The sequence below is a fragment of the Streptomyces sp. NPDC096311 genome (assembly GCF_044763085.1).
Lineage (GTDB): Bacteria > Actinomycetota > Actinomycetes > Streptomycetales > Streptomycetaceae > Streptomyces.
The window spans coordinates 600,982-658,652 of record NZ_JBIWFN010000002.1; the positions used below are offsets into that span (position 1 = coordinate 600,982).

Annotated in this window: 44 protein-coding genes and 2 tRNA genes (1 of these 46 running past the window's edge); 9 read left to right on the forward strand and 37 right to left on the reverse strand. The window is 70.1% G+C overall.

Features of this window, described 5'->3' with window-relative positions; genetic code table 11:
• Together ACIRA5_RS07345 and ACIRA5_RS07350 are read left to right on the forward strand one after the other, a co-directional pair.
• Positions 1 to 2,819 (forward strand): ATP-binding protein (locus ACIRA5_RS07345; RefSeq protein ID WP_403688248.1); only part of this gene is annotated, 2,819 nt, incomplete at its 5' end.
• 11 nt (positions 2,820 to 2,830) lie between these two features.
• Positions 2,831 to 3,415 carry a response regulator gene (locus tag ACIRA5_RS07350; protein WP_352046181.1) on the forward strand — a complete coding sequence of 195 codons (585 nt, stop codon included), beginning with the start codon at positions 2,831 to 2,833 and terminating at the stop codon, positions 3,413 to 3,415.
• A gap of 79 nt (positions 3,416 to 3,494) precedes the next feature.
• Here ACIRA5_RS07350 and ACIRA5_RS07355 read toward each other — a convergent pair whose 3' ends face one another.
• Together ACIRA5_RS07355 and lepA are read right to left on the reverse strand one after the other, a co-directional pair.
• The gene (locus ACIRA5_RS07355; RefSeq protein WP_403688251.1) at positions 3,495 to 5,369 is read right to left on the reverse strand and encodes an AMP-dependent synthetase/ligase; all 1,875 of its coding nucleotides are present in this window, start codon (positions 5,367 to 5,369) and stop codon (positions 3,495 to 3,497) included.
• Positions 5,370 to 5,630: 261 nt separating this feature from the next.
• Positions 5,631 to 7,499, reverse strand: coding sequence for a translation elongation factor 4 (gene lepA / locus ACIRA5_RS07360; RefSeq protein WP_352046183.1), 1,869 nt, complete (start codon positions 7,497 to 7,499; stop codon positions 5,631 to 5,633).
• Between the two features lie 224 nt (positions 7,500 to 7,723).
• Here lepA and rpsT point away from each other — a divergent pair, with 224 nt between their 5' ends.
• Entirely contained in the window at positions 7,724 to 7,990 is a 267-nt protein-coding gene (rpsT, locus tag ACIRA5_RS07365; protein WP_054231951.1) for a 30S ribosomal protein S20, read from the forward strand.
• Between the two features lie 453 nt (positions 7,991 to 8,443).
• Here the strand turns inward: rpsT and holA are convergent, their stop codons facing one another.
• The 8 genes from holA to leuS all read right to left on the reverse strand — a co-directional run bounded on the left by holA (position 8,444) and on the right by leuS (position 19,592).
• Positions 8,444 to 9,430 (reverse strand): DNA polymerase III subunit delta, encoded by a 987-nt coding sequence (holA, locus tag ACIRA5_RS07370; RefSeq protein ID WP_403688254.1) that lies wholly within the window; start codon positions 9,428 to 9,430, stop codon positions 8,444 to 8,446.
• Between the two features lie 73 nt (positions 9,431 to 9,503).
• Complete coding sequence (locus ACIRA5_RS07375; RefSeq protein ID WP_060901959.1) at positions 9,504 to 9,749, reverse strand: hypothetical protein; 246 nt, start codon at positions 9,747 to 9,749, stop codon at positions 9,504 to 9,506.
• A gap of 241 nt (positions 9,750 to 9,990) precedes the next feature.
• Positions 9,991 to 10,818, reverse strand: a complete 828-nt coding sequence (locus tag ACIRA5_RS07380) for an arylamine N-acetyltransferase (protein WP_403688256.1) — start codon at positions 10,816 to 10,818, stop codon at positions 9,991 to 9,993.
• Positions 10,819 to 10,822: 4 nt separating this feature from the next.
• On the reverse strand, positions 10,823 to 13,336 hold the full coding sequence (locus tag ACIRA5_RS07385; RefSeq protein WP_403688258.1) for a ComEC/Rec2 family competence protein: 2,514 nt from the start codon (positions 13,334 to 13,336) through the stop codon (positions 10,823 to 10,825).
• 161 nt (positions 13,337 to 13,497) lie between these two features.
• On the reverse strand, positions 13,498 to 14,712 hold the full coding sequence (locus ACIRA5_RS07390) for a helix-hairpin-helix domain-containing protein (RefSeq protein WP_403688261.1): 1,215 nt from the start codon (positions 14,710 to 14,712) through the stop codon (positions 13,498 to 13,500).
• Positions 14,713 to 14,903: 191 nt separating this feature from the next.
• Positions 14,904 to 15,749: a DegV family protein gene (locus tag ACIRA5_RS07395; protein ID WP_352046187.1), complete on the reverse strand. Its 846-nt coding sequence runs from the start codon at positions 15,747 to 15,749 to the stop codon at positions 14,904 to 14,906.
• A gap of 69 nt (positions 15,750 to 15,818) precedes the next feature.
• On the reverse strand, positions 15,819 to 16,541 hold the full coding sequence (locus tag ACIRA5_RS07400) for a hypothetical protein (RefSeq protein ID WP_403688264.1): 723 nt from the start codon (positions 16,539 to 16,541) through the stop codon (positions 15,819 to 15,821).
• Between the two features lie 162 nt (positions 16,542 to 16,703).
• A complete protein-coding gene (gene leuS, locus ACIRA5_RS07405; RefSeq protein WP_403688266.1) occupies positions 16,704 to 19,592 on the reverse strand; it encodes a leucine--tRNA ligase in 2,889 nt (962 codons plus the stop codon).
• A gap of 417 nt (positions 19,593 to 20,009) precedes the next feature.
• Between leuS and ACIRA5_RS07410 the strand changes: the two genes are divergently transcribed.
• The gene (locus ACIRA5_RS07410) at positions 20,010 to 21,329 is read left to right on the forward strand and encodes a cytochrome b/b6 domain-containing protein (protein WP_403688267.1); all 1,320 of its coding nucleotides are present in this window, start codon (positions 20,010 to 20,012) and stop codon (positions 21,327 to 21,329) included.
• Positions 21,326 to 22,945, forward strand: a complete 1,620-nt coding sequence (locus ACIRA5_RS07415) for an NADH-quinone oxidoreductase subunit NuoF family protein (protein ID WP_067370006.1) — start codon at positions 21,326 to 21,328, stop codon at positions 22,943 to 22,945. The genes ACIRA5_RS07410 and ACIRA5_RS07415 overlap by 4 nt, the downstream gene beginning before the upstream one ends.
• A 50-nt stretch (positions 22,946 to 22,995) precedes the next feature.
• On the opposite strand, the gene ACIRA5_RS07420 is transcribed toward ACIRA5_RS07415, so the two are convergent.
• A tRNA-Ala gene (locus ACIRA5_RS07420) sits at positions 22,996 to 23,068 on the reverse strand.
• 147 nt (positions 23,069 to 23,215) lie between these two features.
• On the opposite strand from ACIRA5_RS07420, the gene ACIRA5_RS07425 reads away from it, so the two are divergent.
• Positions 23,216 to 24,448 (forward strand): glycosyltransferase 87 family protein, encoded by a 1,233-nt coding sequence (locus ACIRA5_RS07425; RefSeq protein ID WP_403688270.1) that lies wholly within the window; start codon positions 23,216 to 23,218, stop codon positions 24,446 to 24,448.
• On the opposite strand, the gene ACIRA5_RS07430 is transcribed toward ACIRA5_RS07425, so the two are convergent.
• The 3 genes from ACIRA5_RS07430 to ACIRA5_RS07440 form a co-directional block, all read right to left on the reverse strand.
• Positions 24,417 to 24,650, reverse strand: a complete 234-nt coding sequence (locus tag ACIRA5_RS07430; protein ID WP_010986886.1) for a hypothetical protein — start codon at positions 24,648 to 24,650, stop codon at positions 24,417 to 24,419. The two genes, ACIRA5_RS07425 and ACIRA5_RS07430, sit on opposite strands and share 32 nt — an antisense overlap.
• 3 nt (positions 24,651 to 24,653) lie before the next feature.
• Positions 24,654 to 24,827, reverse strand: a complete 174-nt coding sequence (locus ACIRA5_RS07435; protein WP_101405208.1) for a hypothetical protein — start codon at positions 24,825 to 24,827, stop codon at positions 24,654 to 24,656.
• A gap of 69 nt (positions 24,828 to 24,896) precedes the next feature.
• A complete protein-coding gene (locus ACIRA5_RS07440; protein ID WP_403688273.1) occupies positions 24,897 to 26,366 on the reverse strand; it encodes an MFS transporter in 1,470 nt (489 codons plus the stop codon).
• A gap of 119 nt (positions 26,367 to 26,485) precedes the next feature.
• Here ACIRA5_RS07440 and ACIRA5_RS07445 point away from each other — a divergent pair, with 119 nt between their 5' ends.
• On the forward strand, positions 26,486 to 27,403 hold the full coding sequence (locus ACIRA5_RS07445; RefSeq protein ID WP_403688276.1) for a helix-turn-helix transcriptional regulator: 918 nt from the start codon (positions 26,486 to 26,488) through the stop codon (positions 27,401 to 27,403).
• Between the two features lie 80 nt (positions 27,404 to 27,483).
• On the opposite strand, the gene ACIRA5_RS07450 is transcribed toward ACIRA5_RS07445, so the two are convergent.
• From ACIRA5_RS07450 to ACIRA5_RS07480, 7 genes are all read right to left on the reverse strand, one after another.
• Positions 27,484 to 27,556 (reverse strand) — tRNA-Ala (locus tag ACIRA5_RS07450).
• A gap of 107 nt (positions 27,557 to 27,663) precedes the next feature.
• The gene (locus ACIRA5_RS07455) at positions 27,664 to 28,362 is read right to left on the reverse strand and encodes a histidine phosphatase family protein (protein WP_403688637.1); all 699 of its coding nucleotides are present in this window, start codon (positions 28,360 to 28,362) and stop codon (positions 27,664 to 27,666) included.
• 35 nt (positions 28,363 to 28,397) lie between these two features.
• A complete protein-coding gene (gene rsfS / locus ACIRA5_RS07460; RefSeq protein WP_075032719.1) occupies positions 28,398 to 28,841 on the reverse strand; it encodes a ribosome silencing factor in 444 nt (147 codons plus the stop codon).
• 172 nt (positions 28,842 to 29,013) lie between these two features.
• Complete coding sequence (locus tag ACIRA5_RS07465) at positions 29,014 to 30,813, reverse strand: LytR C-terminal domain-containing protein (RefSeq protein WP_403688279.1); 1,800 nt, start codon at positions 30,811 to 30,813, stop codon at positions 29,014 to 29,016.
• A gap of 25 nt (positions 30,814 to 30,838) precedes the next feature.
• Entirely contained in the window at positions 30,839 to 31,405 is a 567-nt protein-coding gene (nadD, locus tag ACIRA5_RS07470) for a nicotinate-nucleotide adenylyltransferase (protein ID WP_248297702.1), read from the reverse strand.
• A gap of 247 nt (positions 31,406 to 31,652) precedes the next feature.
• The gene (locus ACIRA5_RS07475) at positions 31,653 to 31,814 is read right to left on the reverse strand and encodes a hypothetical protein (RefSeq protein ID WP_403688282.1); all 162 of its coding nucleotides are present in this window, start codon (positions 31,812 to 31,814) and stop codon (positions 31,653 to 31,655) included.
• Between the two features lie 192 nt (positions 31,815 to 32,006).
• The gene (locus ACIRA5_RS07480; RefSeq protein ID WP_403688283.1) at positions 32,007 to 32,165 is read right to left on the reverse strand and encodes a hypothetical protein; all 159 of its coding nucleotides are present in this window, start codon (positions 32,163 to 32,165) and stop codon (positions 32,007 to 32,009) included.
• A gap of 103 nt (positions 32,166 to 32,268) precedes the next feature.
• Here ACIRA5_RS07480 and ACIRA5_RS07485 point away from each other — a divergent pair, with 103 nt between their 5' ends.
• The gene (locus ACIRA5_RS07485; protein WP_403688285.1) at positions 32,269 to 33,447 is read left to right on the forward strand and encodes a M48 family metallopeptidase; all 1,179 of its coding nucleotides are present in this window, start codon (positions 32,269 to 32,271) and stop codon (positions 33,445 to 33,447) included.
• A gap of 112 nt (positions 33,448 to 33,559) precedes the next feature.
• Here the strand turns inward: ACIRA5_RS07485 and ACIRA5_RS07490 are convergent, their stop codons facing one another.
• The 5 genes from ACIRA5_RS07490 to proB all read right to left on the reverse strand — a co-directional run bounded on the left by ACIRA5_RS07490 (position 33,560) and on the right by proB (position 38,623).
• Positions 33,560 to 34,627 (reverse strand): hypothetical protein, encoded by a 1,068-nt coding sequence (locus tag ACIRA5_RS07490; protein ID WP_403688287.1) that lies wholly within the window; start codon positions 34,625 to 34,627, stop codon positions 33,560 to 33,562.
• Between the two features lie 144 nt (positions 34,628 to 34,771).
• Positions 34,772 to 35,422, reverse strand: a complete 651-nt coding sequence (locus tag ACIRA5_RS07495; protein WP_352046199.1) for a hypothetical protein — start codon at positions 35,420 to 35,422, stop codon at positions 34,772 to 34,774.
• Between the two features lie 62 nt (positions 35,423 to 35,484).
• A complete protein-coding gene (locus tag ACIRA5_RS07500) occupies positions 35,485 to 36,771 on the reverse strand; it encodes a glutamate-5-semialdehyde dehydrogenase (RefSeq protein ID WP_403688289.1) in 1,287 nt (428 codons plus the stop codon).
• Positions 36,772 to 36,832: 61 nt separating this feature from the next.
• Entirely contained in the window at positions 36,833 to 37,321 is a 489-nt protein-coding gene (locus ACIRA5_RS07505; RefSeq protein WP_403688291.1) for a hypothetical protein, read from the reverse strand.
• A 195-nt stretch (positions 37,322 to 37,516) separates the two neighbouring features.
• Positions 37,517 to 38,623 (reverse strand): glutamate 5-kinase, encoded by a 1,107-nt coding sequence (gene proB, locus ACIRA5_RS07510; RefSeq protein WP_403688639.1) that lies wholly within the window; start codon positions 38,621 to 38,623, stop codon positions 37,517 to 37,519.
• Between the two features lie 281 nt (positions 38,624 to 38,904).
• On the opposite strand from proB, the gene ACIRA5_RS07515 reads away from it, so the two are divergent.
• Complete coding sequence (locus tag ACIRA5_RS07515; protein ID WP_403688294.1) at positions 38,905 to 40,302, forward strand: polysaccharide pyruvyl transferase family protein; 1,398 nt, start codon at positions 38,905 to 38,907, stop codon at positions 40,300 to 40,302.
• A gap of 123 nt (positions 40,303 to 40,425) precedes the next feature.
• On the opposite strand, the gene ACIRA5_RS07520 is transcribed toward ACIRA5_RS07515, so the two are convergent.
• The 11 genes from ACIRA5_RS07520 to ACIRA5_RS07570 all read right to left on the reverse strand — a co-directional run.
• Positions 40,426 to 41,631 (reverse strand): glycosyltransferase family 2 protein, encoded by a 1,206-nt coding sequence (locus ACIRA5_RS07520; protein ID WP_403688297.1) that lies wholly within the window; start codon positions 41,629 to 41,631, stop codon positions 40,426 to 40,428.
• A 231-nt stretch (positions 41,632 to 41,862) separates the two neighbouring features.
• Positions 41,863 to 43,965, reverse strand: a complete 2,103-nt coding sequence (locus tag ACIRA5_RS07525; protein ID WP_403688300.1) for a hypothetical protein — start codon at positions 43,963 to 43,965, stop codon at positions 41,863 to 41,865.
• A gap of 174 nt (positions 43,966 to 44,139) precedes the next feature.
• A complete protein-coding gene (locus tag ACIRA5_RS07530) occupies positions 44,140 to 45,639 on the reverse strand; it encodes a D-ribitol-5-phosphate cytidylyltransferase (protein ID WP_403688303.1) in 1,500 nt (499 codons plus the stop codon).
• Between the two features lie 193 nt (positions 45,640 to 45,832).
• Positions 45,833 to 47,068, reverse strand: a complete 1,236-nt coding sequence (locus ACIRA5_RS07535; RefSeq protein ID WP_403688305.1) for a hypothetical protein — start codon at positions 47,066 to 47,068, stop codon at positions 45,833 to 45,835.
• 125 nt (positions 47,069 to 47,193) lie between these two features.
• Complete coding sequence (locus ACIRA5_RS07540) at positions 47,194 to 48,744, reverse strand: alkaline phosphatase D family protein (RefSeq protein ID WP_403688307.1); 1,551 nt, start codon at positions 48,742 to 48,744, stop codon at positions 47,194 to 47,196.
• A 236-nt stretch (positions 48,745 to 48,980) separates the two neighbouring features.
• Positions 48,981 to 50,417, reverse strand: a complete 1,437-nt coding sequence (gene obgE, locus ACIRA5_RS07545) for a GTPase ObgE (protein WP_403688309.1) — start codon at positions 50,415 to 50,417, stop codon at positions 48,981 to 48,983.
• 132 nt (positions 50,418 to 50,549) lie between these two features.
• Positions 50,550 to 50,804 (reverse strand): 50S ribosomal protein L27, encoded by a 255-nt coding sequence (gene rpmA, locus ACIRA5_RS07550; protein WP_028802588.1) that lies wholly within the window; start codon positions 50,802 to 50,804, stop codon positions 50,550 to 50,552.
• 14 nt (positions 50,805 to 50,818) lie between these two features.
• Positions 50,819 to 51,139 carry a 50S ribosomal protein L21 gene (gene rplU, locus ACIRA5_RS07555; RefSeq protein WP_006374708.1) on the reverse strand — a complete coding sequence of 107 codons (321 nt, stop codon included), beginning with the start codon at positions 51,137 to 51,139 and terminating at the stop codon, positions 50,819 to 50,821.
• A 260-nt stretch (positions 51,140 to 51,399) separates the two neighbouring features.
• Positions 51,400 to 55,509: an Rne/Rng family ribonuclease gene (locus ACIRA5_RS07560; protein ID WP_403688310.1), complete on the reverse strand. Its 4,110-nt coding sequence runs from the start codon at positions 55,507 to 55,509 to the stop codon at positions 51,400 to 51,402.
• A gap of 261 nt (positions 55,510 to 55,770) precedes the next feature.
• Complete coding sequence (locus tag ACIRA5_RS07565; protein WP_403688313.1) at positions 55,771 to 56,547, reverse strand: TIGR03936 family radical SAM-associated protein; 777 nt, start codon at positions 56,545 to 56,547, stop codon at positions 55,771 to 55,773.
• 48 nt (positions 56,548 to 56,595) lie between these two features.
• Positions 56,596 to 57,671: the 3' portion of a hypothetical protein gene (locus ACIRA5_RS07570; RefSeq protein WP_403688641.1), read on the reverse strand. It continues 121 nt past the right edge of the window; the window shows 1,076 of its 1,197 coding nt (coding positions 122-1,197); its start codon lies off the right edge, out of view — the gene reads right to left on this strand; the stop codon is at positions 56,596 to 56,598.

Below are 57,671 nucleotides of genomic sequence, written 5' to 3' on the forward strand. Positions count from 1 at the left end.
AGGTCGGCACCGAAGGCAACCTCGGAGGCCAGGCCCAGGTCAGGGGCGTATCCGGCGTCTGGAAGGACCTCACCGACAACGTCAACTTCATGGCCCTGAACCTGACCTCCCAGGTCCGCAACATCGCCCAGGTGACGACGGCTGTCGCCAACGGCGACCTGTCGAAGAAGATCACCGTCGACGCCCGCGGCGAGATCCTGGAGCTGAAGGACACCGTCAACACGATGGTGGAGCAGCTGCGGGCCTTCGCCGACGAGGTGACCCGGGTGGCCCGCGAGGTCGGCACCGACGGGCGGCTCGGCGGACGGGCCCAGGTTCTCGGCGTCTCCGGCGTCTGGCGGGATCTGACCGACAACGTCAACTACATGGCCGACAACCTGACTTCGCAGGTGCGGAACATCGCGCAGGTCGCGACGGCCGTGGCGCAGGGCGACCTGTCGAAGAAGATCGACGTGGACGCCCGCGGCGAGATCCTCGAACTGAAGACGACCATCAACACGATGGTCGACACGCTCTCCTCCTTCTCCTCCGAGGTGACCCGGGTGGCCCGCGAGGTGGGTTCGGAGGGCCAACTCGGCGGTCAGGCACGGGTCGAGGGCGTGTACGGCACCTGGAAGCGCCTCACGACCAACGTCAACGAACTCGCCTCCAACCTCACCACCCAGGTCCGCGCGATCGCCGAGGTGGCCTCCGCGGTGGCACAGGGCGACATGTCCCGCTCCATCACCGTGGAGACGCAGGGGGAGGTCGCCGAGCTGAAGGACAACATCAACCTGATGGTGGCCAACCTCCGCGAGACGACCCGCGCGAAGGACTGGCTGGAGTCGAACCTCGCCCGCCTGGCCGCGCTGATGCAGGGCCACCGCGATCTGATGGAGGTTGCCGACCTGATCCTGCGCGAGCTGACCCCGCTGGTGAACGCGCAGTACGGCGCCTTCTTCCTGGCCGACCCGGAGGAGGACGGGGCTTCCCTCCACACCGCCGTCCCCGCCAAGGGACTCGCCTTCATCGCCGGATACGGCTCGGCGCAGGGCGCCACGGTCGACACGGGCGGCATGCCGGTGCACGGCCTGGTCCGGCAGGCGGCCCGCGAGAAGAAGCGGATCCTCGTCGAGGAGGCCCCACCGGACTACATCAAGATCAACAGCGGTCTGGGGGAAGCCGCCCCCGCCAGCGTCGTCATCATCCCGATCCTCTTCGAGGACAAACTCCTCGGCGTGATCGAGCTGGCCTCCTTCTCCCGCTTCTCCGACGTCCATCTGGCCTTCTTCGACCAGTTCGTGAACACCATCGGCGTGGCCATCAACACGATCATCGCCAACTCCCGTACGGAGTCCCTGCTCGGCGAGTCCCAGCGCCTCGCCATCCAGCTCCAGGACCGCTCGGACGAACTTCAGTCGCAGCAGGCGGAGCTGCAACGCTCGAACGCCGAACTGGAGGAAAAGGCAGCGCTCCTGGCGACGAGCTCGCAGTACAAGTCAGAGTTCCTGGCGAACATGTCGCACGAGCTGCGGACCCCGCTGAACTCGCTGCTGATCCTGGCCCGGCTGCTGTCGGACAACCCGGACGGTCATCTCTCCGACCAGGAGGTGCAGTTCGCGACGACGATCCACCGCTCGGGATCGGACCTCCTCCAGCTCATCAACGACATCCTCGACCTGTCGAAGATCGAGGCGGGCCGTATGGACGTACGCCCGAAGAAGCTCCCCCTGATCAAACTCCTCGACTACGTCCACGCCACGTTCCGCCCGCTCACCCTCGACCGGGGTCTCGCCTTCGAGGTGAAGGTCGGGGAGGACGTACCGCGGGAGATGTACTCGGACGAGCAGCGGCTCCAGCAGATCCTGCGCAACCTGCTCTCCAACGCGATCAAGTTCACCGCGACCGGCCGGGTCGAACTGCGCGTCAACCGCCTCAAGGACCCCGACCACGCCTTCACCCGGGAGAACAGCGACGACGTGATCGCCTTCGCCGTCTCCGACACCGGCATCGGAATCGCCGCGGAGAAGCTCCCCGTGATCTTCGAGGCGTTCCAGCAGGCCGACGGCACCACCAACCGCAAGTACGGCGGCACCGGCCTCGGCCTGTCCATCAGCCGGGAGATCGCCGGACTGCTCGGCGGCCGCATCATCGCGGAGAGCGCCCCCGGCAAGGGCTCCACCTTCACGCTGTACGTCCCTGTCATCAGCCCCGGCCACACGGCGACCGGCGCCGCCCCGGAGGACCACCGGCCGCTCGTGCCCGAGCAGCTGTCCACCGAGCCGTACACCTCCCACGACACCGACGATTCCTGGCCCACCCCCACCAAGCTGGAGGCGTGGAAGGCCGGCCGGGCGGGTCAGGTCCTGCCGGGGCGACGGGTGCTGATCGTGGACGACGACATCCGCAACGTCTTCGCGCTCACCCATGTCCTGGGCCGCGTCGGCATGCCCGTCCTGTACGCGGAGAACGGCCGCGAGGGCATCGAGACCCTGGAGCGCAACCCCGACGTGGAACTCATCCTGATGGACATCATGATGCCGGAGATGGACGGCTACGAGACGATCTCCGCCATCCGCCGCACCCCCCGCTGGACGGGCCTGCCGATCGTCGCCCTCACCGCGAAGGCGATGCCGGGAGACCGTGAGAAATCCATCGTGCGCGGTGCCAACGACTACGTACCCAAGCCGGTGGACGTCGATCAGCTGCTCACGGTCGTCAGCGCCCTCCTCGACCCGGAGAACGCGCGCGACACGGAGCAGGACGACTCCGAAGAATCCGTTGTTCCGGGGCCGAGCACATCGTCCGAGGAGGCCGCCGCCCCGCCGACGACCGAATGAGGACAGTCACCATGAGCGCTGAGGAAACGACCTACGAGCGCGCCAGCATCCTCCTGGTCGACGACATGGAGGACAACCTGATCGCGCTGGAGGCCGTCCTGGGGTCCCTCAACGAGCCGCTCGTACGTGCGCGTTCGGGCGAGGAGGCGATGAAGGCGCTGCTCAGGCAACGCTTCGCCGTCGTCCTCCTCGACATCCGCATGCCCGGCATGGACGGCTTCGAGACAGCCGCCAACATCAAGCGGCTCGACCAGACCAAGGACGTCCCGATCATCTTCCTGACCGGCACCGACGCCGACGCGGGCTACGCCTTCCGCGGCTACGCCACCGGCGCCGCCGACTACCTGACCAAGCCTTTCGACCCCTGGGTCCTGCGCGCCAAGGTCACGGTCTTCCTGGACCTCCACCGCAAGAACCAGCAGCTGGAACGCCTGCTGACCCAGGAACACACCCACGCGGCCCAGATCAGCACACGGCTTGCGGCCCTGGAGAAGCGCTTGTCGTCCGAAGACCCCCCGGACCTTTCCGACCTACGGAGGCAGGTCCGAGAACTGCAGAGTCTGGTAGCGGGGCTGAGCGGCAACCGCGTCCTTTAGGGGCGCGAGGCTGTGACGTCTGCGGCTCCGCCGCGTGGGCGCGCCCAGCCCCCACCGACCCGCAGGCCGAAAGGCAACCTCACGCCTCCCGGCTACCGGCGTACATCTCCTCGATGAGCCCCTTGTACTCCCGCTCCACAACCGGCCGCTTCAACTTCAGACTCGGCGTGATCTCCCCGTGCTCCACATCGAGATCCCGCGGCAGCAACCGGAACTTCTTGATGGTCTGCCACCGCTGGAGCCCCTCGTTGAGTTCCTTGACGTACCCCTCGACGAGGGCGACCGTGGCGGGCGCCGCGACGACATCGGCGTACGACTTGCCCTCCAGCCCGTTCTCCTTCGCCCACTCCAGGATGGACGGTTCGTCCAGGGCGATCAGGGCGGTGCAGAAGTTCCGGTCGGCGCCGTGCACGAGGATGTTGGAGACGTACGGGCAGACGGCCTTGAACTGGCCCTCGACCTCGGCGGGCGCGATGTACTTGCCGCCCGAGGTCTTGATGAGGTCCTTCTTGCGGTCAGTGATCCGGAGGTACCCGTCGGGCGACAGCTCTCCGATGTCGCCGGTGTGGAACCAGCCGTCGGATTCGAGGACCTCGGCGGTCTTCTCCGGCAGCCCGTGGTAGCCCTCCATGATGCCGGGGCTGCGCAGCAGGATCTCGCCGTCGTCCGCGATGCGCACCTCCGTGCCGGGCAGCGGCTTGCCGACCGTGCCGGTGCGGTACGCCTCGCCGGGGTTCACGAAGGAGGCGGCGGAGGACTCCGTGAGGCCGTACCCCTCGAGGATGTGGATGCCGGCACCCGCGAAGAAGTAGCCGATCTCGGGGGCGAGCGCGGCGGAGCCGGAGACGCAGGCGCGCAGCCGGCCGCCGAATGCCTCGCGGATCTTGGCGAAGACGAGCGCGTCCGCGACCTTGTGCTTGGCGCCCAGCCCGAAGGGCACGGAGGCGGTGCCGGTGCGGCGGAAGTTGTCCTGGCTGGCCTTCGCGTACTCGCGGGAGACCTCGGCGGCCCACTGGAAGATCTTGTACTTGGCGCCGCCGCCGGCCCGTGCCTTGGCCGCGACCCCGTTGTAGACCTTCTCGAAGATGCGCGGGACGGCCGCCATGTACGTCGGCTGCACGATCGGCAGATTCTCGATGATCTTGTCGACCCGGCCGTCGACGGCGGTGACGTGCCCGACCTCGATCTGGCCGGAGGTGAGCACCTTGCCGAAGACGTGGGCGAGCGGCAGCCACAGGTACTGCACGTCGTCGGGGCCCAGCAGCCCGGTCGAGGCGATGGCCTTCGCCATGTACGACCAGTTGTCGTGCGGGAGGCGCACGCCCTTGGGACGGCCGGTGGTACCGGAGGTGTAGATGAGGGTGGCGAGCTGGTCGGCGGTGATCGCGCCGACGCGCTCCTGGATCAGCTCGGGGTTCTTCTCCAGGTACGCGGCACCGCGCGTCTCCAGTTCGGCGAGGGTGAGCACCCCGTCGCCGGTCTCGACGCCCGCCTGGTCGATGACGACGATGTGGCCGAGTGCGGGCAGCTCGGCGCGCTTCTCCCGGGCCTTGGCGAGCTGGGCCGCGTTCTCCGCGACCAGGACCTTGCTGTCGGAGTCGGAGAGGATGAACGCCGACTCCTCGGCGTTCGTCTGCGGGTAGATCGTCGTCGTGGCCGCGCCCGCGCACAGGATGCCGAGGTCGGCGAGGATCCACTCGACCCGGGTGGAGGAGGCGAGCGCGACGCGCTGCTCCGGCTGTACGCCCAGTTCGATCAGTCCGGCCGCGATGGCGTAGACCCGCTCAGCGGCCTGCGCCCAGCTCAGCGACTTCCATTCGTCCGGGCCCTCACCTGAGGCAGGGGGGACCGGGTAGCGGTAGGCCTCGGCGTCGGGCGTGGCTGCCACGCGCTCCAGGAAGAGGGCCGCCACGGACGGCGGACGGTTCTCGATCAGGGTCTGTGTGTCGCTCACGACATCCTCCGGGGCCCGCGACAGTGCGTGCGTCTGGCTCGACCGACTGCTGACTGTTGCTGTGCGGCTGGCTGGTTCGGCTGTTGTTTAACTCGCGAGTAACCATCGAGCAGAGATCAGAGTAAGGCGCGTCCGGCCAGTGCGTAAGGGGCGGCGGCCTGTCACTTCCTACAGAGAGCGACCCTACGCACGCGTACGGGCTCGCCACGCCGAAGCGCGACGAGCCCGCATTGTGCCCGAGTTTCCGGGGGTAACAGGTGGCTACTTCTTGCCCTTCGCCGAACCGCCGCTGTCGTCGCTGGACAGCACCGCGATGAAGGCCTCTTGCGGAACCTCCACAGAGCCCACCATCTTCATCCGCTTCTTGCCTTCCTTCTGCTTCTCCAGCAGCTTCCGCTTACGGGAGATGTCACCGCCGTAGCACTTGGCGAGGACGTCCTTGCGGATGGCGCGGATGGTCTCGCGCGCGATGACGCGCGACCCGATGGCGGCCTGGATGGGCACCTCGAAGGCCTGCCTCGGGATCAGCTCACGCAGCTTCGCGACGAGCCGCACACCGTACGCGTACGCCGCGTCCTTGTGGGTGATCGCCGAGAAGGCGTCCACCTTGTCGCCGTGCAGCAGGATGTCGACCTTGACCAGGCTGGAGGTCTGCTCGCCGGTGGGCTCGTAGTCGAGCGAGGCGTAACCCCGGGTCTTCGACTTCAGCTGGTCGAAGAAGTCGAAGACGATCTCGGCGAGCGGCAGCGTGTACCGGATCTCGACCCGGTCCTCGGACAGGTAGTCCATGCCGAGCAGGGTGCCGCGCCGGGTCTGGCACAGCTCCATGATCGAGCCGATGAACTCGGAGGGCGCAAGGATCGTGGCCCGCACGACGGGCTCGTACACCTCGTCGATCTTGCCCTCGGGGAACTCGCTCGGGTTGGTGACGATGTGCTCGCTGCGGTCCTCCATGACGACCCGGTAGACCACGTTCGGCGCGGTCGCGATCAGGTCGAGCCCGAACTCACGCTCGAGCCGCTCACGGATCACGTCGAGGTGCAGCAGCCCGAGGAAACCGACGCGGAAACCGAAGCCGAGCGCGGCGGAGGTCTCCGGCTCGTAGACGAGCGCGGCGTCGTTGAGCTGCAGCTTGTCGAGGGCGTCGCGCAGCTCGGGGTAGTCGGACCCGTCCAGCGGATAGAGCCCCGAGAAGACCATGGGCTTGGGGTCCTTGTACCCGCCGAGCGCCTCGGTCGCGCCCTTGTGCAGGGTGGTGATGGTGTCACCGACCTTGGACTGCCGGACGTCCTTCACGCCGGTGATGAGATAGCCCACCTCACCGACACCCAGCCCGTCCGCGGGCAGCATCTCGGGCGAATTGGTCCCGATCTCCAGAAGCTCGTGCGTAGCCCCCGTGGACATCATCCGGATCCGCTCACGCTTGTTGAGCTGTCCGTCGATGACTCGTACGTACGTCACGACGCCCCGGTAGGAGTCGTACACGGAGTCGAAGATCATGGCGCGCGCGGGCGCGTCCTGGACACCGACCGGAGCCGGGATCTCGGCCACGACCTTGTCCAGCAGCGCCTCGACACCGACACCGGTCTTGGCGGAGACCTTCAGTACGTCCTCGGGGTCGCAGCCGATGAGGTTGGCGAGCTCCTCGGAGAACTTCTCCGGCTGGGCGGCCGGCAGGTCGATCTTGTTGAGTACGGGGATGATCTTGAGGTCGTTCTCCATCGCCAGGTAGAGATTGGCGAGGGTCTGCGCCTCGATGCCCTGGGCGGCGTCGACGAGGAGGACGGTCCCCTCGCAGGCGGCCAGCGACCGGGACACCTCGTACGTGAAGTCCACGTGCCCGGGGGTGTCGATCATGTTGAGGATGTGGGTGTTGCCCGGATCCTCCGTCGGGGCCCAGGGCAGCCGGACCGCCTGGGACTTGATCGTGATGCCGCGCTCGCGCTCGATGTCCATGCGGTCGAGGTACTGAGCACGCATCTGCCGCTGCTCGACCACCCCGGTCAGCTGGAGCATGCGGTCGGCGAGCGTGGACTTGCCGTGGTCGATGTGCGCGATGATGCAGAAATTGCGGATCAGAGCCGGGGCGGTACGGCTCGGCTCGGGCACATTGTTAGGGGTCGCGGGCACGCAGGGTCCTGTCTCTTGAGGCGCCTGTCGCCTCGGGTCGGATCGATACGTAGGCTCCATGGTCCCACGGGTGGGGAGCTGCGACCGGTTTGGGCCGGTCGCGCGGCTACTGGTAGCCTGGGTGGCTGTGTCTCGTGCCCTCTCTGCAGGAGGCACACCCCAAGGAAATCAAACGGCGAGCGAGACGTGCTGTCTCGCGCGCCTGAACCTGTAAAGGCTCATTCGTGGCGAACATCAAGTCCCAGATCAAGCGGATCAAGACCAACGAGAAGGCTCGGCTGCGCAACAAGTCGGTCAAGTCCTCCCTGAAGACCGCGATCCGCAAGGCCCGCGAGGCTGCTGCCGCGGGTGACGTCGAGAAGGCCACCGAGTACACGCGCGCTGCGTCGCGCCAGCTCGACAAGGCCGTCTCGAAGGGCGTCATCCACAAGAACCAGGCCGCCAACAAGAAGTCGGCGCTTGCTTCGAAGGTCTCTTCCCTCAAGGGCTGAGTCGGCTGGGCCCTATCGGGCTCAACCCCTGACTTGACCGCCGGAAAGGACCCAGCGGGCCCTCTCTTCCGCTCCTGACCGGCACCCCCGGACCCACGCGCGGCCTGCGTTCGCCACGCGGGCGTGGATCCACCATCGTGATCCGAAGGCCCCGTTCCCCTCCTTCCCCAGGAGACGGACGGGGCCTTCGGCGCAGGGCGAGCGTCCTGTCAGGGCTGCGGACGGGTAAGCGGAGAGGGAATCGAGGCGAAGCCTCGCCCCGGGGGCGCGGGGAACTGCGCGAGCGCCCCCACCCACCCACAGCCAACGAACCCCACCCGGGGTCTGAGGGCGGAGCCCCCAGGTACGGGATGGGACAGGCAGGGGCGGCGAGGGCGAAGAACCCAGGCTCAGCCCCGCCGAGAACTAGCTCAGCCGGAAACCAGCCCCGCCGAGAACTGGCTCAGCCGGGAACTAGCCCCGCCGAGACCGAGCCGCCCGAGCAATCGCCACGACCGCCTTCTCCAGCGCGTACTCGGGATCATCTCCCCCGCCCTTGACCCCGGCATCGGCATCGGCGACCGCCCGCAGGGCAACCGCGACCCCGTCCGGCGTCCACCCCCGCATCTGCTGCCGCACCCGATCGATCTTCCACGGCGGCATCCCCAACTCACGGGCAAGATCGGCCGGCCGGCCCCCTCGCGCGGAGGACAGCTTCCCGATCGCCCGCACCCCCTGAGCCAGCGCGCTGGTGATCAGGACGGGCGCGACCCCGGTCGACAAAGACCACCGCAACGCCTCCAACGCCTCCGCGGCCCGTCCCTCCACGGCCCGGTCTGCCACGGTGAAGCTCGACGCCTCGGCCCGCCCGGTGTAGTACCGCCCGACGATGGCCTCGTCGATCGTCCCCTCGACATCCGCGGTCAGCTGCGACACCGCGGACGCCAGCTCCCGCAGATCACTCCCGATCGAGTCGACCAGCGCCTGGCACGCCTCGGGCGTAGCCGATCTCCCGAGCGCCCGGAACTCGCCGCGCACGAAGCCCAGCCGGTCCGCGGGCTTCGTCATCTTGGGGCACGCCACCTCCCGCGCCCCCACCTTGCGCGCGGCGTCGAGGAGCCCCTTGCCCTTGGCCCCACCGGCGTGCAGCAGCACGAGGGTGATCTCCTCGGCCGGCGCGTCCAGGTACGCCTTCACGTCCTTGACCGTGTCGGCCGACAGATCCTGCGCATTGCGCACGACCACGACCTTGCGCTCGGAGAAGAGCGAGGGACTCGTGAGCTCGGCCAGCGTGCCGGGCTGCAGCTGGTCCGGAGTGAGGTCCCGTACGTCCGTGTCGGCGTCGGCGGCCCTGGCGGCGGCCACCACCTCCTGCACGGCACGGTCGAGCAGGAGGTCCTCCTGGCCCACGGCAAGTGTGACGGGGGCGAGAGGGTCGTCTTGAGCGGTCTTCTTGGCCATCACCGAAAGCATCCCACGCGCCACTGACAACGCGTCCCGCACGGGAACCCGCGCGCCCGGCCCCGGCTGAGCGCTACGGCTCCTCGCGCCAGCCGTCCCACTCCCCCGCGAACTCGTCCAGCTCCTTCGAATCGAGCCGCTCCCCGGGATCCGTCAGGACCAGTAGCCACTGCGCGTCCTCGGCATCGTCCTCACCGGCCAGCGCGTCCCTGACGAGCTGCGGCTCCTCGTCGAGCCCGAACCGGTCACCGATCACCTCCGCCGCCTCTTCCGCTGCATCGCGGTCGGGCAGCACCAGCACATGTCTCACATCGCTCACGAGAACATTTTCCGCCACGCCGCACACGACCGACGCCGGGGTCGCTCTCCTGATCAATCCGCAGTCCGATGTGCCGCACGGTGAAACCGATCAACGAACTCACGACCCCATCGCAGGAATCCGGCACATGCACTGGGACCACGCACGCACTGGGACCACGCGCGTATCGCGTACGGGGACCCACGCACAGGCAACCCCATGTGACCGCTCCGCCCCCGACCGCTCCACCGGCACGCAGGAATCAGCCCTTCCGCACCTCCGGCACCCGGTCCAGCTCGATCCCGAAGCGCTCCCGGTAGAGCGCCAGCACCTCCTCGTCCGTTGCCAGTTCCCACACCTCCTTCGTCCCGTCCGGCGCCGTCGCCGTCAGCTTCCGACCGCTGAGCGTGATCCGCCCTCCGTCCTCCGTCACCCGCGAACAGACCAGCGACCGCGTGAAATGCGACTTCGGCGAAGTGCTGTTCCACCAGGCTCCGGCGGCGAAGTCCCCCAGCACCCGCGGCCGCACCTCCAGGCGGTACTGCGGGCCGCCGTCCCGGATGACGTCCAGGTCCTCGGCCTCCCGCCGCCCGCCGACGCCCCGCACGCCCGCCGCGTCCGGACCCGCCTCGAGCACCCTGAACGTGCCCCCCGGGTCCACCTGTTCGGTCCGCGCCCCGAAAGCCAGCGGATAGTGACTGTGCGCCCCGAACCCGACGTCCGCCAGCCAGTCGCCCCCGTCCACCGTCCGCACCCGCAACGCGAGATGGTCGTACGGGATCCCGAGCCGCCCCTCCTCCCCGTACACCCGCCCCGCGAGCAGCGTGACGTCGAAGCCCAGCGCCCCGAGCAACGCCCCGAACGCCCCGTTCAGTTCATAGCAGAAGCCGCCCCGGCGCGCGCCCACCACCTTGTCCAGCAGTCGCTTCTCCTCCAGCACGATCTCCTCACCCAGATGGATCGACAGGTTCTCGAACGGCACCGCCTTCAGATGGCGCAGGTGCAGGTCACGCAGCACGCCTGACGTGGGCCACGCGGGGTGATGGGCGCCGATCCGGCGGAGGTAGGCATCGGCCTGTGCGGAATTCATGCCCTCAGTCTCTCGCCACGCTCAGCCCTCCGCCCCCACCGACGACGGCCAGCGCCCCGTCCTTGTCCGTCCGCAGCACCACGGCACCCCCGGCACGCAGCGCCGCGACCGTGCTGGGCGCGGGATGCCCGTACGGGTTGTCCCTGCCGCACGAGATCAAGGCCAGCCGCGGGGCCACCCTCCGTATGAGCTCCGGGTCCTGGTAGGCCGAGCCGTGGTGGGCGACCTTGAGCACGTCCACGGCCACAAGCTCCCCGGCCGCCGGCGATCGCAGCAGCGCCTGCTGCGCCGGCGGTTCGAGGTCGCCGAGCAACAGCAGCCGCAACCCCGCCGACCGTACGACGAGGGCAACGCTGGCGTCGTTCGGCCCGTCCGGGGTGGGCGCCGGGCTCGGTGGCGGCCACAGCACCTGCCAGTCGAGACTGCCGATGCGCCGCCGTTCACCCGCCACGGCCGACGTCACCGAGATGTGGCGAGCGGCCGCCTCCCTCCGTACGAACTCGGCCTGGTCGGGCGGCTCCGCGAAGCCCGTCGTCTCGATCGCCCCCACCGCACGCCCGCGCAGCACCCCCGGCAGCCCCGCCACATGGTCGGCGTGGAAGTGCGTCAGCACGACGAGCGGGATCCGGGTGATGCCGAGCGTGCTCAGACAGTGGTCGACCAGCGCCGGATCGGGGCCCGCGTCCACCACCACCGCGGTGCCTTCGCCAGCCGCGAGCACCGTCGCGTCGCCCTGTCCCACGTCGCACATCGCGAACCGCCAGCCGGGCGGCGGCCATCCCGTGATCACTCTGGTGAGCGGCGCCGGCTGCACCACGACCAGCAGGAACACCACGACACATGCGCCGCTCAGCCAAGGATGTTTCAGGAGCCGTCGGCCGGCGAGCACGACGACCGCCGTGACCACGGCGAGCAGCAGCGCCCCCGGCCAGCTCGCGGGCCAGTCCACTCCCCCGCCGGGCAGCGCGGCTCCGGTCCGTGCGATGTCGGCGATCCACCGGCCCGGCCAACTCGCGCACCACGCGAGCCCCTTGGCCACGGGCAGCACCACCGGTGCCGTCGCCAGCGTCGCGAACCCCAGCACCGTGGCCGGCGCGACGGCGAACTCCGCGAGCAGATTGCACGGCACCGCCACCAGGCTCACCCGGGCCGACAGAACCGCGACGACCGGCGCGCACAGGGCCTGTGCGGCGCCCGCGGCGGCCAGTGCCTCGGCCAGGCGCGGCGGCATCCGGCGACTCTGGAGCGCCGCACTCCACCGCGGGGCGAGCGTGAGCAGGGCGCCGGTCGCCAGCACGGAGAGCAGGAAGCCGTAACTCCGCGACAGCCAGGGGTCGTACAGCACCAGCAGCAGTACGGCCGTGGCCAGCGCTGGGATCAGCGACCTGCGGCGGCCGGTCGCGAGGGCGAGCAGCGCGATCGATCCGCAGGCGGCGGCCCGCAGCACGCTCGGGTCCGGCCGGCACACGATCACGAAGCCGAGCGTGACCGCGCCACCGAGCAGGGCGGTCGCCCGCAGCGGGATACCGAGCCGCGGTGCGAGACCACGCCGCTCGGCGCGCTGGGCGAGGCCTGGTGGTCCGACGAACAGGGCGAGCAAGATCGTGAAGTTGCCGCCGCTGACCGCCAGCAGGTGTGTGAGATCCGTCGCCTTGAACGCCTCGTCCAGCTCCGGCGTGACCCGTGAGGTGTCCCCCACGACCAGCCCCGGCAGCAGCGCCCGCGCGTCCGCCTCCAGATCGTCGGTCGCCTGCCGCAGGCCCTCGCGCAACCTGCCGGCGAACCGCTGCGGCCCGGACGGCTGCCCCACCACCTCCGGCGGCCCGCTCCCCCGCACGCGCAGCACGGCCGCGATCCGGTCCCCGCCCGACAGCGCGGGGGCGAGCCGCGCGGCCACCCGCAACCGTGTGGACGGCAGCAGTGACAGCCAGGGCGAGCGCCCGCCGGGTAGCCGGGGCGAGCCCCTCGGCGAACTCGCGTCGACGATCACCAGCACCGGCGTACGTGTCGCCACCACGGCCCCGTCGCCGCCCGCCCGCGTCACCCGTCGTACCTCCGCGTCGAGCAGCACAGCCGTGGGAGCCGCGTGATCCCCCTTGATCCGAGGCCGGGTGAGCCGTGGGTCGGAGGTGATCTCCACCTCGGCGGTCACATGGGCGTACTGCCGTGCCAGGGCCGGGATCGGGCCGCGGCGTGCATCCGCCCCGTGCAGCCCCGCAGAGGCGGCGGCCGCCGCGACACAGAGCAGCGAGGCGGCGACGGAGACCCGCGGCCACGCACGAGATGGCCGTGCGCCGTACTGCGCCACTCTGTGCGCCTTGGTCCGCCCCAACGCCAACAACGCGCCGGCCAGGACCAGGCAGCCCACCACCAAGGCCGTGACCCGTCCGGGCGGTGCGCCCACGGTCACCGCCGCCGTCACCCAGACCGCGAGCGCGGGCGGCACGAGCCGCAGATCCGTCGGCCCTTCCTCCCGGGGGTGCGCGGTACCGAGCCGCTTTCCCGAGGCGGCGTGCACGGCTCGGCGGCTCCGGGAGTGCCGGGTGCTCCGCGTGGCATCCGTCGGCGCGAAGGCCGCGTGGGGTGAAGGAGGCGGAAGAGGTGGCGGAGATGAAGGAAGCGAAGGAAGCGAAGGGGGCGAAGAGGTCGCGGAAGCCGCCGAGGGCCCGGTGGGCCCGCTCACGGCCGTACGAGTTTCTGCAGATCGGAGAACCGGCGGTCGCCGATGCCATTGACCTCACGGAGCTCGTCGACCGAACGGAAACCGCCGTGTTGGGTGCGGTAGTCGATGATGTGCTGGGCGAGAACGGGACCGACCCCCGGCAGGGTGTCGAGCTGGTCCACGGTGGCCGTGTTGAGGGAGACGGGAGCCGAAGGAGCCGCTCCTGAAACGGATCCGCCGATCCCCGTGGCACTGGAGCCGCCACCCATGCCCGGTCCAGTCACGGCGACGGGGACGCCCACCAGGACCTGTTCGCCGTCCACCAGGAGGCGGGCCCGGTTGAGCCCCTGAGTGTTCGCACCCGGTCGCACCCCACCCGCGGCCCGCAACGCGTCCTCGACCCGCGAGCCGGCCGGCAGTCGTTGCAGCCCGGGACTGTGCACCTTGCCGCCGACGTCCACCACGATCACGGTCCCCGTCGAACCGGTCGAACCGGCCGGGCTCGGCGGCGCCCCGGCCGCGCCTCCCGGCTCCGCCGACTTCTGCTCCATCGCGCCGCTCCGCCCGCCGTACGGCGCCACTGCCCGCACGACCTCGGGAGCCCGCACCGACTGCGTCCGGCCACCCCAGAACTGCTGCACGGCAAAGACCACGGCGACAACGAGCAGCACACCGAGTGCGGTCACACTCCTGCGCTCCAGACCGCACCTCGACTGCAGCCACAGCGGCATCCGCTCCCGCACGGCAAGCCCGGCCCGCTCTCGCCATGCCGCCGTTGCCCCAGGCACGGGAGCGCCATGCTCGGCATGGTCGCTCGCACTCGCACTCGTACCTGAGCTTGGGCTCGGTTCGTCATGGTCCAGGACCTCGGTGGGCGAAGAGCCGCCACTTCCCCGAACGACGGCGACCCCGACCCCTGCCGAGGTGCTCCCCCTTGGGCCTCCGACATCCCGGTCCACGCCCGGCGGTCCGTCCCCCAACTCCCCTCGTGTGCCGGGCCTTTCGGAGAAGAGTGCCTGCGCGCGCAGACGGAGCGCCTCGGCCGAGGCATCGCGGCGTCGGGCGCGGGCGCCTGTATCCGTACCTGTACGTGTACCTGCGTCTGTACCTACACCTGTGCCTGCGCGGCTTGGCGAGCGATGGCGGCGATGGCGGGTGCGGCCGTCGGAGACGGGGCCGCGGCCCGGGCCGCTGGTCGGTGTGGCGGTGCGTGAGCGTGATCGAAGTGCCATGCGTCGAGGATCGGGCAACTCACGACCCTCGCGATGATCTTGCTCAAATCCCGGGGAAAACCACCCAGTTGTGGATAACTCCGTCACCCACATGAGTCACATCAGGCCCAGCAGACGCAGCGCACGCAGCACACGCAGCAGTCCCACCAGACGCAGGTGCTCCCACCCCGCCGCCACCGGATTCCTCAGCCTCATCGAGGCGAGACGACCGCTCCCAGCAGCCCGGGGCCCGTGTGCGCGCCGATCACCGCACCGACCTCGCTCACATGCAGATCGACCACGCCCGGCACCCTCGCCCGCAATCGGTCCGCGAGAGCGGACGCCCGCTCGGGGGCGGCGAGGTGGTGGACGGCGATGTCGACCTGGGCACTGCCCGCGCGTTCGGCCACGATCTCCTCGAGCCGGGCGATCGCCTTGGACGCCGTCCGTACCTTCTCCAGGAGTTCGATCCGCCCTCCGTCGAGCTGGAGCAGCGGCTTCACCGCGAGCGCAGAGCCCAACAGCGCCTGCGCGGCGCCGATCCGGCCGCCACGGCGCAGATAGTCGAGTGTGTCGACGTAGAAGTACGCGTAGGTGCCGGCGGCCCGCTTCTCCGCGGCCGTGACCGCCTCGTCGGCGGAGCCCCCCGCCTCCGCGGACTCGGCCGCGGCCAGTGCACAGAACCCGAGGGCCATCGCGACCATCCCGGTGTCCACCACTCGCACGGGGACCGGAGCCTCACGGGCCGCGAGGACGGCGGCGTCGTAGGTGCCGGAGAACTCGGCGGACAGGTGGAGCGAGACGATGTCGGTCGCGCCCGACTCGGCGACCTTGCGGTAGGCCGCGGCGAAAACCTCGGGGCTGGGGCGGGACGTGGTGACGGAGCGCCGCTTCTGAAGTGCCTGCGCCAGGGAGCGGGCCGAGATCTCGGTGCCCTCTTCGAGCGCCTGATCACCGAGGACCACGGTCAGGGGCACCGCGGTGATGCCGTGGCGCTCCATCGTCCGGGGCGGCAAGTAGGCCGTGGAATCGGTGACGATCGCGACATGGCGGGACATGAGCTGGAGGTTACCTGCCGGGGAGCGCGGACGGCAGCCCGGCCCCTTTCACCTGCGGTCTAGGTCGGGTCAAGTCGTGCTCTCGGGACGGGGTTTCTTCTGCCAGGGATAGGTGGGCCGCTGTACTGGCGGGGTGATGGCGGAGCGCGGCGGCTCGTCGGCCGGGCGGGTCTGTGGGGGCTCCGGCCAGGTCTGGCCGCTGGAAGTGGCCGTGTCCGGTGCCGGTGCCTCGGGCCAGGAGGCCGTGGGCCCCGGCTCGGTCGTCCAGTGCCGCAGGGCGCCCGCCTCGACGTCGATCTGCTCACTCAGCGAATCCAGGTCGTCGGCGGCGAACCGGCGGGCCCGGTCGCGCGCGGCCCAGCGCAGCGAGTCCGCGGACTGCGTGATCCGCTCGGTGCGCTCGCGCAGCTCGGGCAGCCGCGTGGAGAGCGTCCTCTTGTCCGGTTCGCTCTCCAGGCGCCTCAGCTCGTCGTCCAGCTCGCGCGCGTGCACACTGAGCCGCTCGAACAGCCCCAGGGACTCCTTCAGCGACTCGTCCTCGGCCACGCCCGCGTACAGCGCGTCCTGCGTGGCCCGCATCGAGGTGCGCAGCGTCAGCCTCAGCTGGGCGATCTCGCCCGCCGGGCCCGGCTGAGTGAAGGTCTTGGCACGCAGGGTGGTGTCCTCGACCGTGCGGCGGGCCTGGGAGATCGTGCGGTCCACACCGCGCTTGGCGGCGCCGATCACCTTCACGGTGGCGTATGCGCCCAGCACCACGAACAGCAGGAAGAGCAGGGCGATTACTGTGATCACGGCTTCCACCACGCTCCTCCTCCGGACGTCGCGGCAACCGCCGCGTCGCTCTTCAACGGTAAACGCAACGGGCAGGTCCGGAGTTCCGGAAGAACCCCGAACCTGCCCGTAGGGGACTACCCCTAGCCAAGCGACCCATCCGTGCCGGACCGGGACAAGCGGCTACGCCGTGACGATGTTCACCAGCTTCGGCGCCCGCACGATCACCTTGCGGATGCCCGCGCCGTCCAGTGCGGCGACGACCTTCTCGTCGGCCAGCGCGATCTTCTCCAGCTCCGCGTCGGAGATCGACGGGGAGACCTCCAGGCGGGCCTTGACCTTGCCCTTGATCTGCACGACACAGGTCACGGCCTCGTCCACGGCGTACGCCGGGTCGGCCACCGGGAAGTCCTGGTGGACGACCGAGTCGGTGTGGCCCAGCTTGCGCCACAGCTCCTCGGCGATGTGCGGGGCCAGCGGCGCGGCCAGCAGCACCAGGGGCTCGGCGACCGTGCGCGACACGGGGCCACCGGTCTTGGTCAGGTGGTTGTTCAGCTCGGTGACCTTGGCGATGGCGGTGTTGAAGCGCAGGCCCTCCAGGTCCTGGCGCACGCCGTCGATCGCCCTGTGCAGCGCCCGCAGGGTGTCCTCGTCGGCCGGGGTGTCGACGACCGTGACCTCGCCCGTGGTCTCGTCGATAACGTTGCGCCACAGCCGCTGCAGCAGCCGGTACTGGCCCACCACCGCGCGCGTGTCCCACGGCCGCGACACGTCCAGGGGACCCATCGCCATCTCGTACAGGCGCAGGGTGTCCGCGCCGTACTCGGCACAGATCTCGTCCGGAGTGACCGCGTTCTTCAGGGACTTGCCCATCTTGCCCAGCAGCCGGGAGACCTTCTCGCCCTGGTAGTAGTACGCGCCGTCGCGCTCCTCCACCTCGGCGGCCGGCACCGCGATGCCACGGCTGTCGCGGTACACGAAGGCCTGGATCATGCCCTGGTTGAACAGCTTGTGGAACGGCTCGACCGAGGAGACATACCCCAGGTCGTACAGCACCTTCGACCAGAAGCGCGCGTACAGCAGGTGCAGCACGGCGTGCTCGGCGCCGCCGACGTACAGGTCGACGCCACCGTGCGGCTGGCCTTCGCGCGGGCCCATCCAGTACTGCTCGATGGCCGGGTCGACCAGCTTCTGGTCGTTGTGCGGGTCCAGGTAGCGCAGCTCGTACCAGCAGGAACCGGCCCAGTTGGGCATGGTGTTGGTCTCGCGGCGGTACTTCTGCGGGCCGCGGCCCTCACCCAGGTCCAGGGTGACGTTGACCCAGTCCTCGTTGCGGGACAGCGGCGTCTCGGGAGAGGTGTTCGCGTCGTCCGGGTCGAAGGTGCGCGGCGAGTAGTCCTCTACCTCCGGCAGCTCCAGGGGCAGCATCGACTCGGGCAGCGCGTGCGCGACGCCGTCCTCGTCGTAGACGATCGGGAAGGGCTCGCCCCAGTAGCGCTGGCGGCTGAACAGCCAGTCGCGCAGACGGAAGTTGACGGTGCCCTCACCGATGCCCTTGCGCGCCAGCCACTCGGTGATGCGCTCCTTCGCCTCGGCCACGCCCAGGCCGTCCAGCGAGATGTCGTCGTTGGAGGAGTTGATGATCCTCGCGTCGTACGACCCGAAGGCGTTCTCCCACGTCGACGTGTCGGTGCCGCGGCCGTCCGTCGGTTCGACGATGCAGCGGATCGGCAGCTCGAAGGCGCGCGCGAACTCGAAGTCGCGCTGGTCGCCCGCCGGGACGGCCATGATCGCGCCGGTGCCGTAGCCCATCAGGACGTAGTCGGCGATGAAGACCGGGACCTGCTCGCCGTTGACCGGGTTGGTCGCGTAGGCGCCGGTGAAGACACCGGTCTTGTCCTTGGCCTCGGCCTGCCGTTCGACGTCGGACTTCGAGGCGGCCTGCCCACGGTAGGCGGTGACGGCCTCGGCGGGCGTGGCGTGACCGCCGGTCCACACCTCGTGGGTGCCCTCGGGCCAGGCTTCGGGGACGAACTTGTCGACCAGCGGGTGCTCGGGCGCCAGCACCATGTAGGTGGCGCCGAACAGGGTGTCCGGGCGCGTGGTGAAGACCGTGATGGCTTCGCCGTCGATCGGGAAGTCGACGCGGGCGCCCTCGGAGCGGCCGATCCAGTTGCGCTGCTGCAGCTTGATCGCCTCGGGCCAGTCCAGCGCCTCCAGGTCGTCCAGCAGCCGGTCGGCGTACGCCGTGATGCGCATGTTCCACTGGCGCAGCTTGGCCTTGAAGACGGGGAAGTTCCCGCGCTCGGAGCGGCCGTCGGCGGTGACCTCCTCGTTGGCCAGCACCGTGCCCAGCCCGGGGGACCAGTTGACGGGCGCGTCGGAGGCGTACGCCAGCCGGTACTCGCTCAGGACGTCGGCGCGCTCGGTGGCGGTCAGCTCGTTCCACGCGCGCGTGGCGCCGTCAACGCTCGGTACGGCGCGCTCGCCGCTCTCGAACTGGGCGATCAGCCCGGAGATCGGACGGGCCTTGTCCGCCTCGTCGTCGTACCAGGAGTTGAAGATCTGCAGGAAGATCCACTGCGTCCACTTGTAGTACTCCGGGTCGATCGTGGCGAACGACCGGCGCTTGTCGTGGCCCAGGCCCAGCGCGCGCAGCTGGGCCTTCATGTTCTCGATGTTGGCCTCGGTGGACACGCGCGGGTGGGTGCCCGTCTGCACGGCGTACTGCTCGGCGGGCAGGCCGAAGGCATCGAAGCCCAGGGTGTGCAGGACGTTGTGGCCCGTCATGCGCTGGAACCGGGCGGATACATCGGTGGCGATGTAGCCCAGGGGGTGGCCGACGTGCAGACCCGACCCCGAGGGGTACGGGAACATGTCCATGATGAACTTCTTGGGCTTGGCGGCCAGCTCGGGGTCGCCCGCCAGGTCACCGCTGGGGTTCGGCGCCTCGTACGTGCCCTCGGCGTCCCAGAAGTCCTGCCAGCGTGCCTCGATCTCAGCGGCCATCGCGGCCGTGTAGCGGTGCGGCGCTGCCACCTCGGGGGCGGCAGCGGGGTTCGTCTCGCTCATGATCCTCAAAGCTCCATCGATCGTCTCTGCCGGCGGCTTAGAAATGAAAAATCCCCTCGCACAGGAGGGGACGCCGCGCCGATGCCGACCACGGGTCGTCAGTGGTCGGGACTGATCAGCGCGGCTCGCTAAGCAGAAGGCGTACGGCACGCATGGCGTCAGGGTACCGCAGCCCTCGCGCGCGCCGCGACGAGCTTTGGACGGGGCCGGACACGCCGTGCCGCTCGTCACAATCACGCCAAAAAAACTGAACAATATTCAAATATTACTTCGCGTAAGGGGACGCTACGGGACAACACAAGAACCTGGCCGCCCTTTGATAACAACGCAATAACTCAAACCTCGTACCCATCGGTATGGCTCGACTTAGAGTTCGGCTTCGGGACCGCTTCCCCGAACCGTTGGGAGTAACCCCCTATGAACCCTCGTCGCAGTGGCAGCACGCTTCCCCGACCGGGCCGCTCGGCCTACGGGATGGCGAGCGCTGCCGTCCTGCTGCTCATACCCGTGGTCGTGTTGGCCGGAGGCCACCAAGTCCAGGACTTCCTCAACTTCGGCGCGGGCGTCCTGTCGCTCGTCTCCCTCACGTGCTCCGTCATCTGGGGCCTCATCGCCCAGGACCGGCTCATCCTCAACACGCGTCAGCGGATCGTGGCACAGGGCATCCACCGGGTGACGGCCGTCGGCTCGATCGCGTTCCTCTTGGTGCACATCACCATCAAACTGGCGCTGGACCACACCGTCCTGATCGCCGCGCTGATCCCCTTCAGCCTGGGCGTCAAGGGCAGCGCAGGACTCATCGGCCTCGGCTCTCTGGCCGGGCTGCTCATGATCTTCGTAGGCATCACCGGCGCACTGCGCAACCAGTTCGCGGCCCCGGCACCGGTCGCGGCACGCTGGCGCGCGATGCACATGCTGGCGTACCCGGCCCTGTGCGCGGCGCTGATCCATGGTCTCTTCGCGGGACGGGCGGCGAAGCCGTTCTTCATGGTGTCGTACGAGTTGTGCCTGGTCGCGGTCGGCGGGGCCCTCGCCCTGCGTGCGGCTCCCCACCCCTTCAAGCGCAAGGTCGCCGACCGGATCCTGGCGATCCTCGGCGAGGGCGGCGGAGCCGGTGGCCGCATGGCTCGCGAGGACCTGACGGCATCCCGTGCCGCCCTGTCGGAGAACTCCCTGCCGGGCTTCGCCCCGCGCCCTGCGCAGCAGTCCTCGGGCGCCCCCTTCGTCCCCCCGCAGCGCACGCCGTCCCCCGGGCAGTCGCTGTACCAGACCCCGGCCGACCCCGCCGCTGCCGCGGACGCGACGTCCGGTTTCGCGGCCGCCTACCGGGCCGTCTCGGGCACGCCCGGCGCGAACCCCGCCGGCGCGGCCCCGACCGAGCGCGTCCAGATGCCCATGGACATGCAGCCGACGGAGACGTTCCCTCGCGCCGACGCCGGCGGCAGCACGTCGGGCAGTTGGCCCATCCCCTCGCCGCCGCCGGTCGGCGAGGCGCCCCGCTCCGCGTACGACCCGCTCGCCGACACGGGATACAACATCCCCGTCTATGACAATTCGGCCACCGGTGGGTACGGCACGAGTGATGTGTACAACAACGGTGAGACGAATCCTGCCTTCGGTACGTACAACACCAACGACACGTACGACAGCGGTCCCACGACTGACGTACTGCCGGGCGCCTTCGACGCTCCTGGCTCCGGTGAACCATGGAACGCCCCTTCCGGAGGCTTTAAGTGAACGAGGCCCTGCCCGACGTCCCGGAGGTCCGCGTCGTCGGGCTTCCGCAGCTCACGTCGGGCTTCGACCTGGTTGAACGGCTCGATCTGCCCATGCACCTCAAGGTGCACGGGCCGCTCGAGCCGATGGGCGGTGAACAGCTCGCGGGCCTCGCCGAGGCGATCGGCCTGAAGGGCCGCGGCGGCGCGGGCTTCCCCTTCGCCAAGAAACTGCGCTCGGTCGCCGAGTCGGCCATCAGCAAGGGCATCCGACCCGTCGTGGTCGTCAATGGAAGTGAGGACGAACCCGCCTGCCGCAAGGACACGGTGCTCATCAACCGTGCCCCGCACCTCATCCTGGACGGCGCCCTGCTCGCCGCGGAGGCCATGGGCGCCCGCACCCTGGTCATCGGGGTGACCCGTGAGTCGACCCAGCGGTCCATGGAGGCCGCGCTGGCCGAGCGCGGCCTCAGCGACCGGCGCGGATCGCCGCTCCGCGCGCGCGTGCAGCGCAATCCCGTGCGCATGGTGACCGGAGCGGCCGCTTCGCTCATCCGCTCCATCGACGGCGGCCCGGCCATCCCGCCGGGCCGCAAGATCAGCGCGTCGCAGAGCGGTGTCGGCGGCGCGCCCACCCTGCTGTCGAACGCCGAGACGTACGCGCAGCTGGCCATCGCCGCCCGTATCGGCCCCGACCGCTACCGCAACACCGGACTGTACGACGAGCCCGGCACCGTCATGCTCACCATCTCCGGGGCGGTCGCCCGCCCCATGGTGATCGAGGTCCCCACCGGCGTGCCGCTGCGCTACGTGCTCCAGCTGGCCGGCGCCCCGCCGATGCCGCAGGGCGTGCTGACCGGCGGCTACCACGGCAAGTGGCTGGACGCGGCGACGGTCAACGAGGCGATCGTCTCGCGCAACTCCCTGGACGCGGTGGGCGGCGCGCTCGGCGCCGGCGCGATCCTCCCGATCACCCAGGAGACGTGCCCGCTGGGCGAGTCTCTCCGGGTGGCCCAGTGGCTGGCGGAGGAAAGCGCGGGACAGTGCGGTCCCTGCTACCTCGGCCTGCCCGCCGCGGCGCGCGGCCTGGAGGACATCCTCAACGGCGGCGGACCGGCCGCCCTGGAGGCCGTGAAGCAGGTCGCCAAGGCCGTGAAAAGACGCGGCGCCTGCTCACACCCCGACGGCTCGGCGATGTTCATCGAGTCGACCATCAAGGCGTTCACGGACGACCTGGCCGCCCACGTCCTCGGCAATGGCTGCGGAAGGCCCGTGGAGGGCGTTCTGCCGCTCTTCGAGGGCGGTCAGCTGCCCACCGGCATCCCTGGCGGCCAGGCGGTCGAGGAGGCCGGCCCCAGCCGCCAGAAGATCTACGTCGACTGGACACTGTGCCGCGGTCACGGCCTGTGCGCGGACATCCTTCCCGAGGTCTTCGAACTGGGCGCCGACGGCTTCCCCACCGTCGCGCAGGCCCAGGTGCCCCGGTACGCGGAGGCGAAGGCGCTGCGGGCCGTACGCCGCTGCCCGGCGCTCGCCCTGCGCATCGAGGAGGACACCCGCTCCTCCGCCCCGGCGCGCAACAACCTTCCGGTCCTCTCCCAGCGCCGTGGTCGTCGGGCGCTCGGCAGCGGCCGCTGAACACGACGAAGGCGGGTCACCCCGACCGGGTGACCCGCCTTCAATATGTGTGGAGCTAAGGAGAATTGAACTCCTGACCTCCTGCATGCCATGCAGGCGCTCTACCAACTGAGCTATAGCCCCTTGCCGCCATGCGGCGAAGCCGCATATCGACCGTGTCGCCCGGCTTCCCCGGCGGCGACGCCAACATTACACGGTCCTCCCCGTGGACCACCAAATCGATTCCGTGCCGTGCGGACAATGCGGACATGAGGGATAGTGTCGGCCTTCGTGACCGTGATCGCGCTCCCCCGTGTCCGCCGCCGTGCGCCCGTCGCCGTGGGGGCGTGCCTGTTGTCCTTCGCGGCCTTCTGGTGGGCACAGCGGGCCGCGCACGTGTCGATGATCGACCTGATGGTGTACCGAGCGGAGGGCGAGACCGTCCGCGCGGGCGGCGACCTCTACGCGCTGCGTACGACCGAGGCCCATCTGCCGACCACCTACCCGCCGTTCGCGGCGCTGCTGTTCACGCCGCTGACACTGCTGGACACGTCGACCATGCGGACCCTGGCGACGGCCGGAAATCTGGCCCTTCTTGTGGTGTTCGTGGCCCTCTCGCTACGGCTCGTCGACCACGCACGCGTGGAGGGCGTCTGGTGGGTGTCCGCGGTGGCCGTGTGGTGCGAGCCCGTGTGGACGACCGTGCGGTACGGGCAGATCAATCTGCTGCTCGGCGTGCTGGTGCTGTGGGACCTGACGCGGCGGCCCTGGCACCGGTGGGCCGGAGTGGGCATCGGGCTCGCGGCGGCGATCAAGCTGACACCGGCGCTCTTCGCGGCGTTCCTGCTGGTCGCCGGTGTCGTGGCACACGCACGGCGGGGCCCTGAAGGCCCCTGGCTGCGGCACGCGCGCGGGGCGGCCGTCGCGTTCGCCGGAGCAACCCTGCTGGCGGCCTCCGCCCTGCCCTACGACTCATGGCGCTTCTGGAGCCGCATGGTCTTCGAGACGGGTCGGGTCGGCCTCGTGGAGGACACCGCGAACCAGTCGCTGCGCGGGGTACTGGCCCGGCTGCTGCACACCACTCAGCCGGGCCTCTGGTGGGTCGCCTCGGCGGCCGTGGCGGGCTCCCTGGGCCTCGGGGTCGCCGTGGCGGCGGAGCTGCGCGGGCGGCGCGCCTGGGCCGTGGCCGCCTGCGCGGTCACGGCGCTGCTGATCAGTCCGGTGTCATGGTCGCACCACTGGGTGTGGTGCGTGCCGATGGTGCTGATCCTCGGCACACGCGGCCGGACGGCCGCCGTCGGCTCGGCACAGGTGACGGCCGTCGGTACGGCACTGGTGACCGCCGCCGGTACGGCACTGGTCTTCTGCTCGTACGCGCTGTGGTGGGTGCCACACGGCCCGGGACGGCTCGAACTGCGCCAGACGGGCGCCCAGTTGACGTTGTCGGCCCTCTACGAAGGAGCCGGTCTCGTCTTCCTGACCCTGATCGGGGTCAGGCTGTGGCGAACGAATAGAACCGTTTGAGCGTGCAGTGCTCGTCGAGGAGCCGGCCGTAGATCGGCTCGCCCTCCAGCTCGCGGTACGTCTCGATCGGGTCGCCTTTTATGATCAGCGCCCGCGCGCACTCCTCGCACCAGTACTGGTAGTCGTGGTTGACCGGCTCCATGTCGCGGACGATCGGCGTGCCACTGCCGCACCAATCGCACTTCCGCCTGTGTGCACCCATCGATCAGCTCCAGCTGTGGCCGCAGGCCGTGCACACGTAGGAGATCCCGCCGTTGTCGCCGAGGACCTGGGCGACGTGGACCGATCCGCAGGAAGGACAGTCGAGGAGAGTGGCTCTTCTACGTGTCTGTGCCACATCGAGGAGATCGTCGACCTCCTCGAGGATGCTCGCAGGCATCGCTTCTCCCTCCCGTCGGGCCGCGCCCCCTTCCGGCCGTTTGATTCTGCCACGGCCGGAGCAATACGGTCAGCGACGCCTTCGTACCAGTCCGGACACGGCACCCGACGTGGCCGTCGCGGCCAGCGCATACGTGCACATGAGGAGCGCGTCCGCAGAGGTATACGCCCCCGGAGCCCCAAGTGACTCAAGTCGGTTCAAGAAGAGTGTGCCGAAGGCCGCGACACCGATCAGCTGACCGAGCTGGGCGACCGTCGCGAGCAGTCCACTGGCGTCGGCCGCGTCCTCGGGCCGCACCGTGGCCAGAGCCCTGGTCAGCGTGGGGCTGAAGCCCAGTGCGAGACCGGTCCCCATGCCCGCGAACGCCACATACAGCCAGAAACCACCGTCGCCCCCGCCCTTCAGCGCGGCTCCGACGCAAGCCACGGAGACGGCGGCGATGGCGAAGCCGGCCGGGATCAGGACGCCCTGCAGAGCGGCCGGCCAGTCGCGCCAGGTCAGACCGACCAGGCCGAAGACCACCGCGGTCGGCGCGAAGGTGAGTCCGGCGCGCAGCGCGCTGTACCCGAGGCCGCCCTGAACGTGCAGGGTCAGAGCGAACAGGAAACCCGCGTTGACCGCCATCACCGCGAGCAGGCGGAAGACCGCGAGACCCATGCCGGGGTGGCGCAGCACCCGGGGTGAAATCAGCGGCGCTCCACCCCGCCGGGCGAGCCGGGACTCGTACAGACAGAAAAGGGTGAAGAGGATCACGGCCGCGCCGAGCGACAGCCAGGACCACAGCGGCCAGCCCTCCTCCTGACCGAGCACGAGCGGCACGGTGAGCAGCGACACAGCGGCGCCGAGCAGGACGAGGCCCGGCAGGTCGAGGCCGCGTGAGCGCTCCACGGCTCCCGAGGCGTCCCGGGGCAGGACGCGGTGGCCGACGGCCAGGAGCACGAGGCCCACGGGCACGTTGACCAGGAACACCGGCCGCCAGCCGGTGCCGAACAGGTCGGCGCTGACCAGGACGCCGCCCAGCACCTGTCCGGCCGCGGCTCCCGTCGCGACGACGGCGGAGTACGCGCCGAGGGCACGGGCCCGGGCCTCGCCGGTGAAGTGGCGCTGGATCAGGCTGAGCACCTGCGGGATCATCACGGCCGCACCGGCGCCCTGCACCAGCCGGAACGCGATCAACTCCCCGGTTCCCCCGGCGAGTCCGCACGCCAGCGAGGCCGCGGTGAACAGCGCGAGCCCGGCGAGGTGGACGCGGCGGTGGCCGAGCAGATCGCCGAGGCGCGCGCCGGTGATCAGCAGTACGGCGTACGCGATGGAGTATCCGGCGATCACCAACTGCATTCCGGCGCCGGACGCGTGGAGTTCGGAACCGATCGTGGGCACGGCGACGTTCACGATGAAAACGTCGAGCAGTGCCATGAACTGGGCTGTGAGCACGACCGCGAGCAGCCGTCCGGGGCGATTGTCAGTGCCGGGGGCTTTACTGGTCGCAGGACTTGAATCCGCTGCGGGACCTGGGCCCGCGGGGGTTGTCGTCGTCATGGCTCCGAGCCTGGCGGCGGCCGGATACGGGTGCCGAGAGCCCACCGATGCTGGTACTGACAGCACCTGGCAGCGGACGGGTTCGACGCGGACGATGGAAGACGGGGGAAGTGAAGCCGATGAACACGACACAGCGTCGCAGGCCGGAGCTGGCCGGCTTTCTGCGCGGCCGGCGGGCGCGGGTGACACCCGCCGACGTCGGGATGCCCCCGGGCTTGCGGCGCCGCACGCCGGGTCTGCGCCGCGAAGAGGTCGCGCAGCTCTCCGGGGTCGGTGTGACCTGGTACACATGGCTGGAGCAGGGCCGTCCCATCAACGCCTCTCCTCAGGTCCTGGACGCGGTGGCGCGCACCCTGGGCCTGGACCAGACCGAGCGGGAGCACCTGTACCACTTGGCCGAAGTGCCCTACGAGTCCGAGCCGGAGCTCCCCGCACAGACCGTGAGCGCGGAGATCGAGGGCATCATCGACGCCCTCGATCCGCACCCGGCGGCGGTCTACAACTCGCGGTACGACATCCTGGCGGCCAACCCCCCTTACCGCGACCTGTTCTTCGTGCCGCAGACGCTCGACATCGGCGTTCCCAACGTGCTGTGGACCCTGTTCACCGTGCCCGAGCCCGGCTGCCCCGTGGTGTTCCTGGACAGCGAACTGCCGTTGATGGTGGCGACGCTGCGCTCCGCGTACGGCAGACATGTCGGCGAGCCCGCCTGGGAGGACTACATACGCGGGCTGTCGGCCGCCAGCCCGCGCTTCGCCGAGTTGTGGGCGGGCGGAGACGTCCTCCCGCCGGGACCGCGTGTGAAGACGTTCCGCCATGAGGCGGTGGGCGAACTGCGAATGACCTCGGTGTCGCTGTCCATCGACGGGATGCCGGAGTGCCGGATCGTCGCCTACACCCCGGACGACGAGAAGGCGCGCAAGGGGCTGGCGGTTCTGCGCGAGCAGCGGGAGCGGTTGTGGCCACCGTCACTCGCGGCCGCCACGGCATCCCTGGGACCGATGCCGCCCATGTCACCGACAACCTGGGGGACATGAAAAAATCCCGCCCCACGAAGGGAACGGGATTCTCATCACTGATCTGTGCTGATCTTTGACAACTCAAGAGAGTTTATCTGTGGAGCTAAGGAGAATTGAACTCCTGACCTCCTGCATGCCATGCAGGCGCTCTACCAACTGAGCTATAGCCCCTTGTGTTCTTCCCGCCCGGCGGGGCGAACAAGAAGAACTTTAGCCTGCGACCTGCCAGAAAGTGAAATCCGGTCCCTCCTGGCCCACGGGACCGGACAGGGGGCCGCTCAGTCGTCGTCGCCGAGCACCGGCTCCGGCAGTGTGCCGGCGTTGTGCTCGAGCAGCCGCCAGCCCCTCGCGCCCTCTCCGAGGACGGACCAGCAGCAGTTGGAGAGGCCACCCAGGCTCTCCCAGTGCCGGGACTCCAGGCCGAGCAGGCGCCCGATGGTGGTGCGGATGGTGCCGCCGTGACTGACGACCACGAGGGTGCCGTCCTCGGGGAGCTTGTCGGCGTGGCTCAGCACCACGGGGGCGGCGCGGTCGGCGACCTCGGTCTCCAGTTCGCCGCCGCCGCGGCGCACCGGCTCACCACGCTTCCAGGCGGCGTACTCGTCGCCGTACTGGGCGATGATCTCCTCGTGCGTCAGCCCCTGCCAGACGCCCGCGTAGGTCTCGCGCAGGCCCTCGTCGTGGATGACGTCGATGCCGGTGAGCGTGGACAGTTCGGCGGCCGTGTTCGCGGCGCGCTGGAGGTCCGAGGCGACGATCACATCGGGCTTCAGCGAGGCGAGCAGCCGGGCGGCGCGGCGGGCCTGGCCGATGCCCGTCTCGGTGAGCTCGACGTCCGTGGTGCCCTGGAAGCGACGATCCACGTTCCAGGAGGTCTGGCCGTGCCGCCACAGGATGACGCGGCGACCGCGGCCCGGCTTCTCCCCGGCCTCGACGCCCGCGACGGTCGGCTGCCGCCCCGCCTGGGCGTCACCCATGGCGGACGTCCTGGCCGCCTCGGCGCCCGCCGCGGTCACCGCAGCTCCCCGAATTCGACGGAGTCCTCCTCGGCCTGCAGCTTGGCGTGCTCGGCGGCCTTGCCGCGGGTGGCCTTGGCGTCGGCGGGCAGGTCAAGCTCGGGGCAGTCCTTCCACAGCCGCTCCAGAGCGTAGAAGACACGCTCCTCGCTGTGCTGCACGTGCACCACGATGTCGACGTAGTCGAGCAGTACCCAGCGGGCCTCGCGGTCGCCCTCGCGGCGCACCGGCTTGGCGCCGAGCTCCTTGTTCAGCCGCTCTTCGATCTCGTCGACGATCGACTTGACCTGGCGGTCGTTGGGGGCGGACGCCAGCAGGAAGGCGTCGGTGATCGAGAGAACGTCGCTGACGTCGTAGGCGATGATGTCGTGCGCGAGCTTGTCTGCGGCCGCCTGCGCGGCGGTGGTGATGAGCTCGATGGAGCGGTCCGTGGCGGTCACTACGCGGCTTTCCGTCGGCGGTCAGTAATGACTCAAGGGTCTCACGGACCGCCGACGGCGCCCCACGCGTTTCCGTGGCCACGTCCCGGGGGCCCCGGGACGTGGCGCCGACCGCTCCGGAGGGTCACCCGCGACCACTCCTCGTGATCGCCCAGTGGAGTGGTCACCGTGATCACCCGGTGGAGGTGGTCACCTTGTAGTCCTGGCCGAGGACCACCGAGACGTCCGCGTTGGACGAGCCACTGCCCTTCTTCACGGTGCTGGTGGGCAGGCCGAGGGTCTTCGCGACCTCGATGGCGTCGTTCTTCCTGGCGGCATCGGTGTACGTGATCTGGGACACGCTCTGGGCGGTGGCGGCGGTGCCGGAGTCCAGGAAGGTGTAGCCGCCGTTGACCAGGACGACGCGGGACTTCTCGGTGGCGTCCTTGTTCCCGGTGGCGTTCTTGATGCCGACACGGACGGCGGCACCGGCGTCGGGACTCTTGGCGGTGCCGCCGAGGACGTCCTTGACCACGCTGTTGGTGGCGCTCTCGCTCAGGGTGCCGTCCTGCTGCACGGGCAGCAGCGCTGTTTTGTAGTCGCCGCCCTTGGCGAGGTCGGCGAGCTTGGCGAGGAAGGCGCCGAGGTCCTGGTCGGTCAGGGAGGGGTCGAGGATCTGCGCCAGGGTCTGCACGGTGGTGGTCGCGGCCTGTTTGTCCGAGGACAGCTTGCGCAGCACGCCCTGCATCACCTGTCCGAACCGCTCCAACTGCGCGTTCTGGGCTTCGCCGGAGGCCCGGTAGGTGGCGTAGGCGACGGCCATCTTGCCGCTGAGGGTCTGGTTCTCGCCCTTCTTGACGAGGGGCGCCTCGCCCTTCTTCTTCGCGTCGGGGTCCGGCACATCGGCGTTGGTGGTGAGGTCGATGCTGCCGACGAGGTCGACCAGGTTGTTGAGGTAGGGGGTGTCGAGGCGCCAGGTGCCCTGGATGTCGGTCCCGAGCACCGTGTCGATCGCGTCCCGGGTCCCGGAGGAGCCGTCGTCGCCGACGGACTTGGCGAGCGTGGTCGTGGAACCGCTGTCGTCCGTCAGGGCAAGGGAGTTGGGCAGCAGGACGGTGGTGCCCTGCTTGGTGGTGGTGTTGTCGACGAGCAGCGCCGTAGAGGTGCCGCCGCCCTTCGTGTTGTGCAGGTGAACGACGATCACATCACGGTTCTGGGCACCCGTGGCCGTCGTCGCGGCGGACTTGCCGCCGGAGGAGGTGCCGGGCAGCTTCCCCGCGTACCAGAGGTAGCCGACGCCGCCGACCGCGACCAGGGCGAGCACCACGACCAGAGCGACGACCCTGCTGCGGGCGCGGCGCTTGGCCTCCTCGCGGCGCTCGGTGCGGTTCTCGGTGAAGTTGAGCCAGTCGATGACGTCTTCGGGCTCGGCTTCCTGCTCCTCGACGAAGGCGAACTGCTCGGTGCGGTAGTCCCGGTCGGCCCGGGGCTCCTTCTCCTCCGCGGGGCGCGCCTGCTGCGGGATGTACGCGGTCTGCTCGGCGACCCGGGGCTGCTGCCCGGTGCTCGTGCCCGCGGCGCCGGTCCCGCTCCGGGACTGACCGGCCTGCCCAGCCCGCCCCGTCTGCCCGGCCTGGCCGACCTGCCCCGTGTGCACCGTCTGCCCATAGGCGTCGTACGACGGCGTCGTCCCGGCGGCGCCGGACGCACCGGCTCCGTACGGGTCGTAGGCGGGGACCGCGGTCTGCTGACCGGTGTCGTACGAGGACACGGGCTGCTGCTGACCGGTGTCATAGCCCCCCGCGCCGGTCGCGTAGGGGTCGTAGCCGTAGCCCTGGTGCTGCTGCTGGGGCTGCTGTGGCTGCGCGTACGGGTCGTAGCCCTGTTGGGGCTGCTGGGGCGCCACCTGCCGGTACACAGGCTGCCCGAACTCGTCGTAGCCGACGAGCTCGTACTGGTCGCCGCCCGCGTATCCGTCGTATCGGTCGTTCACCGGTGCCCCTCTCGGCTCACTCGCCTCACTCGCCGCGGTACAGCTCACGCTTGTCGATGTAGCGCACCACACCGTCCGGCACCAGGTACCAGACGGGGTCACCCTTGGCGACTCTCGCACGGCAGTCTGTGGAGGAGATGGCCAGCGCGGGAACCTCGACCAGCGAGACGCCGCCCTCCGGCAGGCCCGGGTCGGTCAGGGTATGACCGGGCCGGGTGACTCCGATGAAGTGCGCGAGGGAGAACAACTCTTCCGCGTACCGCCAAGTGAGGATCTGGCCAAGCGCATCGGCACCGGTGATGAAGAACAGATCGGTGTCGGGGTTGAGGGCGCGCAGATCTCGCAGGGTGTCCGTGGTGTAGGTCGGGCCGCCGCGGTCGATGTCGATGCGGCTCACCGAGAACTGCGGGTTCTCGGCGGTGGCGATGACCGTCATCAGATAGCGGTCCTCGGCCGGTGAGACCTTCCGGTCGGACTTCTGCCACGGCTGCCCGGTCGGCACGAACACCACCTCGTCGAGGTGGAACTGCGCGGCGACCTCGCTGGCCGCCACGAGGTGCCCGTGGTGGATCGGGTCGAACGTTCCGCCCATGACGCCGAGGCGGCGCTTGCCCGGATTCGAGGGGCCGTTCCCGGGGCCGGTCGTCAGCCGGCTCACCCTGCCTCTCACCGGGCCGCCGAGCGCGTCACCCGCGGCGCCGCCGACGGCGCCGCTCTCCGTGTCACTCGCCGGACCGGTAGGCATGTCCTGCTCTCCCATGCGTGCAGACCCTACCGGCCCGGTCGACGGGCTCCGCCCGACAGGGGTCCCCGGGACGGTTCCGGACGGCCGAAAAGGCTCAGCGGTCGCGGTTGAAACGCGTGGTGATCCACAGCAGCAGGAGCAGCACGAACAGCGCGCCACCGCCGGTCAGGAACGGGTTCAGGCTCTCGTGGTTGCCCCCCTGCTCGCCTTCGGCGGCAACGGTGACCAAGTGTGCAGCGGTGCTGTGGAAGCTCATCTCGGCAGGACCTATCCGGTGTGGGCGGGATAAAGACGTCGGTCCATCGTATGCGGGGGCCTCGGTCGCGATCACGCCGACTCCGCCGTTGGGGACGCCGGTTGCTCCGGCCTCCCCGGCCGACACAGCCGCGGCCGTCCGGCTTGTCCCCGCCTCAGCGGTCCCGCGTCAACCGTCCTGCCGGTTCCCGCGTCAGTCGTCCCGCTTGTACCCGCGCAGCAGGAACCAGGCGGTCAGGCCCACCCCTACGATCATCACGATCAGCACGACACGGAGCAGATTGCCCGGGCCGTGCTTGTCTGCCGCGTTCGCGGCCTCGGTGAGCCAGGCGGCTGCGGGGATGTGCTCCATGGTGATGGACTCCTTCTCTGTACTGCCCGTCCACGTTATCTCCGCCTAGGCTGGGCCGTGCCTTGGGGGCACAAAGGGCACTCAGACGCACATGGGGGAACACATGTCCGACAACGGCCACCACCAGAACGGGCAGGAGAAGGGGCACGAGAACGTGCCGAGCAGGCAGCGCAGGCGCTTCGAGGGGATCTCCTCGCGCACCTACGAGCACCCCGCGGACCGCTCGGCCCTCGTGGCCCTGCGCAAGCTCAGCGGCTTCGACACGGTCTTCAAGGCCCTGAGCGGCCTGCTGCCCGAGCGCAGCCTGCGGCTGCTGTTCCTGTCCGACTCGGTGCGCGTCTCGGACGTCCAGTTCGCGCACCTCAACACGATGCTGCGGGACGCCTGCCACATCCTGGACCTGGAGAAGGTCCCGCCGATGTACGTCGCCCAGGACCCGCAGCCGAACGCGATGTGTATCGGCCTGGACGAGCCGATCATCGTCGTGACGACCGGGCTCGTCGAGCTGCTGGACGAGGAGGAGATGCGGGCCGTCGTCGGGCACGAGGTCGGCCACGCGCTCTCCGGGCACGCCGTCTACCGCACGATCCTGCTCTTCCTGACCAATCTGGCGCTCCGGGTGGCCTGGATCCCGCTGGGCAACATCGCGATCATGGCGATCGTGACCGCCCTGCGCGAGTGGTTCCGCAAGTCGGAGCTGTCGGCCGACCGGGCGGGGCTCCTCGTCGGGCAGGACCTGAAGGCCTCGATGCGCGGCCTGATGAAGCTCGCGGGCGGAAATCACCTGCACGAGATGAACGTGGACGCGTTCCTCGCGCAGGCCGAGGAGTACGAGGCCGGGGGCGACCTGCGCGACTCCGTGCTCAAGATCCTCAACACCCTCCCCCGCACCCACCCCTTCACCACGGTGCGCGCCGCCGAGCTGAAGAAGTGGGCGGAGTCCCGCGACTACCAGCGGATCATGGACGGTCACTATCCGCGGCGCACCGAGGACAAGGAGACCTCGGTCTCGGACTCCTTCCGGCAGTCGGCGGCGAGCTACGCCACGGACGTCAAGAACTCCAAGGACCCGCTGATGAAGCTGGTCAGCGACATCGCGGGGGGCGCGGGCGACCTCGGCGGGCGGGTGCGGCGCGGGTTCGGAGGCTTCGCCGGCGGCACCTCGAAGGACCAGACCACCCCTAAGGACCAGACCGCCCCGAACGACCAGACCGCCCCCGAGGACCGGACCTCGCCGAAGGACCAGCCGCCCCGGGACAGCACCCCGGAGGACGACGACTGACACGCACGGGAGCCGGGAACGCGACGGTCACGGTCAGAACTCTGAGCGTCGGACCTGCGGCCATCAGACCGTCCATCGGCCGCCAGAGCATCGACCGCCAGGCCTTCGACCGTCAGACCCTCGGCTGCGAGCTCGTCGCCAGTGAGCCGCACAGCGCCGTCGCGCTGCCCGTCGCGTACGGGTCGGTGCCGGCCGGGCCGCCCGCCTTCGCCGTCTGGCCCGCGAGCAGCGGATGCAGATGGCTCACCGAGTCCTCGGAGCACGCGAGCGGTCCGGCCTGGACGTAGGAGACGACCACCTCGGCCTGGTGCATGCGCAGGTCGTCGCGGTCGAAGCGGAACTGCAGCTCGCGCCGGACGGTGAACAGCGAGGCCTTCGCGCCGGCGTCCGAGCCGGCCGGCTTCAGGGCGTACACGAAGGTGTGATCGGCGACGACCTCAAGGGTGCTGGAGTCGAACTCGGCGGCCTGAAGGGTGCCCTGCACCCTGATCCTGGAGTCGGCGAGCTGGGCGCGGGTGGGGTCGAAGCGGACCAGCCAGCCGGTGGGCGCGTGCCGACCGTCGGCGGCCGGGTGGTCGAAGCTCTGGTCGAACTGGTCGAGCTGCTGGGGGGCGAGCAGGATCCGCACCGGCCGGTTGGTGACCCCCGTGAGCACCTCCGGGTCGAGCGAGGACTTGACCAGGTAGTCCTTGGCGGTGGTCAGGGCGGCCACGACCTGGCTGTCGGAGAAGTGCGCGGTGCGCCGGTAGGCGGGCAGCGCGATGCCGTCGGCGCCGACGGCGAACTGGGCGGCCGGGCTGTGCGCGTACAGCTCCTCGGCGCTCGTGGCCCCCGGTACGGCGGTCTGGGGCGCGAGGGGTATGACGGTCATCCGCAGCGGTTCGGGGGGCTGGGCGGCCGGGGTCTGGTACGGGTGCCGCACGCCCATGTAGATCGCGGTGCCGAAGGCGACGGCGATCAGCAGGACCAGGATCAGCGCCTGCCGGGGCAGACCTCGCTGGAGGGTGGGGCGGCGGCGTACGGCCGGGGCGTGGTCGGCCATCCGTTCCTGCGCGGAGAACTCCTGGAGGCGGGCAGCGCGGACGAACGACTCGTCGAAGACGACGGATCGGTATTCGTCCTCTCCACCAGCGGGAGCGCCCTCGGGTGTCCCCTCAGGTGGGTCTCCAGGCCCGCCCATACCTTCAGGGTAGGTCTCCGGGGGCTCAGGTAAACGCCGTGGTACACGACAACTTCTGACAGGTTCTCACCAGGATCGCCAAGGACCATCGCGATCGTCAGAATGTTCGAAGGGTAGTCAGGGACGGCGCGGGCACCATGGGTGTCAGGGCGTTCGGGGAACCGCGGACACGGCCGAATGGGAGTACTCGGCCGAAGCGGAGGGGCCGGTGCCGGTGACCTTGTCCTGGCCTTGTTCGAGGCCCGTGGAGGCGGGCGGCGGGACCTGGTCCTGGCGGCCCGAGGAGGCCCCCCGGTAGACCGCCGTGAAGGCCAGGGCGACCATGCCGACGCCCATCACGAGGGCGAGCACCCAGGCGACAGGGCGGTGCCAGCGGGCCTGTTTTCCGTAGGCCCTGCCGTATCTGCCGTATGAGCCCGGCACTCCGTAGCGGCCTTCGAGGATCTCGGTGTCGTCGAGGTCGTCCAGGTCCGGGTCATGGTCGAAATCACCAGGGCCGTCGGGCCCGAACCCGTCCTCGTAGCGCTCGTCGTCGCCGCGGGCACCCCGGGAGTGTGCCCGGCGCGCCTCGGCCTCTGAGGCCTCCGCGCGGGCCTGCGCGGCTGCTAGGAGGCGTTCGACGGCGGTCGGCTCATGGATCACCGCCGCACGTACGAAGTCCTCGTCGAAGACCACGGAGGCGAACTCTTCGTCCGCACCCCCGCGGTCGCGGTCGTCGTCGGGCTCCCAGCCGTCAGGGAACGGCGTGCCCCCCACGTCCTCCGGCACGGATCCAGAGTAGACCTGGGGGGTCATTTTGGGCAGACGGTATGGAAATTCATCCGCCTGACGAGACGCGGCTCACGCGGAGCGCGGGCTCAGCGCCGGATGTGTCCGTCGCCCGTGACGATGTACTTGGTGCTCGTCAGCTCCGGCAGCCCCATCGGTCCCCGCGCGTGCAGCTTCTGCGTGGAGATGCCGATCTCGGCACCGAAGCCGAACTGGCCGCCGTCGGTGAAGCGGGTCGAGGCGTTCACGGCGACCGTGGTGGAGTCCACCAGCTGCGTGAAGCGGCGGGCGGCCTGCTGCGAGGTGGTGACGATGGCCTCGGTGTGGCCGGAGGTCCACAGCCGGATGTGTTCGACGGCCCGGTCGAGCGAGTCGACGACGGCGGCGGCGATGTCGTACGAGAGGTACTCGGTCTCCCAGTCCTCGGGCGTGGCCTCGACGACGGTGGCCTTGGAGTCCTTGGCGTAGGCGAGGACTCGCTCGTCGGCGTGCACGGTGACTCCGGCGTCCGCGAGGGCGTCCAGGGCGCGCGGCAGGAACTCGGGGGCGATGTCCTGGTGCACGAGGAGCGTCTCGGCGGAGTTGCAGACGCTGGGCCGCTGCGCCTTGGAGTTGATCAGGATGTCGATCGCCATGCCGAGGTCGGCGTTGGCGTCGACGTACACATGGCAGTTGCCCGTGCCGGTCTCGATGACGGGGACGGTGGACTCCTGGACGACCGTGCGGATCAGCGAGGCCCCGCCGCGCGGGATGAGGACGTCGACCAGACCGCGGGCGCGCATCAGCTCGCGCACAGACTCTCGGCCCTCGCCGGGCACCAGCTGGATGGCGTCGGCGGGCAGTCCGGCGCCGCCCACGGCGTCGCGCAGCACTCGGACCAGGGCGGTGTTCGACTCGAAGGCCGAGGAGGAGCCGCGCAGCAGGACGGCGTTGCCGGACTTCAGGCAGAGGGCGGCGGCGTCGACCGTGACGTTCGGGCGGGCCTCGTAGATGATCCCGACGACGCCGAGCGGGACGCGGACCTGGCGCAGGTCGATGCCGTTCGGGAGGGTCGAGCCGCGTACGACCTCGCCGACCGGGTCGGGCAGCGAGACGACGTCCCGCACGTCCGAGGCGATGGCGCGCACACGCTCGGGCGTGAGCGTGAGCCGGTCGATGACGGTCTCGCTGGTGCCGGCCTCGCGGGCGCGCGCGATGTCCTTGGCGTTGGCCGCGACGATCTCGCTCGTACGGACCTCCAGCGCGTCCGCGATCGCGAGCAGCGCGTCGTCCTTCTCGGCCCGCGGCAGGGGTGCGAGATCGGCGGCGGCGGCCTTGGCGCGGTAGGCGGCCTGGGTGACCGGGGACATCGAGTCGTACGGCGAGAGCGTGGTCATATCGGAAGGGTAGTGCGCCGGACGGACCCGTCCCGCGGCTGTCCCACACCCCGAGACAGGGTCAAAAGGGATGGACTCCGACCGGAGTGGCCGGAAGTGGCCCATACCCCTCCGCGATCCGCTGGTGGTACGTCTCGCGGTCGATGACCTCCAGGCCGACGATCTCCCAGGGCGGGAGCTTGGCGGTCTGGCGGTGTTCGCCCCACAGGCGCAGGGCGACGGCCGCCGCGTCGTGCAGGTCGCGGGCCTCTTCCCAGTAGCGGATCTCCGCGTGGTCGTTGGCGTAGCGGCTGGTCAGCAGGAACGGGTGGTCGTGGGCCAGCTGTTCGAGGGCACGCCTGACCTCCTTCAGCGGTGCCTCGCCACCCGAGACGCTCAGCGTGACGTGCCACAGCCGGGGCTGGTCGGCCGGCCTCTCGCCCGCGTAGCTGTCACCGGCCGCGACGCTCGTCAGGGCCCGTTCCTCGCCCATCGCGCGGGAAGCCGGACCACCCGCCCGGGAGGCGGCACCGCCGCGGGACGCCGCCGCCCCAGGGCGCACTCGTCTCACGACGGCCTCCTTTTCGCAATGGTCCGCAATCGTCGTACTGCATCGGGCTGTATCGGGGTCTCCCCGCAACAAAGTTGAGCAGGTGGGGAGCCGCCGTGTGGCACTTTTACACAACGTCCCCCGGCGGGGGCCTCGGAATCGGCCTTTTACGGGTGTACTGGACAGCTGTTTCAGAGGTGGTGCGGAACAGGCGTCTTACGGATGCAGGAGCACGAGGTCGTCCCTGTGTACGACCTCGCGTTCGTACTCCGGGCCCAGCTCGCGGGCCAGCTCGCGGGTCGAGCGCCCGATGAGCTGGGGAATCTCCTTGGCGTCGAAGTTCACCAGGCCCCGTGCGACCGCCCGCCCCGTGCTGTCGCGCAGCTCGACGGGGTCGCCCGCGGTGAAGTCGCCCTCGACGGCCGCGATACCCGCCGGCAGCAGCGAGGTGCGCCGGTCGACGACCGCGCGCACGGCCCCGTCGTCCAGGACGAGCGCGCCCTGCGGGGTCGAGGCGTGCTGCAGCCACAGCAGCCGGTCGGCGGAGCGCTTGCCGGTGGGGTGGAAGTACGTGCCGGTGTCGCCGCCCGCGAGGGCCTCGGCGGCGTGCACGGCGGAGGTGAGCACCACCGGGATGCCCGCGGCCGCCGCGATCCGGGCCGCCTCGACCTTGGTGACCATGCCCCCGGTGCCGACGCCCGCCTTGCCCGCGGTGCCGATGTCGACGTGCGCGAGGTCCCCGGGTCCGCGGACCTCCGCTATCCGCGAGGTGCCGGGCTTGCTGGGGTCACCGTCGTACACGCCGTCCACGTCGGAGAGCAGGACGAGCAGGTCGGCCCGTACGAGGTGGGCGACGAGCGCGGCGAGCCGGTCGTTGTCGCCGAAGCGGATCTCGTCCGTGGCGACGGTGTCGTTCTCGTTGACGACCGGCAGGGCACCCATCGCGAGGAGCTTGTCGAGGGTGCGGGCGGCGTTGCGGTGGTGGGCGCGCCGGCTGGTGTCGTCGGAGGTGAGGAGCACCTGACCGACACGGACGCCATGGCGGGCGCAGGAGGCTGTATAGCGGGCGACCAGGAGGCCCTGGCCGACGCTGGCGGCGGCCTGCTGCCGGGCCAGGTCCTTGGGGCGACGGCGCAGCCCGAGCGGGGCGAGGCCGGCCGCGATGGCGCCGGACGAGACGAGGACGATCTCCTTCTCGCCGCCGCTGCGGTGCTTGGCGAGGACGTCGACGAGCGCGTCGACACGGTCGGCGTCGAGTCCGCCCGCGGCCGTGGTCAGCGACGAGGAACCCACCTTGACGACAATCCTGTGGGCCCCGGCCACGGCCTGCCTCGCCCCTGCCACCTGGCCTGCCATGTGCCCAGTCACCTGCCCTGCCACCTGCGGTGTGTCCCCTCGCGTCGGTCCCGCCCGGCAATCTACGCGAACGGGCGGGGGCGGCGCCCGTCGGTCCAGCCTGCGGACGGTGCCCGCCCCCTCGCGATCACCGGGGCGTAGCCGCTCGCTCACGTCCCGCGTATGCAAAAAAGGTTGTGCGGGTTCCTCATAGAACTTAAAGATGGCGCAAAGATAAGTTGACCAACGTGGCATCTAATGTTCATCCGGTGAAGCGCATACTCCTGAGATCAGGGAAAAGCCCGTACGACGTCGTCCCTGTGGAGCAGGCCCTCCACCAGGACGTCATCGCCACCAACGCGGGAAACCTGATCTTCAGCGACGCCGCGCACAAGATCCTCGAGACGCCTCGCGCCGAGGTCGTGTCGAACGGCATCCGTACCAACGTCGCCGCCGCGGGCCGCATCAACGAGGAGTACGACGCCTTCGTCGTTCCGCTGGCCAACGCGTTCCGGCCCTCGTTCGAGCCCCAGCTCAGGCGGCTGACGCAGCTGATCAGCAAGTTGCGGATCCCGGTGGTCGTGCCGGGCATCGGCGCACAGACCGGTCTGGACTACAACCCGGCCAGGCTGAAGCCCATGGAACCGGCTGTCCGAGAGTTCGTCACCGCCGTGCTCGAGCGCAGCGCGTCCATCGGGGTGCGCGGCGAGTTCACCGAGCGATACCTGAAGGACATGGGCTTCCGCGACGTCGAGGTCATCGGCTGCCCGTCGATGTTCATGTACGGCAGGGAGCTCGACGTACGCAAGAACGCGCCCGCGCTCGGTCCCGAGTCCCGGGTCGCGATCAACGGCTCGCACACTGCGGTGAAGTCCCAGGGCCTGGACGGCGTCATCCGCCGGGCGCACGCCCGCTACCCTCACCTGCGGTTCGTCGGACAGAACCTCAGCGACGGCCGCCAGTTGCACTGGCGCGACCTGTCGGATCCGAACGGTTCCGTCACCGCGATGCCCACGCACCCCGATCACCCGATGTACCGCGAGGACAAGGTCCGTGTGTACATCGACCCCGTGACCTGGATCGACGACCTGCGGGACTTCGACTTCTCGTTCGGCTCCCGCATCCACGGCAATATCGCGGCGCTGCTGGCGGGTACGCCCGCGACCGTGCTGTGCGGCGACTCGCGCACCCTTGAACTGTGCCGCTACTTCGGCATCCCGCACCGCAGGATCAACGCGCTGCCGCAGGACCTCGACCCGGCCGAGCTGTACGCGGAGGCGGACTTCGGCTCGCTCACCGGCGGCCACCAGGAGCGCTTCGACCGCTTCATGGGCTTCCTGGAGCGCAACGGCCTGGAGAACACGTTCACGCACGGCGACGGCGGCGCGGCGCACGAGAAGCGGCTGCGCTCGCTCGACTTCCCGGCCGGCATCCGCCCCTGGAACGACTCCGACATCGCCTCGCTGACCAGCCGCTTCGGCTGGCTCCAGACCCGTATCGGCGAACTGTCCATGGACAACGCGAAGCTCAAGCGCGAACTCGACAAGGCCCGCAAGACCGCCGTGAAGCCGGCGGCCGCTGCGGCGCCGCAGCGCTCCGTCTACCGCATCGCCCGGCGAGCGGTGGGGCGCCCGCTGCGGAAGGCTCTGCAGGCGGGGCGCCAGTAGCCCTTGCCGGCCTTGACCAGCCTTCATCGGCCTTGAGCAAGCCCTCATCGGCGGTCTTGGTGGCCAGGTGGTTCACCGAGCGCCCGTTCCGTAGCCCTCCAGGCCGCGGAACGGGCCTCTTCGTCAGCCCGCGCGGCGCGGTCCGAGGATCTTGCGCGCCATCTTGCGGGCGGTGCGCATGCCCGGGAAGTGGGCGGCGGGGGCGAACTTGAAGCTCTCGATGGTGACCGTCTCGCGGGAGGTCGGGACGAACCAGCCGTCCGGGAGCGGCGCCGTCTTGTCCCGGAAGTGCGGGTAGGCGAGGTAGGCCTTGCGGCTGCGCGGATCCACGTGAAGGGTGGGCGCCTTCTTCTTCTTGATGAAGTCCAGGACGTCCACCAGCAGGTCGCCCCGGCCCTGACCGGCGAGGTTCACCCGGAGCCGCTCGTTGACCTTGAGGCGGTTCGCGACCCCCTCGGTCCAGTACGCGTCGATCAGTGGCTTGGCCAGCACGAGCTTGTTCTGTCTGACCTCCTCGTCGTCTCTGAGGAAGACGGGGCCGAACTGCGGCAGCAGCGTGACGAGGAAGGGGCGGACCATCAGGCCGTCGCGGCGCTTGCCCGCGGGCACGTGCTCGGCGATCAGGCCCATCAGGGCGCGGGCGGAGTCGAAGCGCAGGGTGTAGCTGCCGCTCTTGGTGACGTGCTTGCCGTCGTCGCGGCCGACGAGGTAGTAGCAGTCGTAGTCGGCGACCACGGAGACGCCGTCGGCGCGGAGGTAGGCCTCCATGGTGAAGAGGGCGTCCTCACCGGTCTTCAGCGACTCGTCGAAGTGCATGTCGTGCCGGGTGAGCAGCTCGCGCCGGAAGAGCTTCTGCGCGCTGAGCGTGAACTTGATCTGCGAGGAGAAGACGTCCGTACGGGGCTGGTTCTTGCCCCACATCGACTTGGGGGCGTTGCGGTTGACGCCGATGACCTTGCCGAGCACGACGTCCGTGCGGTGCTCGTCGGCCATGGCGACCATGCGCTCCAGGGCCTCGGGGCCGAAGTAGTCATCGGCGTCGAGGAAGAAGACGAACCGGCCGCGGGCCTTGTCGAGGCCGACGTTGCGCGGGCCGCTGGGGCCGCCGGAGTTGGCCTGCCGGATCACCGTGACAGCCATGGCCGCACGCTCCGCGAACTCCTCGAGGTACTCGCCGGTGCCGTCCTTCGACCCGTCGTCGACGGCGATGACCTCGATACGAGCGGGGTCGAGTGTCTGGGCCTCGACCGACTCCAGGCACTTGACCAGGTAGGGCATGGCCTCGTACGCCCCGATGATCACGCTCACATCAGGCTGCGTCACGGTCACGTTTCTCCATTGTCATCCGAACATTTCCCCCGTATCACCTCAAGGGCTACCTCAAAGACGGTTGAAAGTACTGAGAGGTTGCCTCACCGGACCCCAAATGTGATGCGGTTCACAGGTTTACGGGGAACGAGACAGGGCCCGGCCCCGAGGATGCTCCTCGGGGCCGGGCCCTGTCACTGACTACTCGGAGAGGCGACTGCTCGGCGAGACGACTACACGGCGAGAGAGGGATCAGCCCTTGACGGCCGCGCCGCCCGTCTCGTCCGCCGAAGCCTTGCGCTGTCCGGGAACTCCGTTCGCGAGCTCCACGGCGGCGGCCGACGCACCGGTCTCCTGGCCCAGGTTGCGCGCCCGGGACTTCTTCGCGAGGTCGCGCACCGCGGCGTTGAACTGGTCGATCGACGCCGGCTCGTCGGGGCCGAGCAGGTACTCCTTCAGCTCCCGGCGGTCGGCGGCGAGCTCGTCCGCGGACGGGTCGGTGACCTCGGCGAGCAGTTCGCCCAACTCGCTCGCCGAGTTCGACAGGATCACGGCGGCACGCACCGCGGTGTTCTGCCGCTTGAACTCCTCGACACCCAGCTCCGCGGAGTCCGTGACCGCGTACGGCTTGCCGCTCGCGATGAAGTCGGAGACCACGGACGAGATGTCGGAGACCATCGCGTCGGAGACGTTGAAACAGTCGTACAGGCGCGGCTCGGCGCCCGTGATGACCCGGTGCTCCCAGCTGCCGAACGAGCGCCAGTAGGCGTCGTTCCACTCGGTGCGCAGCCGGGCGACCTCGGCGTGCGCGGCCGTGTCGACCATGCCGTCGCGGGTGGCCTCGGCCTCGTCGCCGCTCTCGGTGACACCGGTCAGCTTCTCGATGCGGGCCCCGATGCGGGCCAGCTCCGCCCTGGCCGCGAACTGGGCCGCCGCGTCGACGGCGAAGCGCGGGTCGGCGGCGCGCTCGGCGGCCGCCTTCTCGACCAGCGCGACGATCTTCTCGTGCGCGGTCTTGGCCTGCGGGCTGCGGGTGCCGGTGAACGGGTGCGGCTTGTACAGGACGCGGACGGGCTGCTCGGCCTTCAGCAGCGCGCGCACGATGTTGGCGCCCGCCAGCAGGATCGAGGTGTTGCCCGGGTTGTCGTCCCAGCCCTCCCAGGTGGGGGCGTACAGGATCGTGGGGATACGCCCCTCGGGCACGCCCCGCCAGGTCTGGATCGGGGCGAGCTGCGGGCGGCCGACCTCCGCTATGTCGTCGTCGCGGACACCGACGTCGGCGATGGCGTAGCGGTCGCGTCCCGCACGACCGGCGGTCCACACCTCGTCGTACGCCTTGCTGAACGGGTTGACGCTGGCCAGCTTGTCGCTGTCGCCGTGGCCGATGAAGACGTGCTTCATGGTCGGGACGCGCAGCATGTGGATGTTCTTGCCGACGTTCGCCGCGTACAGCGCGACACGCACCGTGGACAGGTCCATGTTCATCAGGTGCACCCCTCCGGGCACGCAGATGACCGGCACCGTGGTGGGCGCCATGCGCTCCAGGATGGCGCGCTCGCGCAGGATGATCAGCGGCCGGGTGTCCAGCTGCTCCATCGTCTCCAGCCACATGTTGACCTGGTACGCCGAGTCCTTGGAGCCCGAGAAGTACAGCACCGTCTCCGGGCGGTACTCGCGCAGCCAGCCGTCGACCGCCGCCAGGACCGTGTCCGCGTTCGGCGGGGTCTTCTTGCCGCGGATGTACGGGACGAGCACGACGACGTAGACGAACGCCAGCACCAGCGTGACCCCGACGCCCGCGAAGCCGTACACGTTGGTGTCGGTGGCCCCGGTGACGAGGACGCCGGCGACGGCCAGCAGGTCGAGGTGGAGCATCTTTTCGGCGGCCCGGTTGAGCAGGGCGCGCGGCGGTGCGTCCGGGATGCGGATGCGCGAGGCCAGGTCGACGTTGCGGGTGGCGACCGGCATCTTGCGGCGCAGCCGGATCATGGTGATCAGCGCGCTGTGCGGGGCCTGGAAGCCGTAGAAGGCGAGGAAGCACGCGATCGCCGCGTAGAAGACCATGCTGTCGGACAGGTCCAGGCGTGCGAGCAGCAGGACCAGGAGCAGCTGTCGGATCAGGAACCTGATGGACAGACCGGCGCGCACCTTGCTGAGGCGGTTGATCAGATAGCTGCCGCGCCGGTGCAGATAGTGGTCCGCCAGGTACGTCACAGCGGCCGCGGCGGCGAAGGCACCGACGCTCGGGAGAAGCGCGGCCAGCATCAGGCAGGGGAAGCCCAGCATCATGAGGGCCGCCGCGGCCAACTCGGCCGCACTGCCCACCCGGGCAACGCGTATAGCGGTGGATATCACGGATAAACCTGCTCTTGGGGGGTGTGTGCCGGTTTTGTTACTGCTTGAATAACGAAAAGGACCTTGCGGGCGATCGCGGACAATCCGGGAATTTTACTGACTCAGGCCTCTGTGAATACGCGGCAAACGCGCAGACTCAGAGGCCTGAATTCCAGGAAAACTAATGGGTGTTAATTATGCCACGCCGTCCTGCCGGTCCAACACGCTGGCCAGCGCCGCTTCGAATCCGGAGGCCCGTCCGGCGCCGGCAGTCGGGTCCTGCTGGCGTACGTCGATGACGTGACCGGTCATTTCGGACAGGAGGACGTCGAGCGAGGTGCGCGCGACCGCCTCGGAGGAGAGCAGCGAGCCCGCGGGCTCCTGGCCGAAGGCCTTGGTGCGCATCGGGGTCGCGGTGCGCTCGGGGTTGATGCAGTTGACGCGGATGCCGTCGCCTGCCCACTCGTCGGACAGCGCCTGGGTGAGGTTCACCATGGCGGCCTTGGTGGAGGAGTAGAGGCTGTACTCGGCGCGACCACGGGTGTAGCTGCTGGAGGTGTAGAGCAGCAGCTGGCCGTTGCTCTCGGCGAGGTACTTGTAGGCGGAGCGGGCGATCTGCACCGGGGCCAGATAGTTGACCTTCAGCGCTTCCTCGATCGTCGCGTTGTCCGTCTCCGCGAGCTTGCCTATGCGCAGCACCCCGGCGGTGTTGATGACGTAGTCGATGCGCCCGGTCTCGGCGTACGCCGTGGACAGCGCGTCGTCGACCTCCTCCGGGTTCTCGACGTGGGTGCCGGTGGTCGAGCGGCCGAGCGCGTAGGTCTTCGCGCCGTACCCCTCGGCGAGTTCGGCTATGTCCTTGCCGATGCCGTACGAACCACCGAAGACCACCACGGTCTTGCCGCTGAGCAGCTCGCGGTAGGCGGCCTCGTCGGCCTGCTCGGGGGCGGCGGTGGAGGCCAGCTGGAAGAGCTTGTCGGCGATGAAGACGTCGACGGGCTGGGTGACCTTCATGTTGTACTCGTCGCCCGCGACGACGTGGATCGGCACGTCCGGCAGGTACTTGAGCACGACCGAGCAGTCGTCGGTGGCCTGGAAGTTGGGGTCGCCCGCCGCGACCTCGTAGGCGCGGCGGATCGTGGACAGCTTGAACGCCTGGGGCGTCTGGCCGCGGCGCAGCCGGGAGCGGTCCGGGATCTCGGTGATGAACTCGCCGTCCTCGCCGTGGGTGCGGGTCACGATGATCGTGTCCGCGGAGGGGATGGCGACGTCGACGGCCTGGTAACGCTCCAGGGCCGTGACGCAGTCGTCTATGACTCGCTCGGACAGCAGCGGGCGCACGGCGTCGTGGAAGAGGACGTTGGCGTCCTCGCCCTCGGCCAGACCCTCGCCGAGCGCGGCGATCGCGCGCTCGGTGGTCTCGTTCCGCGTCGAGCCGCCCTCGATCACCTGAGTGACCTTCTTCAGCCCCGCCTTCGCGACGATCTTCTCGACGTCCGGCACATAGCCGGGAGCCATCAGCACGATGATGTCGTCGATCGACTCGGCCTGTTCGAAGGTGGTCAGCGTGTGTTCGATGACCGCCTTGCCTGCGATCTTCAGCAGCTGCTTAGGAATCGACAGACCCACGCGCTGACCGGTGCCGCCGGCCAGGATCACTGCGGTGGTACGGGGCTTGGCAAAGTGCTCAGACACAGGTGACCTACCTTGGGGCGACAGGGAACTTTGGGATGCTCCCACTTTCCGTTACTGCCATGCAAGGTGAGCGCCCTCTGCTGCTTATGTGCGCGCAACCGGCTATTCACCTTGCAGGCAGGTGTCCTTCGAGATCCCGAACCGTATTGTCCGGATTTGCTGTGAGTAACTGCACACGTTTTACGTGCGCTCTTCACGCCCGCTTCAGACGCTTGAGGACCCGGTGACCGAGAACCCGGACGAGTTCCCTGGACGGGGTCTGGTGAACCGAGCGCACGGACGCGGGGGGATACGCGGGAGTCGCGGCCGCCACGGCGAGCGCCCCGTACAGCGCATGGGCCGCCACCTCGGGATCGATCCGCGGCGTCCTCGTCTCCTCGGCGCTCGCGACGCTGGGTACGACGGACAGCAACGCCGGGTCACCGAGCACCCGTACGCCCATGGCGGCGATCCGCCCGGCCATCTCCGCGCCGATACCGGCGGCCGCCTCCAGCGCCCAGCGGGGCGTGGTGATCCGCGCGTCGTCCGGGGCCGGGAGGCAGGCGTTCTTCATATGCATGACGGCGCCGCCACGCACCATCCTGGAATACACCTCGTCGGGCAGCCCATTGCCGCGGAACTCCCTATTGAGTTTCCGCAGCATTTCGGTCTCGGCGAGCGTGAGTGAGCGATTGGCCGTGTCCGGCACCGGCACCAGGAGACCGTCGGGCAGGCCGAGGAGGGATTCGAAGGTGCGCATCAGACCGTCGCGGTCGCGGTCGTCGACCACCACGACGGTGACGTTCTCGGCACCGACGACCCGCACCCAGCGTTCGACGAGCCGGTCGTGGCGGTGACGGCGCCAGAAGCTCGGATTGGGCTTCTCGTACGGGGCCTTGCGCAGCATGTGTTCGAGCCAGTCCTCGTAGCCCATGCGCAGACCGTTCTGCACGTACTGCTGCCACTGCGAGGGCATGATCTTCGCCAGCGGCCGCAGGGTGATCAGGACATGAACCCGGCCCTGATCCCGGCCCTGGCCCCGGCCGAGGTCGTCGACGATCCGGGCGATGGCCTCGTCGTCGGGCGCGTCGGCGAAGAACTCGCTGCTGACCACCGAGGTGCGCCTGCCGGTGGCGTGCACCGCGTCGACGAGCCGCTGCCAGTGCCTCTCGGTGGGCTTGGCGTCGCCCATCATCCCGGGCCGGGCGCAGACCGCTAGGGCGGCTTCCATCGGGTGCCTGCTGTGGGCCGGGAAGTCGACGCCGTGCCCGGCCATCGCGTCCTTCGCGGCGAACAGGGCGCTCTGGATCGACGTGGTCCCGGTCTTGTGCGGGCCGATGTGCAGCAGCCGGGTGCCGGGGGGCAGCGGTGTGGGGGCGCTCTTCGGGACGGTTTCGCCGGTCTCCGCCTCCGGGGCCGCCGAGTCGTGATGCGTACAGTCGGTCTCCATGGTCAAGGGAGGTTAAATCTCTTGCCTGAGCCTTACCTGAGAATGTCCTGGGACTGACATGAGTCCCAGGAATCCCATGAGTTCTGAGAGTTCCATGAGATCTGTGAGCCCCAGAACAACGCCGCTCAGACCAGACGCACGCCCGGCTTCCCCGCCTCGACCCGCAGCCGGGCCAGCGTGCTGGACGCGGCGTCCGGCCGCAGCACGGTCTCCGGGGCGCGGACGGTGGCGTCGATGCCGTCGCGCCGGATGTCGAAGAGGTGGTAGCCGCGGTGGGCGTCGATGAACTTCCAGTGCGGGTTGTCCGGCATCCGCGGGTCCCACTCGTTGTGGAAGGCCACCTGGTCCTGGTCACCGCCGCTGGAGATGGAGGTCCCGACAAACTCGGCGCCGACGACGTCGGACTCCGGGTCGGCGAAGTCCTTCTTGAGGTCGCTGATCATGGTGAGGTGTCGGTCCCCGGTCAGCACGACGGGGTTGCGCACGGTGGACAACTCCCCCATGAGCGCGTTGCGTTCGGCCTGGTAGCCGTCCCAGGCGTCGTAGAACCAGAGCTTGCCGGGGCCGATCTGCAGATCGGTCTCGGCCATCATGATCTGCGAGGCGATCAGGTTCCAGCGCGTCGGTGAGTGGTGCAGCCCGCGCAGCAGCCAGGCCTTCTGCTCGGCGCCGAGCATGGTCGTCGAGGGGTCCTCGGCGCCCGCCTGGGTGGTCGCCTGGTCGCTGCGGAACTGCCGGGTGTCCAGGACGTTCAGCCGGACCAGCCGGCCGAAGTCGAGCCGCCGGTGCATCCGGATGTGCGGACCGTTCGGCACCGCGGTCGCCCGGACCGGCATGTGCTCGTAGTACGCCTGGTAGGCGGCGGTCAGCCGGGCCACGAACGCGTCGTGCGACTGCTTGGCCGGGTCCTGCGGAATCTCCCCGGCGAAGTCGTTGTCGACCTCGTGGTCGTCGAAGGTGACCACCCAGGGCGCCGCGGCGTGCATCGCCAGGAGGTGCGGATCGGTGCGGTACTGCGCGTAGCGGTTGCGGTACTGGACGAGGGTGTACGGCTCCCCGCCGCCCTCGTGCCGGCGGACGGCCGTCGCCGACGGCGCGGACTCGTAGATGTAGTCGCCGACGAAGAGCACGAAGTCGGGATCCTGGGCGAGCATGTCGGCGTACGGGGTGAAGTAGCCGTTCTGCCAGTTCTGGCAGGAGGCGAGCGCGACGCGCAGCGAGCCGCCGGAGCTGTGGGGGTGCGGGGCGGTGCGGGTGCGGCCGGTCGGTGAGAGCTGGCCGTCGGCGCGGAAGCGGTACCAGTACGCGCGGTCGGGGCGCAGTCCGCGGACGTCGACGTGGACGCTGTGCCCGTACTCGGGCAGCGCCTGCGCGACGCCCCGCCGCACCGGCCTTCCGAAACGGGCGTCCTCAGCGATCTCCCACTCCACCGGTACCGCGCGGTCGGGCATACCGCCGCCGTTCAGCGGGTCGGGGGCGAGCCTGGTCCACAGCACGACGGCGTCGGGCAGCGGGTCGCCGGAGGCGATGCCGAGGGTGAACACCCCGGCGGGCAGCGGGGGTTCGGCGGCGCGGGCGGTGCCCGGAAGCCACAACTGGCTGGTGGCGGCGGCCCCCAGGGCCGCGGCGCCGGCGGTGAGAAAGCGGCGTCGATCGCGCGAGACGGTTCCGGTCATCGGTGAACTCCCCTGCGTCGGTGGCCCCTTGGACATCGGGAGGCTCACACGCCGCAGTGGCCCGCTCGCTGAACGGAGTTAATCAAGAGCATGACAAGAAGGTGAAGGGCGACCTCTCATACCCAAAAGATCGCGCGGTTCCCCGCGCCCCTTTTCAGGGACGCGGGGAACCGCGCGAGCAACCCCCGCCCACCCGCAGCCGAACGAACGGCGGCAGCGGGACCGGGAACGTCGGCCTAGAACGGCTCGAAGTCGTCGTACTCCTTGTCCGCGTCGTCGCGCTCCGCCTGCTTGTCGCGGCGGCGCTGCGCGGCGGGCCGCGGGACTTCGAGACGGTGGTCCTCACCACGGCGGCCGAGCATCTCCGCACCGGCCATGACGGTGGGCTCCCAGTCGAAGACGACCGCGTTCTCCTCGGGGCCGATGGCGACGCCGTCGCCCGAGCGGGCGCCCGCCTTCATCAGCTCCGCCTCGACGCCGAGGCGGTTGAGACGGTCGGCGAGGTAGCCGACGGCCTCGTCGTTGTTGAAGTCGGTCTGGCGGACCCAGCGTTCGGGCTTCTCGCCGCGCACGCGGTAGAGGCCGTCCTCCTCCTGGACCACGGTGAAGCCGGCGTCGTCGACCGCCTTCGGGCGGATGACGATCCGGGTCGCCTCCTCCTTGGGCTTGGCGGCGCGCGCCGTGCCGACCAGCTCGGCGAGCGCGAAGGACAGCTCCTTCAGGCCCATGTGCGCAACCGCAGACACCTCGAAGACGCGGTAGCCGCGGGCCTCCAGGTCGGGGCGGACCATCTCGGCGAGGTCCTTGCCGTCCGGCACGTCGATCTTGTTGAGGACGACGATGCGCGGGCGGTTGCCGAGGCCGCCGTACTGCTTCAGCTCTTCCTCGATGGTGTCGAGGTCGGTGACCGGGTCGCGCTCGGACTCCAGGGTCGCCGTGTCCAGCACGTGGACCAGCACGCTGCAGCGCTCGACGTGGCGGAGGAACTCGAGGCCGAGGCCCTTGCCCTGGCTGGCGCCGGGGATGAGACCGGGCACGTCCGCGATCGTGTAGACCGTCTCGCCCGCCGTCACCACGCCCAGGTTGGGGATGAGGGTCGTGAACGGGTAGTCCGCGATCTTCGGCTTGGCGGCCGACAGGACGGAGATGAGCGAGGACTTGCCGGCGCTCGGGTAGCCGACGAGGGCCACGTCCGCGACGGTCTTCAGCTCCAGGACGATGTCCTGGAAGTCACCGGGGACACCGAGCAGCGCGAAGCCGGGCGCCTTGCGGCGGGCCGAGGCCAGCGCCGCGTTGCCGAGGCCACCGCGACCGCCCTGTGCGGCGACGTACGACGTGCCGTGGCCGACGAGGTCCGCGAGGACGTTGCCCGCCTTGTCGAGCACGACCGTGCCGTCCGGCACCAGCAGGATCAGGTCCTGCCCGTCCTTGCCGGAACGGTTGCCGCCCTCGCCGGGCTTGCCGTTGGTGGCACTGCGGTGCGGCTTGTGGTGGTAGTCGAGCAGCGTGGTCACGGACTGGTCGACGACCAGCATCACGTCACCGCCCCGGCCGCCGTTGCCGCCGTCCGGGCCGCCGAGCGGCTTGAACTTCTCCCGGTGTACGGAGGCACAGCCGTGGCCTCCGCTACCCGCGGCGACGTGCAGCTCGACGCGGTCCACGAAGGTGGTCATGGGATGTGCCTCCAGTTACGTACGAAAGTCCTGCGCAGCCCTGTATGCCACAGAGCCGCTTCTATTCAAAACACGCGAAAGGCGGACCCGCTTCCCGTACGGGAAGTGAGGTCCGCCTCGCGAAAGAACCGGTCAGGCGACCGGAACGATGTTCACGACCTTGCGGCCACGGTGGGTACCGAACTCCACCGCACCGGCGTCAAGGGCGAACAGCGTGTCGTCCTTGCCACGGCCGACGCCGTTGCCCGGGTGGAAGTGGGTGCCGCGCTGGCGGACCAGGATCTCACCGGCGTTGACGACCTGACCGCCGAAGCGCTTCACGCCGAGCCGCTGAGCATTGGAGTCGCGACCGTTCCGAGTGGACGATGCGCCCTTCTTGTGTGCCATCTCTCCTCAGTCCCTTACTTCGCAGCCGCGGGGATCTCAGTGACCTTGATCGCCGTGTACTGCTGGCGGTGGCCCTGACGACGGCGGTAACCGGTCTTGTTCTTGTAGCGAAGGATGTCGATCTTGACGCCCTTGTGGTGGTCCACGATCTCGGCCTGGACCTTGATGCCGGCAAGGACCCACGGGTCGCTGGTCACGGCGTCGCCGTCGACAACGAGCAGGGTCGAGAGCTCGACCGTGTCGCCAACCTTGGCAGTGGAAATCTTGTCAACCTCAACGATGTCGCCGACAGCAACCTTGTGCTGGCGACCACCGCTGCGCACGATGGCGTACACGCGGATCTCTCTCTCGCTCGGAACGGAACCCCGCAGTCCAGCCACGCGCTGCGCGAGCGGCCTCTCCCGAAGCGCACGGCACGCGAACACGCATGACACGCAGAATTACGGGAGGAAGAGGTTTACGGGGGTGCGGCGCGTCAGGGGACACGCCGACGGTCTAGATTACGGGGCCCGGCTTGAGGGGTCAAACCGGGCCACCGGCATGCTGTCGGAGCAGCGGAGCGACCGACTTCCGTCAGCCCTCCGCCGGTTCCGCGTCAGTCCTCGGTGGTCGCCGAGACCGTCGAACGGTCCTGCTGCTCGGCCGCCGCGGTCTTCTTCGCGGTGGTCTTGGCGGCCGCCTTCTTCGTGGTCGCCTTCTTGGCCGTGGCCTTCTTGGCGACCGTCTTCTTGGCAGCGGTCTTCTTGGTGGCGGCCTTCTTCGCCGTCGCCTTCTTGGCCGTCTTGCGGGCGGCCGTCTTCTTGGCCGGGGCCGGGGCCTCTGCGTCCGTCTCGACCGCGGTCTCGGCCGCCGTCTCGACCGCCGCGGGAGCCTCGGCCGGCTCCGCCGAGGCCGACGGGACGACCACGACGGCCGCCTCCTCTGACGCGGTGGGCGCGGTGGCCTTGCGGACGGCGCGGCGACGCGGGCGGGCCGGCGCGGCGACCTCGGCGGCCACCTCGGCGACCGGCGCGGGCTGCGGCTCGACGACCTCGGCGGCTGCCTCCGGCACGGGCGCCGCGACCGGCTCCGTAACCGTCACCACGGCCTCTTCCGCCGCCTTCGGGGAACCGGCCGGAGCCGACACCTTGCGGGTGGCGCGACGACGCGTACGGCCCTTGGGAGCGGCCTCGTCCTCCGGTACGGCGACCACGGGGGCCGGAGCGGCCTCAGCGGCCGGCGTGACCTCGGCCGCTTCGGCGACCGGCGCCTCGACCGCGACCGGCTCGGACGCGGCGGCCTCGTGGGACGTCAGAGCCCGCTCGGTCCGCTCGGCCCGCTCCTCACGGCGGCCCCGGGGAGCACGCTCCTCGGCCTTCGGCGCACCCGCGGGAGCCGACACGCGCCGGGTCGCCCGGCGCCGCGAACGGCCGCCACGGGAAGCCGCGGCCTCCGCCTCGGCGGCGCTGCTGTACAGCTCCTCGTCCGGCTGGAACTCCTGCTCGACCAGGGCGACGGGCGCGGCGACCTCGGCGGCCACCTCGGCCTCGCTCTCGACCGTCTCCGGCTCCTCCGCGATCTCGTGCGTGTGCTCGAGCTCGTGGTCGTGCTCGGGGACCTGCTCGGCGCCACCACGGCCGCGCTTCTTGCGCTTGCCGCCGCCTCCGACCGAGGTCGGCTGCTCCATGTGCACGATCACGCCACGGCCGTTGCAGTGGACGCAGGTCTCCGAGAAGGACTCCAGCAGACCCTGGCCGACACGCTTGCGCGTCATCTGCACCAGGCCCAGCGAGGTCACCTCGGCGACCTGGTGCTTCGTACGGTCGCGTCCCAGGCACTCCAGAAGGCGCCGCAGCACCAGGTCCCGGTTGGACTCCAGGACCATGTCGATGAAGTCGATGACGACGATGCCGCCCAGGTCGCGCAGCCTCAGCTGGCGCACGATCTCCTCGGCCGCCTCCAGGTTGTTCCTGGTCACGGTCTCTTCGAGGTTGCCGCCCTGACCGGTGAACTTGCCGGTGTTGACGTCGACCACGACCATGGCCTCGGTCTTGTCGATCACCAGCGAACCGCCGCTGGGCAGCCAGACCTTGCGGTCCAGGGCCTTCATCAGCTGCTCGTCGATGCGGTACGTCGCGAAGACGTCGACCTCGGAGGTCCACTTCGAGAGACGGTCGGCCAGGTCGGGCGCGACGTGGGACACGTACCCGTGGATGGTCTCCCACGCCTCGTCGCCGCTGACGATGACCTTGGTGAAGTCCTCGTTGAAGATGTCGCGGACGACACGGACGGTCATGTCCGGCTCGCCGTACAGCAGGGACGGCGCGTTCGAGCTGCCGCCGCTCTTCGCCTTCTTCTGGATGTCCTCCCACTGCGCCTGCAGGCGCTCGACGTCGCGGGCCAGCTCGTCCTCGCTCGCTCCCTCGGCGGCGGTGCGCACGATGACGCCCGCGTCCTCGGGAACGATCTTCTTGAGGATGGTCTTCAGGCGCGCGCGCTCGGTGTCGGGCAGCTTGCGGCTGATTCCGGTCATCGAGCCCTCGGGCACGTAGACCAGGTAGCGGCCGGGCAGGGAGACCTGGCTGGTGAGGCGGGCGCCCTTGTGGCCGATCGGGTCCTTGGTGACCTGCACGAGGACCGACTGACCGGACTTCAGCGCGCTCTCGATGCGGCGCGGCCCGTTGGCCATGCCGAGCGCCTCGAAGTTGACCTCACCGGCGTAGAGCACGGCGTTGCGGCCCTTGCCGATGTCGATGAAGGCGGCCTCCATCGACGGCAGCACGTTCTGGACCTTGCCCAGGTAGACGTTGCCGACGTACGAGGTCGACTGCTCCTTGTTGACGTAGTGCTCGACGAGCACGTTGTCCTCGAGGACGCCGATCTGCGTGCGCTCGCCGCTCTGGCGGACGACCATCACACGCTCGACGGCCTCACGGCGGGCCAGGAACTCGGCCTCGGTGATGATCGGAACGCGACGGCGGCCCTGCTCGCGCCCTTCACGGCGGCGCTGCTTCTTGGCCTCCAGGCGGGTCGAGCCCTTGATGGACTGCACCTCGTCGGACGGGTGCTCGTCCTTCTTGCCGCGCGGCTCGCGGACCTTGACGACCGTGCGCTCGGGGTCGTTCTCGCCGGGCTCGGCCTCGGGGCCGGAGTCACCGGCGCGACGACGACGCCGACGGCGGCGACGGCTGCTGCTGGAGCCGGAACCGCCCGGCTCGTCGCGCTCGTCCGCCTCCTCGGCGTCCTCCTCGGCCTGCTCGGCGGTGTCCTCGGCGTCCTGCGCGGCCTGCTCGGCCGCGTACTCGTCGTCACCGGCCTCGCCGTCCGCCTCGGCGGACTCGCCGCGGCGACGGCGACGGCCACCACGACGGCGACGGCGGCGCGAGCCCGCGGACTCCTCCTCGGACTCGTCGTCCTCGGCGCCGTCCTCGGCGGACTCGTCGGGCTCCTCCACCTCGTCGACGGGCTCCGCGGCCGGGGCCGCGGGTGCCTCCTCGACGGCCCGGCGGCGACGGCGACGGCGTCCGCCCGTCTCCTCCTCGACGGCCACGGGTGCCTCGACGACCTCTTCGGCCTGGGGGGCCTCGGCGGTCTCGGCGGCCACTTCCGCCGCCTCGGCGGCAGCCGCGGCGGCGGCCCGCTCCGGCGTCTGGAACATCGGCTCGGTGAACACGGGCGCCTGGAACACGGCGACGGCCGGACGCGCGGGCCGTCGCGCGGACTCGGCCTCCTTCGGCGCGGGGGCGGAGAAACCGACAGCGGCCTTGCGCGTGGCACGGCGGCGGGTCCGGCGCGGGGCGCCGTCCTCGGCGGTCTCGGCCTCGGCGGCGGGCGTGGTCTCGGCCTCCGCGGCGGGCTTGCTCTCGGCCTCGGCCGCGGGCTTGCTCTCGCTGGGGCTGGTCTCGCTGGTCACGGGCGCCTCCACACGCTCGTCGGCGGCGTCGCCCTCGGGCGCACCGGCGGGCGCGGAGACGCGCCGGGTGGCGCGACGACGGGTGGTGCGACGGGGCGCGGCGTCCTCGGCGGCGGGGGCTTCTTCGGCCTGCGCCTCGACGGGCTCCCTGACGACCTCAGGGGTCTCAGTGACCTCAGGGGCCTCGGGGGTCTGAGCGGTCTCGGTGGTCCGGGCGGCCTCGGCCGCCTTGGGCGCACCGCTGGGCGCGGAGGCGCGACGGGTGGCACGGCGCCGTGGACGGGCGGCGGGCGTCGCCTCCTCCTCGACGGCGGGGGCCGCTTCGGCAGCGGGGGCCTCTTCGACCTGGGCCTCGGTCTCGGCGGGCGCGGTCGCGGGCACCACGGTCTCCGCGGCCCGGTCCGCCTCGGCGGTCACCGACGCGGTGGCGGGCGCGGACACCCGACGGGTGGCGCGGCGGCGTGTACGGCGCGGAGCGGCGTCCTCGGTGGGCTCGACCGATTCGACCGGCTCGGCGACAGCGGCCTGAGCCACTGCCTCCCCTACCGTCTCTTCAGTCTCTTCGGCTTCTTCGGTCTCAAGAACCTCGGGGGCCTCGACGACCTCGGTGGTCGCCATGGCCTCAGCGGATGCCACCGGCGGTATGGCCGGAGCCGTGGTCTCGGCCACGGCCTGGGTCTCGGCCGCGCCCGTGGGCGGGCCGGCCGGACGCGACGCCGCACGGCGGCGGCGCCGTGGCGGCAGGGTGTCGCTCGGAGTGTTGTTGTTGTCGGAGCCCGTTGAGGACTCTGCGGGTTCGGTCGGCTCGAGCATGCGGGTGGATCTCCCGTCAGGCTCCCGGGCGCCGCGCCTGGTCCGGCAGTGCCGGTGACGTCCGCGGCTCGCGCGATGCGCGGTGCCGCCGTCCGGGGCGCGGGCGCCGCACGGGAGCTCTCTGTGTCCTGTCTCGCCGGTTCCGTACGCCATGTGTGCGTACGGCCTGGCGAAAGTCTTCTGGTCGGTGCGCTGCCCGACCCAGGTGGCTCCCGGATCCGAGGGCGGCGCTACGACGTCCGTCCTTACGCGGGACCTTCCTTACGCCGACGCCTTCGCGGCGGCAGTTTCGGCGGCCCCTGTGCGATCGGCTGGGGCGGCCGTGACTGCCTCGCGGTCGGGCGCGAGCGGGTCGGTCACCGTGCCGGTCTCTTCATCGAACAGCCCCTGCGCCAGCCTGGTCACCGCTGCGGCGACCGGCGGCGCCAGGTCGGCCACGGCGCGAAGACCGGACAGGACGTCGTCGGGTCGTACGGCAGGCGTCACGTGCCGAACAACCAGCCGCAGTATCGCACAGGGCTGGTCGGTCGGCCTATCAGCCTGCGGACTGTGCGCCTCGAGGCTCGCCACGGCACCGCGGGCGTCGAAGGTGCGCATCCCGTTCTTGGTCCTGCGCTGGACTTCCACCGTGTCGGCCGATCTGAAGGCCTCGACCGCACGCGCCGCGTCCTCGGGCGCCACGCCGTCGAGGCGCAGCTCCCACACCGACGCGGTGAGCCGGTCGGCGAGACCCGACGTGCGGGCCTCGACCGCCTCGATGATGTCGAGCCCCACGGGCATCGACTCGTCGAGGAGCTCACGCAGCTTCTGAGGGTCACGCGTCTGGGTGAGCGCGATCTCCAGGTACTCCGCCTCGCTGCCCGTGCCGGTGGGTGCGGCATTGGCGTACGACACCTTCGGATGTGGTGTGAACCCCGCCGAGTACGCCATCGGCACCTCGGCACGGCGCAACGCACGCTCGAAGGCGCGCTGGAAGTCACGGTGGCTGGTGAACCGGAGGCGGCCGCGCTTGGTGTAACGCAGTCGGATGCGCTGCACCGCGGGTGCGGGCGGCGGGCCTTCGGGCTGTCGCTTGCCCAGTGTCGTTCAGTCCTTCGTGAGAGCGGTCGTACTGCTACCTAGAGTACGTGTCCCGGCGGCTCCCGGTTCCCGCCGGTTCTTCGCCAGGGGCACCCGCTCGGGCTCCCGCGGCGTGCCGAAGAGCATGCGGCGGATGTCGGCGCGGGTCTGCCGCGCCGACTCGCGGGCGGTGGCCAGGGCCTGCCGGGTCACCCGGCCCACGCTGCGCGCGGCCTCGGCGGCGGGCCGCAGAACCGTGTCCCGGACGACGTGTCCGACCGGCGTCAGCACGCTGCGGTACACCCAGCGCACGGGCTCCACGAAGATCCACCGGAAGAGTCGTCCGAGGAACCGTCCGACGGCGAGCGAGAGGTGTCCGGCCACCCGCCAGGCATGCCCGAGCGCGTCCCCGACCTCCCGCGCGACGACGGCGAGGACCCGTCCGACCGGCACGAGCACCCAGCGCCACAGGGCGAGCGCGGGCAGCACGAGCAGGACGCGCAGGGTCCAGTAGAGCGCGGCGCCGATCCCGGTGAAGATCATCCGTACGAGCCGACCGACTCCGCGCGCCGCCCACGCGATCGCCCGTCCGACGGGGACGAGGATCCACTCGTACAACCACAGCGCCGGTACGACGATCAGATGGCGAACCAGCCAGGCCACGACCCGGTACACCCCGAGCGCGACCGCCCCGAACCCGATCCCGAGGCCCCTGAGCAGCCAGGCGAGGGCCCGCCCGACGGGGGTCAGGACCCAGGCGTACACCCAGGCGAGTACGGCGCCGACGCCACGGAGTACCCGGGCGAACCCGGCGCCGACACCGCGGACGACCCACCCGAGCCCGGCGCCGACGCCCCGCGCCAGCCAGGCGATCGCGTGTCCGACCGGCGTGAGCACCCTCTCGTACGCCCACACGGCGGGCACCACGAGCAGCACGTACCCGAGCCAGGCCAGCGCCTTTCCGACCGGCACCACGGCGTACCGCCACAGCGTCACCCACGGCCAGACGAACACCGCCCACGCCACCCACTGGAGCACCCGCCCCACGGGGCGCAGCACGGTGTCCCGCAGAAACCTTCCGCCGACCACCAGGGCGTCCCACA

Coding starts and splice junctions, on each gene's coding strand:
- ACIRA5_RS07560 (WP_403688310.1), bottom strand. CDS start 55,509: ATGCTCGAGCCGACCGAACCCGCAGAGTCCTCAACGGGCTCCGACAAC.
- obgE (WP_403688309.1), bottom strand. CDS start 50,417: ATGACCACCTTCGTGGACCGCGTCGAGCTGCACGTCGCCGCGGGTAGC.
- rpmA (WP_028802588.1), bottom strand. CDS start 50,804: ATGGCACACAAGAAGGGCGCATCGTCCACTCGGAACGGTCGCGACTCC.
- ACIRA5_RS07430 (WP_010986886.1), bottom strand. CDS start 24,650: ATGGGTGCACACAGGCGGAAGTGCGATTGGTGCGGCAGTGGCACGCCG.
- ACIRA5_RS07500 (WP_403688289.1), bottom strand. CDS start 36,771: ATGACCACGCTCTCGCCGTACGACTCGATGTCCCCGGTCACCCAGGCC.
- ACIRA5_RS07350 (WP_352046181.1), top strand. CDS start 2,831: ATGAGCGCTGAGGAAACGACCTACGAGCGCGCCAGCATCCTCCTGGTC.
- ACIRA5_RS07540 (WP_403688307.1), bottom strand. CDS start 48,744: ATGACCGGAACCGTCTCGCGCGATCGACGCCGCTTTCTCACCGCCGGC.
- ACIRA5_RS07395 (WP_352046187.1), bottom strand. CDS start 15,749: ATGTCCCGCCATGTCGCGATCGTCACCGATTCCACGGCCTACTTGCCG.
- ACIRA5_RS07440 (WP_403688273.1), bottom strand. CDS start 26,366: ATGACGACGACAACCCCCGCGGGCCCAGGTCCCGCAGCGGATTCAAGT.
- ACIRA5_RS07490 (WP_403688287.1), bottom strand. CDS start 34,627: ATGGGCGGGCCTGGAGACCCACCTGAGGGGACACCCGAGGGCGCTCCC.
- ACIRA5_RS07455 (WP_403688637.1), bottom strand. CDS start 28,362: ATGGGTGACGCCCAGGCGGGGCGGCAGCCGACCGTCGCGGGCGTCGAG.
- holA (WP_403688254.1), bottom strand. CDS start 9,430: ATGGCCAAGAAGACCGCTCAAGACGACCCTCTCGCCCCCGTCACACTT.
- ACIRA5_RS07480 (WP_403688283.1), bottom strand. CDS start 32,165: ATGGAGCACATCCCCGCAGCCGCCTGGCTCACCGAGGCCGCGAACGCG.
- ACIRA5_RS07485 (WP_403688285.1), top strand. CDS start 32,269: ATGTCCGACAACGGCCACCACCAGAACGGGCAGGAGAAGGGGCACGAG.
- ACIRA5_RS07535 (WP_403688305.1), bottom strand. CDS start 47,068: ATGGAGACCGACTGTACGCATCACGACTCGGCGGCCCCGGAGGCGGAG.
- ACIRA5_RS07390 (WP_403688261.1), bottom strand. CDS start 14,712: ATGGCACTTCGATCACGCTCACGCACCGCCACACCGACCAGCGGCCCG.
- ACIRA5_RS07435 (WP_101405208.1), bottom strand. CDS start 24,827: ATGCCTGCGAGCATCCTCGAGGAGGTCGACGATCTCCTCGATGTGGCA.
- nadD (WP_248297702.1), bottom strand. CDS start 31,405: ATGGGCGGAACGTTCGACCCGATCCACCACGGGCACCTCGTGGCGGCC.
- ACIRA5_RS07445 (WP_403688276.1), top strand. CDS start 26,486: ATGAACACGACACAGCGTCGCAGGCCGGAGCTGGCCGGCTTTCTGCGC.
- ACIRA5_RS07410 (WP_403688267.1), top strand. CDS start 20,010: ATGAACCCTCGTCGCAGTGGCAGCACGCTTCCCCGACCGGGCCGCTCG.
- ACIRA5_RS07380 (WP_403688256.1), bottom strand. CDS start 10,818: ATGAATTCCGCACAGGCCGATGCCTACCTCCGCCGGATCGGCGCCCAT.
- ACIRA5_RS07495 (WP_352046199.1), bottom strand. CDS start 35,422: ATGACCCCCCAGGTCTACTCTGGATCCGTGCCGGAGGACGTGGGGGGC.
- ACIRA5_RS07475 (WP_403688282.1), bottom strand. CDS start 31,814: ATGAGCTTCCACAGCACCGCTGCACACTTGGTCACCGTTGCCGCCGAA.
- leuS (WP_403688266.1), bottom strand. CDS start 19,592: ATGAGCGAGACGAACCCCGCTGCCGCCCCCGAGGTGGCAGCGCCGCAC.